The 54,380-nt window shown below is 62.8% G+C and carries 64 protein-coding genes and 1 tRNA gene (1 of these 65 running past the window's edge); 54 read left to right on the forward strand and 11 right to left on the reverse strand.

What is annotated here, in order from left to right; all coding sequences use genetic code 11:
• Positions 1–260 precede the first annotated feature (260 nt).
• The 12 genes from ACFSCT_RS10300 to ACFSCT_RS10355 all read left to right on the forward strand — a co-directional run bounded on the left by ACFSCT_RS10300 (position 261) and on the right by ACFSCT_RS10355 (position 8,296).
• Complete coding sequence (locus ACFSCT_RS10300; protein ID WP_379142474.1) at positions 261–1,211, forward strand: diacylglycerol/lipid kinase family protein; 951 nt, start codon at positions 261–263, stop codon at positions 1,209–1,211.
• Positions 1,208–2,017 carry a metallophosphoesterase family protein gene (locus ACFSCT_RS10305; protein WP_379142476.1) on the forward strand — a complete coding sequence of 270 codons (810 nt, stop codon included), beginning with the start codon at positions 1,208–1,210 and terminating at the stop codon, positions 2,015–2,017. The genes ACFSCT_RS10300 and ACFSCT_RS10305 overlap by 4 nt, the downstream gene beginning before the upstream one ends.
• A 239-nt stretch (positions 2,018–2,256) precedes the next feature.
• Positions 2,257–2,568 carry a 30S ribosomal protein S10 gene (rpsJ, locus tag ACFSCT_RS10310; protein WP_379142478.1) on the forward strand — a complete coding sequence of 104 codons (312 nt, stop codon included), beginning with the start codon at positions 2,257–2,259 and terminating at the stop codon, positions 2,566–2,568.
• Positions 2,569–2,580: 12 nt separating this feature from the next.
• Positions 2,581–3,492, forward strand: coding sequence for a 50S ribosomal protein L3 (rplC, locus tag ACFSCT_RS10315; RefSeq protein ID WP_379142479.1), 912 nt, complete (start codon positions 2,581–2,583; stop codon positions 3,490–3,492).
• Positions 3,489–4,109 carry a 50S ribosomal protein L4 gene (gene rplD, locus ACFSCT_RS10320; protein ID WP_379142481.1) on the forward strand — a complete coding sequence of 207 codons (621 nt, stop codon included), beginning with the start codon at positions 3,489–3,491 and terminating at the stop codon, positions 4,107–4,109. The genes rplC and rplD overlap by 4 nt, the downstream gene beginning before the upstream one ends.
• Positions 4,106–4,402 carry a 50S ribosomal protein L23 gene (locus tag ACFSCT_RS10325; RefSeq protein ID WP_379142483.1) on the forward strand — a complete coding sequence of 99 codons (297 nt, stop codon included), beginning with the start codon at positions 4,106–4,108 and terminating at the stop codon, positions 4,400–4,402. The genes rplD and ACFSCT_RS10325 overlap by 4 nt, the downstream gene beginning before the upstream one ends.
• Before the next feature lie 95 nt (positions 4,403–4,497).
• Positions 4,498–5,334, forward strand: a complete 837-nt coding sequence (rplB, locus tag ACFSCT_RS10330; RefSeq protein ID WP_379142484.1) for a 50S ribosomal protein L2 — start codon at positions 4,498–4,500, stop codon at positions 5,332–5,334.
• Between the two features lie 3 nt (positions 5,335–5,337).
• On the forward strand, positions 5,338–5,616 hold the full coding sequence (rpsS, locus tag ACFSCT_RS10335) for a 30S ribosomal protein S19 (RefSeq protein WP_379142486.1): 279 nt from the start codon (positions 5,338–5,340) through the stop codon (positions 5,614–5,616).
• Positions 5,617–5,621: 5 nt separating this feature from the next.
• Positions 5,622–6,002 (forward strand): 50S ribosomal protein L22, encoded by a 381-nt coding sequence (gene rplV, locus ACFSCT_RS10340; protein WP_379142488.1) that lies wholly within the window; start codon positions 5,622–5,624, stop codon positions 6,000–6,002.
• Positions 6,002–6,718, forward strand: coding sequence for a 30S ribosomal protein S3 (gene rpsC, locus ACFSCT_RS10345; protein WP_379142491.1), 717 nt, complete (start codon positions 6,002–6,004; stop codon positions 6,716–6,718). The genes rplV and rpsC overlap by 1 nt, the downstream gene beginning before the upstream one ends.
• A gap of 12 nt (positions 6,719–6,730) precedes the next feature.
• Positions 6,731–7,144, forward strand: coding sequence for a 50S ribosomal protein L16 (rplP, locus tag ACFSCT_RS10350; protein WP_379142494.1), 414 nt, complete (start codon positions 6,731–6,733; stop codon positions 7,142–7,144).
• 171 nt (positions 7,145–7,315) lie between these two features.
• Positions 7,316–8,296, forward strand: a complete 981-nt coding sequence (locus ACFSCT_RS10355) for a magnesium transporter CorA family protein (RefSeq protein WP_379142496.1) — start codon at positions 7,316–7,318, stop codon at positions 8,294–8,296.
• A gap of 249 nt (positions 8,297–8,545) precedes the next feature.
• Here the strand turns inward: ACFSCT_RS10355 and ACFSCT_RS10360 are convergent, their stop codons facing one another.
• Positions 8,546–10,159, reverse strand: coding sequence for a hypothetical protein (locus ACFSCT_RS10360; RefSeq protein ID WP_379142498.1), 1,614 nt, complete (start codon positions 10,157–10,159; stop codon positions 8,546–8,548).
• Between the two features lie 536 nt (positions 10,160–10,695).
• On the opposite strand from ACFSCT_RS10360, the gene ACFSCT_RS10365 reads away from it, so the two are divergent.
• The 31 genes from ACFSCT_RS10365 to ACFSCT_RS10515 all read left to right on the forward strand — a co-directional run bounded on the left by ACFSCT_RS10365 (position 10,696) and on the right by ACFSCT_RS10515 (position 33,880).
• Positions 10,696–11,823: a Hint domain-containing protein gene (locus ACFSCT_RS10365; RefSeq protein WP_379142500.1), complete on the forward strand. Its 1,128-nt coding sequence runs from the start codon at positions 10,696–10,698 to the stop codon at positions 11,821–11,823.
• A 165-nt stretch (positions 11,824–11,988) separates the two neighbouring features.
• Entirely contained in the window at positions 11,989–12,195 is a 207-nt protein-coding gene (gene rpmC, locus ACFSCT_RS10370; RefSeq protein WP_379142502.1) for a 50S ribosomal protein L29, read from the forward strand.
• A 12-nt stretch (positions 12,196–12,207) separates the two neighbouring features.
• Positions 12,208–12,456: a 30S ribosomal protein S17 gene (rpsQ, locus tag ACFSCT_RS10375; RefSeq protein WP_379142504.1), complete on the forward strand. Its 249-nt coding sequence runs from the start codon at positions 12,208–12,210 to the stop codon at positions 12,454–12,456.
• A gap of 79 nt (positions 12,457–12,535) precedes the next feature.
• The gene (gene rplN / locus ACFSCT_RS10380) at positions 12,536–12,904 is read left to right on the forward strand and encodes a 50S ribosomal protein L14 (protein WP_022708219.1); all 369 of its coding nucleotides are present in this window, start codon (positions 12,536–12,538) and stop codon (positions 12,902–12,904) included.
• Positions 12,904–13,209 (forward strand): 50S ribosomal protein L24, encoded by a 306-nt coding sequence (rplX, locus tag ACFSCT_RS10385; protein ID WP_379142506.1) that lies wholly within the window; start codon positions 12,904–12,906, stop codon positions 13,207–13,209. The genes rplN and rplX overlap by 1 nt, the downstream gene beginning before the upstream one ends.
• Complete coding sequence (gene rplE, locus ACFSCT_RS10390) at positions 13,209–13,769, forward strand: 50S ribosomal protein L5 (RefSeq protein ID WP_379142508.1); 561 nt, start codon at positions 13,209–13,211, stop codon at positions 13,767–13,769. The genes rplX and rplE overlap by 1 nt, the downstream gene beginning before the upstream one ends.
• An 18-nt stretch (positions 13,770–13,787) precedes the next feature.
• Positions 13,788–14,093 carry a 30S ribosomal protein S14 gene (gene rpsN, locus ACFSCT_RS10395; protein WP_379142510.1) on the forward strand — a complete coding sequence of 102 codons (306 nt, stop codon included), beginning with the start codon at positions 13,788–13,790 and terminating at the stop codon, positions 14,091–14,093.
• 9 nt (positions 14,094–14,102) lie between these two features.
• Entirely contained in the window at positions 14,103–14,501 is a 399-nt protein-coding gene (gene rpsH, locus ACFSCT_RS10400) for a 30S ribosomal protein S8 (RefSeq protein WP_379142512.1), read from the forward strand.
• A gap of 10 nt (positions 14,502–14,511) precedes the next feature.
• Positions 14,512–15,045: a 50S ribosomal protein L6 gene (gene rplF, locus ACFSCT_RS10405; protein WP_379142514.1), complete on the forward strand. Its 534-nt coding sequence runs from the start codon at positions 14,512–14,514 to the stop codon at positions 15,043–15,045.
• An 11-nt stretch (positions 15,046–15,056) separates the two neighbouring features.
• Positions 15,057–15,416 carry a 50S ribosomal protein L18 gene (gene rplR, locus ACFSCT_RS10410; RefSeq protein WP_379142516.1) on the forward strand — a complete coding sequence of 120 codons (360 nt, stop codon included), beginning with the start codon at positions 15,057–15,059 and terminating at the stop codon, positions 15,414–15,416.
• Positions 15,417–15,544: 128 nt separating this feature from the next.
• Positions 15,545–16,108 (forward strand): 30S ribosomal protein S5, encoded by a 564-nt coding sequence (gene rpsE, locus ACFSCT_RS10415; RefSeq protein ID WP_379142519.1) that lies wholly within the window; start codon positions 15,545–15,547, stop codon positions 16,106–16,108.
• An 11-nt stretch (positions 16,109–16,119) separates the two neighbouring features.
• On the forward strand, positions 16,120–16,308 hold the full coding sequence (gene rpmD, locus ACFSCT_RS10420; protein WP_379142522.1) for a 50S ribosomal protein L30: 189 nt from the start codon (positions 16,120–16,122) through the stop codon (positions 16,306–16,308).
• 183 nt (positions 16,309–16,491) lie between these two features.
• Positions 16,492–17,295, forward strand: coding sequence for a hypothetical protein (locus tag ACFSCT_RS10425; RefSeq protein WP_379142524.1), 804 nt, complete (start codon positions 16,492–16,494; stop codon positions 17,293–17,295).
• A 414-nt stretch (positions 17,296–17,709) separates the two neighbouring features.
• The gene (gene rplO, locus ACFSCT_RS10430) at positions 17,710–18,192 is read left to right on the forward strand and encodes a 50S ribosomal protein L15 (RefSeq protein ID WP_379142526.1); all 483 of its coding nucleotides are present in this window, start codon (positions 17,710–17,712) and stop codon (positions 18,190–18,192) included.
• A gap of 100 nt (positions 18,193–18,292) precedes the next feature.
• Complete coding sequence (gene secY / locus ACFSCT_RS10435) at positions 18,293–19,666, forward strand: preprotein translocase subunit SecY (RefSeq protein WP_379142529.1); 1,374 nt, start codon at positions 18,293–18,295, stop codon at positions 19,664–19,666.
• Between the two features lie 12 nt (positions 19,667–19,678).
• Complete coding sequence (locus tag ACFSCT_RS10440; RefSeq protein ID WP_379142531.1) at positions 19,679–20,341, forward strand: adenylate kinase; 663 nt, start codon at positions 19,679–19,681, stop codon at positions 20,339–20,341.
• A gap of 216 nt (positions 20,342–20,557) precedes the next feature.
• Positions 20,558–20,926, forward strand: a complete 369-nt coding sequence (gene rpsM, locus ACFSCT_RS10445; RefSeq protein ID WP_379142534.1) for a 30S ribosomal protein S13 — start codon at positions 20,558–20,560, stop codon at positions 20,924–20,926.
• A 12-nt stretch (positions 20,927–20,938) separates the two neighbouring features.
• On the forward strand, positions 20,939–21,328 hold the full coding sequence (gene rpsK, locus ACFSCT_RS10450) for a 30S ribosomal protein S11 (protein ID WP_379142537.1): 390 nt from the start codon (positions 20,939–20,941) through the stop codon (positions 21,326–21,328).
• 122 nt (positions 21,329–21,450) lie between these two features.
• Positions 21,451–22,467, forward strand: a complete 1,017-nt coding sequence (locus ACFSCT_RS10455) for a DNA-directed RNA polymerase subunit alpha (RefSeq protein WP_379142540.1) — start codon at positions 21,451–21,453, stop codon at positions 22,465–22,467.
• A gap of 116 nt (positions 22,468–22,583) precedes the next feature.
• The gene (gene rplQ, locus ACFSCT_RS10460) at positions 22,584–23,000 is read left to right on the forward strand and encodes a 50S ribosomal protein L17 (RefSeq protein ID WP_379142541.1); all 417 of its coding nucleotides are present in this window, start codon (positions 22,584–22,586) and stop codon (positions 22,998–23,000) included.
• A 521-nt stretch (positions 23,001–23,521) separates the two neighbouring features.
• Positions 23,522–24,133 carry a helix-turn-helix transcriptional regulator gene (locus ACFSCT_RS10465; RefSeq protein ID WP_379142543.1) on the forward strand — a complete coding sequence of 204 codons (612 nt, stop codon included), beginning with the start codon at positions 23,522–23,524 and terminating at the stop codon, positions 24,131–24,133.
• Between the two features lie 54 nt (positions 24,134–24,187).
• Positions 24,188–24,778, forward strand: a complete 591-nt coding sequence (locus ACFSCT_RS10470) for an acyl-homoserine-lactone synthase (protein WP_379142545.1) — start codon at positions 24,188–24,190, stop codon at positions 24,776–24,778.
• Positions 24,779–24,852: 74 nt separating this feature from the next.
• Positions 24,853–26,202, forward strand: coding sequence for a replication-associated recombination protein A (locus ACFSCT_RS10475; protein WP_379142547.1), 1,350 nt, complete (start codon positions 24,853–24,855; stop codon positions 26,200–26,202).
• Positions 26,199–26,570: a fluoride efflux transporter CrcB gene (gene crcB / locus ACFSCT_RS10480; RefSeq protein WP_379142549.1), complete on the forward strand. Its 372-nt coding sequence runs from the start codon at positions 26,199–26,201 to the stop codon at positions 26,568–26,570. The genes ACFSCT_RS10475 and crcB overlap by 4 nt, the downstream gene beginning before the upstream one ends.
• Positions 26,567–27,652 (forward strand): RluA family pseudouridine synthase, encoded by a 1,086-nt coding sequence (locus tag ACFSCT_RS10485; RefSeq protein WP_379142551.1) that lies wholly within the window; start codon positions 26,567–26,569, stop codon positions 27,650–27,652. The genes crcB and ACFSCT_RS10485 overlap by 4 nt, the downstream gene beginning before the upstream one ends.
• 56 nt (positions 27,653–27,708) lie before the next feature.
• Positions 27,709–28,377 carry an HAD-IA family hydrolase gene (locus tag ACFSCT_RS10490; protein WP_379142552.1) on the forward strand — a complete coding sequence of 223 codons (669 nt, stop codon included), beginning with the start codon at positions 27,709–27,711 and terminating at the stop codon, positions 28,375–28,377.
• Complete coding sequence (locus ACFSCT_RS10495; RefSeq protein WP_379142554.1) at positions 28,350–29,069, forward strand: ATP12 family chaperone protein; 720 nt, start codon at positions 28,350–28,352, stop codon at positions 29,067–29,069. Before ACFSCT_RS10490 ends, ACFSCT_RS10495 begins: the two co-directional genes overlap by 28 nt.
• A 147-nt stretch (positions 29,070–29,216) precedes the next feature.
• A complete protein-coding gene (locus ACFSCT_RS10500) occupies positions 29,217–30,233 on the forward strand; it encodes an amino acid ABC transporter substrate-binding protein (protein WP_379142556.1) in 1,017 nt (338 codons plus the stop codon).
• Positions 30,234–30,366: 133 nt separating this feature from the next.
• Positions 30,367–31,623: an amino acid ABC transporter permease gene (locus ACFSCT_RS10505; protein ID WP_379142557.1), complete on the forward strand. Its 1,257-nt coding sequence runs from the start codon at positions 30,367–30,369 to the stop codon at positions 31,621–31,623.
• Positions 31,624–31,669: 46 nt separating this feature from the next.
• Positions 31,670–33,079 (forward strand): amino acid ABC transporter permease, encoded by a 1,410-nt coding sequence (locus ACFSCT_RS10510; protein WP_379142598.1) that lies wholly within the window; start codon positions 31,670–31,672, stop codon positions 33,077–33,079.
• A gap of 51 nt (positions 33,080–33,130) precedes the next feature.
• Positions 33,131–33,880, forward strand: coding sequence for an amino acid ABC transporter ATP-binding protein (locus ACFSCT_RS10515; protein ID WP_379142599.1), 750 nt, complete (start codon positions 33,131–33,133; stop codon positions 33,878–33,880).
• Positions 33,881–33,965: 85 nt separating this feature from the next.
• Here the strand turns inward: ACFSCT_RS10515 and ACFSCT_RS10520 are convergent, their stop codons facing one another.
• The 9 genes from ACFSCT_RS10520 to rpmH form a co-directional block, all read right to left on the reverse strand.
• Complete coding sequence (locus ACFSCT_RS10520; RefSeq protein WP_379142559.1) at positions 33,966–34,481, reverse strand: SixA phosphatase family protein; 516 nt, start codon at positions 34,479–34,481, stop codon at positions 33,966–33,968.
• A 137-nt stretch (positions 34,482–34,618) separates the two neighbouring features.
• Positions 34,619–35,518, reverse strand: coding sequence for an acetylglutamate kinase (gene argB, locus ACFSCT_RS10525; RefSeq protein WP_379142602.1), 900 nt, complete (start codon positions 35,516–35,518; stop codon positions 34,619–34,621).
• A gap of 83 nt (positions 35,519–35,601) precedes the next feature.
• The gene (gene yihA, locus ACFSCT_RS10530; RefSeq protein WP_379142561.1) at positions 35,602–36,252 is read right to left on the reverse strand and encodes a ribosome biogenesis GTP-binding protein YihA/YsxC; all 651 of its coding nucleotides are present in this window, start codon (positions 36,250–36,252) and stop codon (positions 35,602–35,604) included.
• Positions 36,249–37,034 carry an MOSC domain-containing protein gene (locus ACFSCT_RS10535; RefSeq protein WP_379142563.1) on the reverse strand — a complete coding sequence of 262 codons (786 nt, stop codon included), beginning with the start codon at positions 37,032–37,034 and terminating at the stop codon, positions 36,249–36,251. The genes yihA and ACFSCT_RS10535 overlap by 4 nt, the downstream gene beginning before the upstream one ends.
• A complete protein-coding gene (gene yidC / locus ACFSCT_RS10540) occupies positions 37,031–38,926 on the reverse strand; it encodes a membrane protein insertase YidC (protein WP_379142565.1) in 1,896 nt (631 codons plus the stop codon). Before yidC ends, ACFSCT_RS10535 begins: the two co-directional genes overlap by 4 nt.
• A gap of 99 nt (positions 38,927–39,025) precedes the next feature.
• Positions 39,026–39,955: a tRNA 2-thiocytidine(32) synthetase TtcA gene (gene ttcA, locus ACFSCT_RS10545; RefSeq protein ID WP_379142567.1), complete on the reverse strand. Its 930-nt coding sequence runs from the start codon at positions 39,953–39,955 to the stop codon at positions 39,026–39,028.
• Between the two features lie 104 nt (positions 39,956–40,059).
• Positions 40,060–40,296 (reverse strand): membrane protein insertion efficiency factor YidD, encoded by a 237-nt coding sequence (yidD, locus tag ACFSCT_RS10550; RefSeq protein WP_379142569.1) that lies wholly within the window; start codon positions 40,294–40,296, stop codon positions 40,060–40,062.
• Entirely contained in the window at positions 40,293–40,802 is a 510-nt protein-coding gene (gene rnpA / locus ACFSCT_RS10555; protein ID WP_379142604.1) for a ribonuclease P protein component, read from the reverse strand. Before rnpA ends, yidD begins: the two co-directional genes overlap by 4 nt.
• Positions 40,803–40,863: 61 nt before the next feature.
• On the reverse strand, positions 40,864–40,998 hold the full coding sequence (gene rpmH / locus ACFSCT_RS10560) for a 50S ribosomal protein L34 (protein WP_066013101.1): 135 nt from the start codon (positions 40,996–40,998) through the stop codon (positions 40,864–40,866).
• A gap of 280 nt (positions 40,999–41,278) precedes the next feature.
• Here rpmH and ACFSCT_RS10565 point away from each other — a divergent pair, with 280 nt between their 5' ends.
• The 3 genes from ACFSCT_RS10565 (at position 41,279) to ACFSCT_RS10575 (ending at position 44,763) form a co-directional block, all read left to right on the forward strand.
• Positions 41,279–42,700 (forward strand): sensor histidine kinase, encoded by a 1,422-nt coding sequence (locus ACFSCT_RS10565; protein WP_379142571.1) that lies wholly within the window; start codon positions 41,279–41,281, stop codon positions 42,698–42,700.
• A 92-nt stretch (positions 42,701–42,792) separates the two neighbouring features.
• Positions 42,793–42,869 (forward strand) — tRNA-Arg (locus ACFSCT_RS10570).
• Between the two features lie 130 nt (positions 42,870–42,999).
• The gene (locus ACFSCT_RS10575) at positions 43,000–44,763 is read left to right on the forward strand and encodes a TniQ family protein (protein WP_379142573.1); all 1,764 of its coding nucleotides are present in this window, start codon (positions 43,000–43,002) and stop codon (positions 44,761–44,763) included.
• Here the strand turns inward: ACFSCT_RS10575 and ACFSCT_RS10580 are convergent.
• On the reverse strand, positions 44,711–45,298 hold the full coding sequence (locus ACFSCT_RS10580) for a helix-turn-helix domain-containing protein (RefSeq protein WP_379142575.1): 588 nt from the start codon (positions 45,296–45,298) through the stop codon (positions 44,711–44,713). The two genes, ACFSCT_RS10575 and ACFSCT_RS10580, sit on opposite strands and share 53 nt — an antisense overlap.
• Positions 45,299–45,537: 239 nt before the next feature.
• Between ACFSCT_RS10580 and ACFSCT_RS10585 the strand changes: the two genes are divergently transcribed.
• The 8 genes from ACFSCT_RS10585 to ACFSCT_RS10620 form a co-directional block, all read left to right on the forward strand.
• A complete protein-coding gene (locus ACFSCT_RS10585; RefSeq protein ID WP_379142577.1) occupies positions 45,538–45,774 on the forward strand; it encodes a helix-turn-helix domain-containing protein in 237 nt (78 codons plus the stop codon).
• 204 nt (positions 45,775–45,978) lie between these two features.
• Positions 45,979–46,674: a PDDEXK family nuclease gene (locus ACFSCT_RS10590; protein ID WP_379142579.1), complete on the forward strand. Its 696-nt coding sequence runs from the start codon at positions 45,979–45,981 to the stop codon at positions 46,672–46,674.
• Complete coding sequence (locus tag ACFSCT_RS10595) at positions 46,671–48,806, forward strand: hypothetical protein (RefSeq protein ID WP_379142581.1); 2,136 nt, start codon at positions 46,671–46,673, stop codon at positions 48,804–48,806. Before ACFSCT_RS10590 ends, ACFSCT_RS10595 begins: the two co-directional genes overlap by 4 nt.
• Positions 48,793–49,782: a TniB family NTP-binding protein gene (locus tag ACFSCT_RS10600; protein ID WP_379142583.1), complete on the forward strand. Its 990-nt coding sequence runs from the start codon at positions 48,793–48,795 to the stop codon at positions 49,780–49,782. The genes ACFSCT_RS10595 and ACFSCT_RS10600 overlap by 14 nt, the downstream gene beginning before the upstream one ends.
• A complete protein-coding gene (locus ACFSCT_RS10605) occupies positions 49,779–49,931 on the forward strand; it encodes a hypothetical protein (protein WP_379142585.1) in 153 nt (50 codons plus the stop codon). Before ACFSCT_RS10600 ends, ACFSCT_RS10605 begins: the two co-directional genes overlap by 4 nt.
• A gap of 18 nt (positions 49,932–49,949) precedes the next feature.
• Complete coding sequence (locus ACFSCT_RS10610; RefSeq protein WP_379142605.1) at positions 49,950–51,635, forward strand: TniQ family protein; 1,686 nt, start codon at positions 49,950–49,952, stop codon at positions 51,633–51,635.
• Entirely contained in the window at positions 51,632–51,826 is a 195-nt protein-coding gene (locus ACFSCT_RS10615; RefSeq protein WP_379142587.1) for a hypothetical protein, read from the forward strand. The genes ACFSCT_RS10610 and ACFSCT_RS10615 overlap by 4 nt, the downstream gene beginning before the upstream one ends.
• 533 nt (positions 51,827–52,359) lie before the next feature.
• A protein-coding gene (locus ACFSCT_RS10620; RefSeq protein WP_379142589.1) for a site-specific DNA-methyltransferase crosses the window boundary here: on the forward strand, positions 52,360–54,380 show its 5' portion. 109 nt of this gene lie beyond the right edge of the window; 2,021 of the gene's 2,130 nt are visible here — the first part of the coding sequence; the start codon lies at positions 52,360–52,362; the stop codon falls past the right edge of the window.

Consider the following 54,380-nt stretch of genomic DNA (forward strand, 5'->3'; position numbering starts at 1 on the left):
CTGCAAATCTGAAAGCCCGTCCCGAAAGGGGCGGGCTTTTTCGTATGCCGGGGGAAGGGGGAGGCCGTTCCGTCATGCAAAGACCGGAAGCCCGCTTCAAGGGGACGGCTTTCGGCTGGGGGTCCGCCCGCTTCCGCGCCGTTATGCAAAGATCAATCAATGCGGCGCATAAAACGGGGATTTACCCCCGATCCGCTTAATCGGTGAACCCTTGGGCGACCAACGGGGTTGTGTCCCGACACAAACGAGCAGGACATGCCATGCAGGACACCCCCTTCGATCTGTCGCAAGCGCGTCTTTGCGTCATCCTGAACCTTGGATCGGGCAAGAAGGATGACGGCAAGGTCGCCGCGCGTATCCGCGAATTGCTGGAGCCGCGTTGCGCCGGCTTTGAACTGCGCCACGTCCACAAGGGCCGCGATATCGTTCCCTTCACCGAAAAGGCCGTCGCCGATGGCTTCGACGTGGTGGTCGCCGCCGGCGGCGATGGCACGCAATCGGCCGTGGCGGGCGTGCTGGCCGGTACCGATGTGGTCATGGGGGTCCTGCCCGGCGGCACCTTCAACTATTTCGCCCGTGATCTGGGCGTCGGCGAAGAGCTGGACGACGCGCTTGAAACAATCACCGACGCCAAGGTGATCGAGGTCGATGTCGGCGATATCGACGGGCTGGTGTTTCTGAACAACGTAAGCCTTGGCGCCTATCCGCATATCCTCAAGACCCGCGAGAATATCTATCGGCGCTGGGGACGCTCGCGGATCGCGGCCTATTGGTCGGTGCTGGTGGCCATGCGGCGTCTGCGCCGTCCGATGGACCTGACCGCGCATGTCGACGGCGAAGAACGGCATTTCACCACCGCGCTGGTCTTTGTGGCGCGCAGCGCCTATCAACTCGATTCTTTCGGGCTCGAGGGGGCCGATGCGATCAACCGGGGTGAATTCGCAGTGCTGATCGCCAAGGCCCGCAAGCCGCTGCCGCTCTTGCGTTCGGCGATGCGTCTTGCCTTGGGGTTTTCCGCGCAGGACAGCGATTTCGACGTGCTCACCACGGATGAACTGACCATCGAAACGCCCAAAAAACGTCAACTCGTCGCCCATGACGGGGAAAAATCGGCGATGAGATCGCCCTTGCATCTCAAGGTCCGCCATGCCGACTTGAAGGTGCTGGTGCCAGCCGATGGCCGCAACAAGACCGCCGAGGCCGAGAAGTGACCCGTGTCCTGCATCTGTCGGACCTGCATTTCGGCTATCACCGCGCCGCTTTGGTCGAGGAATTGCTGGATCTGGTCAATGCCGCCCGGGCCGATCTGGTGGTGGTGACGGGCGATCTGACCCATCGCGCCCGGTCCGAACAATTCACCGAGGCGGCCGGGTTTCTGGGCCGGATCGCTCCGCCGCTGATGGCGGTGCCGGGCAACCACGACGTGCCGCTTTACAATTTTCCGGTCCGGTTTCTGAAACCCTATGACGAGTACGAAGAGGCCATCAGCCCGGATCTTGCGCCCACGGGGGCGGCGGGCTGGGCGCGGGTGCACGGGGTGAACAGCGTCGACCCCCTTAAGTGGCAGCGCGGCGTGGTCCACCGCGCCGATATCACGCGCGTGCTGGACAGTCTGGAGCCGAAGATGGTCGAGATCGTGGCGATGCATCACCCGTTGCAGCAATTGCCGAGCGTCGACAAGGAACTCGCCCGCCGCGCGCCCGAGGCGCTTGGCCGGTTTGAAACTGCCGGCGTCCGGATCCTGCTGACCGGCCATCTGCACCGCTGGGATGCGGGCACGTTGCTGTCCTATGGCCATCCGCACATCTTGCAGGTTCAGGCCGGCACCGCGCTTTGCGCCCGGCCCAGCGACGTGCAGAACGAATTCGCCGTGCTGGATATCGACGGCGATGCGCTGCGGATCGAACGCCATGTCGCGCCGATGGACGAGCCGGGTTTCAGACCGCCGGAGTTCATGGAATTCGTCCGCGACGCCAAGGGCTGGCGGGTGGTGGCGGGTGCCGCCTGGGAGAAGTGACGGGCTCTCGGGTGGGTGAAGGTGCGGCATGTATAGGGTGTTATCCCCTTGACCTCGCCCCATCCCTGACGCTATACGCGCGCATCGCGACCGAATCCGCATTCTGAACGGGATTCGCTTGCATTTGCCGGGGCCGCCCGATATGGGGGCGGCCTTGCAGTTTTTATACGGTTCGACGCTGGCGCCGCATGGGGTGTCGTCAGCCTCTCAACTGGAACCCCCATCTGAAGGGGTGATACATGGCTATCAGCCAGAATATCCGCATTCGGCTCAAGGCGTTCGATTACCGCGTGCTGGACGCCAGCACGCAGGAAATCGTCAACACCGCCAAGCGCACGGGTGCCACGGTTCGCGGCCCGATTCCGCTGCCGAACAAGATCGAGAAATTCACCGTCCTGCGTGGCCCGCACATCGACAAGAAGTCGCGCGACCAGTGGGAAATCCGCACCCACAAGCGCCTGCTGGACATCGTCGACCCGACGCCCCAGACCGTTGACGCGCTGATGAAGCTCGACCTCGCCGCCGGCGTGGATGTCGAGATCAAGGTGTAAGGAGACCGTCCCATGTTGAGAACTGGTGTTATCGCCAAGAAGCTGGGCATGACCCGGCTGTTTCTGGAGGACGGCCGGCAGGTTCCGGTGACCGTCCTGCATCTGGACAATCTTCAGGTCGTGGCACAGCGCACCGCCGAGAAAGACGGCTATGTGGCCGTCCAACTGGGCGCGGGCGAAGCCAAGGCCAAGCGGGTGTCGGGCCCGATGCGCGGCCATTTCGCCGCCGCCAAGGTGGCGCCGAAGCGCAAGATCGCCGAATTCCGCGTCGCCGAGGAAAACCTGATCCCGGTGGGCGAGGAGATCATCGCCGACCATTACTTCGCCGGGCAGTTCGTGGATATCGCGGGTACCTCGATCGGTAAGGGTTTTGCCGGTGCGATGAAGCGTCACAACTTTGGCGGTCTGCGGGCCAGCCACGGTGTGTCGATCAGCCACCGCTCGCACGGCTCGACCGGCCAGTGTCAGGATCCGGGCAAGGTGTTCAAGGGCAAGAAGATGGCTGGCCATCTTGGCGCCGTCCGCGTCACCACCCAGAACCTGCAGGTCATCAAGACCGACAGCGACCGTGGCCTGATCATGGTCAAAGGTTCGGTTCCGGGCTCGAAAGGTGGCTGGGTCACGATCAAGGATGCGGTCAAGAAGGCCCAGCCCGATAACGTGATCACCCCCGCCGCGACCCGTTCGAAGCAGAAAGAAGCCCACCGTCTGGCCGAAGAAGCCGCCGCCGCCGCGGCCGCCGAGGAAGAAGCCGCCCGCAAGGCGCAGGCCGAGGCCGAAGCCGCCGCGCAGGAAGCCGCGCTGGCCGAAGCCGAGGCGTCGATCGCGGCCGACAAGGAAGCCGCCGATCCGAACGCCGACAAGGCGGTTGAACTGGACGAAGCCCCCAAGGCAGATGATTCCGCCGAAGGAGAAGAGAAATGAAACTTGACGTGATCAAGCTCGACTCCGGCAAGGCCGGGTCCATCGACCTGGACGATGCGATCTTCGGGCTGGAGCCGCGCGCCGACCTGTTGCACCGCGTGGTGCGCTGGCAGCGTGCCAAGGCCCAGGCCGGGACGCATTCGACGCTGGGCAAGTCCGAGGTCAGCTATTCGACCAAGAAGATCTATCGCCAGAAGGGCACCGGCGGCGCACGCCACGGCTCGCGCAAGGCGCCGATCTTCCGCAAGGGCGGCATCTACAAGGGCCCGGTTCCGCGCAGCCATGCGTTCGACCTGCCCAAGAAGGTGCGCGCGCTCGGCCTGAAGCATGCGCTGTCGGCCAAGGCAAATGCCGGCGAACTGGTCGTGATCGAGGATCTGAACCTCGCCGATGCCAAGACCTCGGCCGTCGCCAAGGCGGTCAAGGAAAACGGCTGGAAGCGCGTTCTGGTCATCGACGGCTCGGAAGTGAACGAGAACTTCGCCATCGCCGCCCGTAACCTTGAAGGGGTGGACGTGCTGCCCTCGATGGGTGCCAACGTTTATGACATCCTGCGCCGTGACACGCTTGTCATCACCCGCGCCGGTGTCGAAGCTCTGGAGGCTCGCCTGAAATGAGCGCGAAACCCGAACATTACGACGTGATCGTCAAGCCGATGATCACCGAAAAGGCGACCATGGTTTCCGAAGTGAACGCGGTTGTCTTCGAGGTGGCGAAATCGGCCAACAAACCGCAGATCAAGGAAGCGGTCGAGGCCCTGTTCGGCGTCAAGGTGAAGGCGGTCAACACCACCATCACCAAAGGCAAGGTCAAGAAGTTCCGCGGCCGCACCGGCCAGCGCAGCGACGTGAAGAAAGCCTATGTGACGCTGGAAGAAGGCAACACCATCGACGTGAACACGGGGCTCTGATATAGCACCCGCGACTCGGCGGTCCCGGAAACGGGGCCGCAGTTCATTTTACGAAACGGACCAATCCTGGTCCAAAGCAACGGAAGACAGAAAGCATGGCACTCAAGTCGTATAAACCGACGACGCCTGGCCAGCGTGGGCTGGTTCTGATCGACCGTTCGGAGCTTTGGAAAGGGCGCCCGGTCAAATCCCTCACCGAGGGTTTGACCAAAAGCGGCGGCCGGAACAACACCGGACGGATCACGATGCGCCGCATGGGCGGCGGGGCGAAGCGTCTGTATCGCATCATTGATTTCAAACGCACCAAATTCGATGTGACCGCGACGGTCGAGCGGATCGAATACGATCCCAACCGCACCGCGTTCATCGCGCTGGTGAACTATGACGACGGCGAGCGCGCCTATATCCTGGCGCCGCAGCGTCTGGCCGTGGGCGACAAGGTGATCGCCGGCGCCAAGGTCGACGTGAAGCCCGGCAACGCGATGCCGTTCAGCGGCATGCCGATCGGGACCATCGTCCACAATGTCGAGCTGAAGCCCGGCAAGGGCGGCCAGATCGCCCGTTCGGCGGGCACCTACGCCCAGTTCGTCGGCCGTGACGGCGGCTATGCGCAGATCCGCCTGTCCTCGGGCGAGTTGCGGATGGTGCGTCAGGAATGCATGGCGACCATCGGTGCGGTGTCGAACGCCGACCACTCGAACCAGAACCTGGGCAAGGCCGGGCGCAGCCGCCACATGGGCATCCGCCCCTCGGTGCGCGGTGTCGCGATGAACCCGATCGACCACCCGCATGGCGGCGGCGAAGGCCGTACCTCGGGCGGCCGTCATCCGGTTACCCCCTGGGGCAAGGGCACCAAGGGTAACAAGACCCGCAAGAACAAGCAGACCGACAAGTATATCGTCCGGTCGCGCAACGCGAAGAAGGGACGTTAATCCATGGCACGTTCTGTTTGGAAGGGCCCCTTTGTCGACGCCTATGTGCTGCGCAAAGCCGAAAAGGCCCGCGAGTCCGGTCGTTCGGACGTGATCAAGATCTGGTCGCGCCGTTCCACCATCCTGCCGCAATTCGTCGGACTGACTTTCGGCGTCTACAACGGCAAGAAACATATCCCGGTCAACGTGTCCGAGGAGATGATCGGCCAGAAGTTCGGTGAATACTCGCCGACGCGGACCTATTACGGTCACGCCGCCGACAAGAAAGCGAAAAGGAAGTAATCGTCATGGGTAAGGAAAAGAATCCGCGCCGCGTGGCGGAGAACGAAGCGATGGCGAAGACCAAGATGCTTCGCACCTCGCCGCAGAAGCTGAATCTGGTCGCCGCCATGATCCGCGGCAAGAAGGTCGAAAAGGCGCTTGCCGATCTGACCTTCTCGAAACGCCGGATCGCGGGCGACGTGAAGAAATGCCTTCAGTCCGCCATCGCCAACGCCGAAAACAACCACAGCCTTGACGTCGACAGCCTGGTCGTCGCCGAAGCCTGGGTCGGCAAGAACCTGGTGATGAAGCGTGGCCGCCCGCGGGCGCGTGGCCGTTTTGGCAAGATCATGAAGCCGTTTTCGGAAATCACCATCAAGGTGCGTCAAGTTGAGGAGCGTGCGTAATGGGTCAGAAGGTTAACCCCATTGGGATGCGTCTTCAGGTCAACCGCACCTGGGACAGCCGCTGGTATGCCGACGACAAGGATTATGGCAACCTGCTGCTCGAGGATCTGAAGATCCGCGACTTCATCCACAAGGAAGCCAAGCAGGCCGGCGTCAGCCGCGTCGTCATCGAGCGTCCGCACAAGAAATGCCGCGTCACGATCTATGCCGCCCGTCCGGGTGTCATCATCGGCCGCAAGGGCGCCGATATCGAAACGCTGCGCAAGAAGCTGGCGAATTTCACCGATTCGGAACTGCACCTCAACATCGTCGAGGTCCGCAAGCCCGAGCTGGACGCCCAGCTGGTCGCGGAATCGATCGCCCAGCAGCTCGAGCGCCGGGTTTCGTTCCGCCGCGCCATGAAGCGGGCGGTGCAGAACGCCATGCGCATGGGTGCCCTCGGCATCCGCGTGAACGTCGCCGGCCGTCTGGGCGGCGCCGAGATCGCGCGGACCGAATGGTACCGTGAGGGCCGCGTGCCGCTGCACACCCTGCGCGCCGACATCGACTATGCGCTGTCCGAAGCCTCGACCCCTTACGGGATCATCGGGGTGAAGGTGTGGATCTTCAAAGGCGAGATCATGGAACATGATCCGCAGGCCCGCGACCGCAAGGCCACCGAAGCCCAGGACGGCCCCGCGCCGCGTGGGCCGCGCCGCGACCGCGACGCCCGCTAAGGAGTAGATGATATGCTGCAACCGAAACGGACGAAGTTCCGCAAGCAGTTCAAAGGCCGGATTCACGGCGAAGCCAAGGGCGGGTTCAACCTGAACTTCGGCAGTTACGCGCTGAAGGCCACTGAACCCGAGCGTGTCACCGCACGCCAGATCGAAGCGGCCCGCCGCGCGATCACCCGTCACATGAAGCGTCAGGGCCGGGTCTGGATCCGGGTGTTCCCGGACGTTCCGGTTTCTTCGAAGCCGACCGAAGTGCGTATGGGTAAGGGCAAGGGCTCGGTCGATTACTGGGCCGCCCGCGTCCATCCCGGCCGGATCATGTTCGAGATCGACGGGGTAAGCGACGAAATCGCCCGCGAGGCCCTGCGCCTTGGCGCGATGAAACTGCCGGTCCTGACCCGGATCGTGCATCGCGAAGACTGGTAAGACCGGTGCGTGCAGGCACGCATCCACGCAAGACATGACGAAACGCCCCGCCGATCACCGATGGGGCGTTTTGTTTTGGCGGTTCTGGGCCTGCCGAAAAACAGATGTTACAAAACCGGCTTTCTATGCGGTCAGGCTGGACAGCCGACAACTCGCGGAAAGGATCCATGAATGCTGTATAGCTACGCAAGCCGGGATGGCCGGATAACGACGCTCGAGAACCCGCAGGATCCGGCGACGTCGCGCCCCGTCTGGTTGGACCTTTACCAGCCCACCACCGACGAGGTGAAGTTCGTCGAGACGCTTCTGGGCATTGATATTCCGACCCGCGACGAAATGGCCGAAATCGAGCTTTCGGACCGGTTGTACCGCGAGGATAATGCCGATTTCATGACCATCACGGCGGTCGCCAATATCGCCGAGGACGCCTGCAAGGTTCCGGTCACCTTCATCATCAAGGGCCAGACGCTGGTCACCGTGCGTCACGCGAACCCCAGATCATTCGCGATCTATGCGGCACGGGCGCAGAAAGATCGGACCGACCTGTATACCTCGGGCGAAATGGTCATGTTCGGCCTGCTCGAGGCGATCATCGACCGGACCGCCGACGCGCTGGAGCGTATCGGTGACGAGATCGACGCGATCTCGCGCGAGGTCTTTCGCAACAAATCGACCAGCGCCACGAAAAAGACGCGGGATCTTCAATCGCTGATCGAGCAGATCGGCCGCAAGGGCGATTTGCTGACCAAGCTTCGGGAAAGCCTGGTCAGCGTCGCGCGAATGGTTGCCTATCACAGCGCGGGCGAGGCGGCCTCGCACAAGGCCGGCAAGGACGTCCGGCAGCGCAGCAAGCTGATACAGCGCGACGTGACGGCACTGGGCGATCACGCGGTATCGCTGTCGGGCAGCATCAATTTCCTGCTCGACGCGACGCTGGGACTGATCAACCTCGAGCAGAACCAGATCATCAAGATTTTCTCGGTCGCCGCGGTGGTGTTTCTGCCGCCGACGCTGGTGGCGTCGATCTATGGCATGAACTTCGACGTCATGCCGGAACTGAAATGGACGCTGGGCTATCCTTGGGCTCTGGGGCTGATGGTCATGTCGGCGGTGCTGCCGTTTCTATACTTCAAGCGGCGCGGCTGGCTGTAAGACGGGCAGGGCTGCGTCTGGGTTTTCGCGGCATCGACGACTGGTTCGCGGGAACGGCATCGGCGGTTTCGGGGCGATAGGACCCCGATGGGCCACGACGACCGGCGAGACCATTACCCGCCCGGATGCGATCGCCGCGCGCGCGATACCGGGCGCACGGCATACGGGTGGCGCGGCCCCTTTGAAATATGACAGGGCCCCGCCGTGACCGGCGGGGCCCATTGAACCGGCAAGCGCCGCGATCCGAGATCAGGCGTTGGCGGCCGCCGAAGGCGTTATGGTGAAGTCGGACGGCTTCAGGTCCGTAACCCCCTCAAGCCAGATGACACCATGACCGGGGCGGGTTGTCGTCACATCCTGGCCGTCGATATTGACGGTCTGTGTAACATCATATTTGAGAACCAGACTGCTGCCTTTGCCGTCGTCCGACGCGACGATTTCATAGCCCGTGTAAACGGCGTTATCATTTTCGGAAGTCGGGTCGATAAGCAGCGTGTCCAGGCCGGGAACGAAATCGGAAATGGATCCGACTTCATAGGCGACAACCTCACCCGCTTCGGTCTGGCTCTGGAACGCGTTCAGGATATCGACATTGAACGTGTCAGCACCCGCACCCCCGGCCAGAACTGGGCCAGAGAAATACTCATCACCGGTTCCGTTGAAATAGGCGCTGATGGTGTCGTCGCCCGCACCGGCATCGACGCTGCGCACCTCGGCACCGGTAACAGCGCCTTTGCCAAGGGTGATGTCATCGTCACCGGTGCCGCCGGTGATATAGGACCGGCTGATCTCGCCGACAAAGATCGTGTCGTTGCCCGCGCCGCCGTCGATGTCCACGCTATAGCCCTGGGCGTAGCTGACCAGATCGTCGCCATTGCCCGCGTCGATGTTACGCGTCCCCACCGTGGTTATCGTGTCATTTCCACCCAGACCGACGACATCGGGAACATAGGTCGCGGAATCATCAATCAGATCCGCGCCTTCGGTCGGCGCATCGGGAATGCCGTCATCCACCCTTATCATGCCGTTGGTCAGCATGGTTTCGGTGACGCTGACCCCTTCCAGCACGATGGTGCTGGTGACGTTTTCGTATCCTGCGGACCCGTCGGGCATCGTGACCGGAACCTGATAGTGAACCAGGACATTGGTGCGCAGGTCGCCATCCTCGACGGTTCCCAAACGTTCCAGCTCGAATCCTTTATAGGATGCGCCGGAAGCATTGGTGTTGGGATCGATGTGAAGCTTGTCGGTGGCCACATCGTAATCCTTGATGATCGCCGCCGGCGCCGCCGTCCCGTTCAGGTTGACGGTGCTGCTGTCCAGCGTGATCTCGAACGCATCGTCGCCCGCGCCGCCGGTCAGGCTGGGGGCCATGTCGCCCTCGGCCGGCGCGATCGAGGCGTTGACGCGCAGAACATCATCGCCGTCGCCGCCCAGCAGCGACGAGCCGATGCTGTCGGTTCGGGTCGCGGCGTTCAGGGACAGCGTGTCATTACCCGCGCCACCTTCGAGCGTGCTGCCGATCGCACCGTGTACCGTGATGCTGTCGTTGCCGTCGCCGCCGTCGATCCGGTTGCCGTCGGCCAGATCGTAAGTGATCACGTCATCGCCCGCGCCGCCGTTGGTGTCGGGCAGGCCGGGATCGGCCGCATCCGGGTCGTGGCTTAGCGTGATGGTGTCGTTTCCGCCCAGCCCGTCCAGAACGGTCATCCCGGCGGTGTCGTTGGAATCGGCTTCGATCAGATCGTCGCCCTCGGTCGGTTCGGGCGGATCGGGGTCATCCTCATTGCCGTCCCCGTTATTGGTAATCGCGGCAAGCAACCCGAGCAGCAACAACCCCGGCGCGAGAAGAGAGTATTCCATGACTGTTGAACCCCATAAATTTGTAATCACTTTCGAGTGTACGTCGGATTCCGCGGTTTCAAAGTGAATTTTTGCTATCTTTTTGGCAGGTTCGCGCGGTTTTGCGCGCCGCGTCATCCCGCGGGCTTTCGGGCGAGAAGGGTGGTGACCGTTTCGGTGAGGGGCGGCCGAAAATCTTTATGAAGTAATAAGAGGTTATGCTTCAGAGGGGTGCGAACGGGTGCAGGTACGGCACCAGTTCCGTGGACCTTGGCGATGCCTGCGGGGCAGATGCTGGGGCGCGATGAGGGACCCGCATAGTGTGGGTTTTTCGGTGAGGCGATTCTGCATCGTCCACCCTCGGATTCGCGCGGGAAAACGCCGTCCTGACGTAACGTTAGGGGATTTTTGTGATGTCGAACTGACGAAAAAGAAGGGATGCGCTGTCGGGCAATTATGTTAATAATTATGAAGCTGGCGTGACGTGGCCCTGACGCGGCCCTATCGTGCCCGACGTCGAAATCGTAACGAATGAATTTTTAGGAGTTATCGGCAAGATGGCGACCAAGACCGTCAACTGGATGTGGATCGGAAACGACGACCAGTACAATTCGACCCCCCAAACAAACATGACCGATGCAGAGCTTGCCAAGCTGATCGGTGTGTCCGCGACCGGAAGCAAGCAGATCAAGCCGGTCAAGGTAACTGGCGAGCTCAACCAGAGCAATTTTCAGGACACCTTCAACCCGAACGGCGGCGGGGGAACGAACATGTCCTACACCGATCCGGTGGGCAATGTTCCTGTGACGAACGTCAAGATTACCGCATTCCTCGATGTCGATTACAAGATTACTCTGGGCGACGGCAGCACGACGACGCAAAAAGGTGTGTTCATCCAGATGAGCAACGGCGACATGTTCTTTCGCCCGAACGCGTACTATGTAAATGAATGGGACAACATCACGGTTATACAGAAGGTCGAAATCGTCTCGGTGGCCAGATTTGCGGATAGCTCGGCGGTCAACCCGAACGTCTCCTTCAAGCCGACGATCTTCGATGTCGAAATCGTCTGCTTCGTCGCCGGCACGATGATCGCGACGCCCGAAGGTCCGCGCGCGGTCGAGACGCTGCGGGCTGGGGATCTTGTCCTGACCGCCGATCACGGTCCGCGCCCGCTGGCGTGGGTCGGAAGCCGCAGTCTTGATACGCGCCATCAGGAAAACCTGCGCCCGATCCGCATCCGCGCCGGCGCTTTGGGGCAGGGGCTGCCCGAGGCGGATCTTCGGGTCTCGCCGCAGCATCGCATACTGGTGCGCTCCAATATCGCCCGGACCATGTTCGGCACCGACGAGGTGTTGGTCGCCGCGAAACATCTGACCGGGCTGCCCGGCATCGAGATTGAGCCCGGCGACGCGTCGGTCGGCTATGTGCATCTGCTGTTCGACCGCCACGAGTTGGTGTTCGCCAACGGCGCGGTGTCGGAATCGCTGTTCACCGGTCCGCAGGCATTGAAAATGGTGTCGGCGCAGGCGCGTGACGAGATTCTGGCGCTGTTCCCCGAACTCGCGCAGACCGGCGCAGAGATCGAAAGGGCCGTCCCGGCGCGGCTGCTGGTGAAGGGCAGCGAAGGCCGCAAACTGGCCGAGCGTCATCAGCGAAACGGCAAGCCGGTCCTGCACGCCTAGGCCGGCACGCGGCGCGCCCCGGATTTTTCCGCAGGTTCCGGCGCGAAACGCTTGCCAATCGGGCCCGACCGCTGTATGGGACGGCCTTCATCATGAACTCCACCGGAATCAGGGTGGCCTGGAGAGAAGCCAGGGCCCTCCGGTGATGTTGAAAGGAACAGCGCCATGAACGCGCAGGAACTGAAATCGAAGACGCCCGAACAGCTGCGCGATCAGCTGGTCGCGCTGAAGAAGGAAGCGTTCAATCTGCGCTTCCAGCAGGCCACCGGCCAGCTTGAGAACACCGCACGCATGCGCGCCGTCCGTCGTGACGTCGCCCGCGTCAACACCATTCTGAATCAGAAAGCGGCCGACGCCGCGGCCTCGAAGTAAGGAGTTCGGCACATGCCCAAACGCATCCTGCAAGGCACGGTGACGAGCGACAAGAACGAACAGACCATCACGGTTCTGGTCGAGCGCCGCTTCAAGCATCCGCTGCTGCACAAGACCGTTCGTAAGTCCAAGAAATACCGGGCGCACGACGAAAATAACCAGTTCAAGACCGGCGACACCGTTCGTATCATCGAATGCGCGCCGATCTCGAAAACGAAACGCTGGACCGTTCTGACGGAAACTGCCGAAGCGCAGGCCTGATTTTCAGTCCAGTTTGATCGAAACCCTGGGGCCGCCAATCCTGTAAGCCGGTCGGTCCCCAAAGGTCGGGAGAAAACCTATGATCCAGATGCAGACCAATCTGGATGTCGCTGACAACTCCGGCGCGCGCCGGGTTCAGTGCATCAAGGTCCTGGGCGGCTCGCACCGGCGCTATGCGTCGGTGGGCGACATCATCGTCGTCTCCGTCAAGGAAGCCATTCCGCGCGGCCGCGTGAAGAAGGGCGACGTCCGCAAGGCCGTCGTCGTGCGCACCGCCAAGGAAGTCAACCGTGAAGACGGCACCTCGATCCGCTTCGACCGCAACGCCGCCGTCATCCTGAACAACCAGGGTGAGCCGGTGGGCACCCGTATTTTCGGGCCGGTCGTGCGCGAGCTGCGGGCCAAGAACTTCATGAAGATCATCTCGCTTGCGCCGGAGGTGCTGTGATGGCTGCCAAGCTGAAAAAAGGCGACAAGGTCATCGTGCTGGCCGGCAAGGACAAGGGCAAGCAGGGCGAAATCACCGCCGTCATGCCCGCCGATAACAAGGCCATCGTTGAAGGCGTGAACATCGCGATCCGCCACACCCGCCAGTCGCAGTCAAGCCAGGGCGGCCGCGTGGCCAAACCGATGCCGATCGACCTGTCCAATCTGGCTGTCATGGACAAGAACGGCAAACCCACCCGCGTCGGCTTCCGCGTTGAAGACGGCAAGAAGGTGCGTTTCGCCAAGACCACGGGGGATGTGCTCTGATGCTGGACGCGCAGAACTATACGCCGCGCCTGAAGACGCTGTACCGCGACAAGCTGCGGGCCAGCCTGAAGGAAGAATTCGGCTACAAGAACGACATGCAGATCCCGCGTCTGGACAAGATCGTCCTGAACATGGGCATCGGCGAGGCCGTCAAGGACACCAAAAAGGTCAAGCAGGGCGCGGAAGAGCTTTCGCTGATCGCCGGCCAGAAGGCCGTCATCACCCACGCCAAGAACTCGATCGCCGGGTTCCGCGTGCGCGAGGACATGCCGCTGGGCTGCAAGGTCACGCTGCGCGGCGACCGGATGTATGAATTCCTGGACCGCCTGATCAACATCGCGCTGCCCCGCGTCCGCGACTTCCGCGGCGTCAAGGGCACCTCTTTCGACGGCCGCGGCAACTATGCCATGGGCCTGAAGGAGCACATCGTTTTCCCGGAAATCAACTTCGACAAGGTCGACGAAGTTCTGGGGATGGACATCATCATCTGCACCACCGCGAAAACCGACGCGGAAGCGAAGGCACTGTTGAAGCTGTTCAACATGCCTTTCACCAGCTGATCGCGGGAGGATATTGATATGGCAAAAAAATCCATGATCGAACGGCAGAAAAAGCGGGAAAAGCTGGTGGCGCAATACGCCGCCAAGCGTGCCGCGCTTGCCGAAACCGTCAAAGACCAGTCCCTGCCCATGGAAGAGCGCTTCAAGGCCAGCCTGAAACTGGCTGAACTGCCGCGCAACTCCTCGGCGACGCGCCTGAACAACCGGTGCCAACTGACCGGCCGTCCGCGCGCGTATTATCGCAAACTGAAACTGTCGCGGATCATGCTGCGCGAGCTCGGCTCGTTCGGCCAGATCCCCGGCATGGTCAAATCGAGCTGGTAAGGGGGCATTATGTCTATGAACGATCCTCTCGGCGATATGCTGACCCGCATCCGCAACGCTCAGATGCGCGGCAAATCGACCGTCCGCACCCCGGCCAGCAAGCTGCGCGCCTGGGTTCTGGATGTGCTGAAAGACGAAGGCTACATCCGCGGTTATGAAGCGGCGACTTCCAAGGACGGGCATCCCGAACTGGAAATCAGCCTGAAATACTTCGAGGGCACTCCGGTCATCCGCGAAATCGCGCGCGTGTCCAAGCCCGGTCGCCGGGTCTATGCCGGCGCGCAGGAAATCCCCCATGTCCGCAACGGGCTGGGTGTCTCCATCGTGTCCACGCCCAAGGGCGTCATGTCGGATGCAGCGGCTCGCAACGCCAACGTCGGCGGCGAAGTCCTCTGCACCGTGTTCTAAGGAGGGCAGCATGTCTCGGATTGGTAAAAAGCCGGTCGAACTGCCCCAGGGCGTGACGGCGAATATCGACGGCCAGTCGATCGAGGTGAAGGGGCCGAAAGGCACCCGTTCCTTCACCGCGACCGACGACGTGACCATCGAACTGAAAGACGGCGCGGTCACCGTGACCCCGCGCGGCACGTCCAAACGGGCGCGCCAGCAGTGGGGCATGTCGCGCTCGATGGTGGAAAACCTGATCACCGGCGTCACCACCGGCTTCAAGAAAGAGCTGGAAATTCAGGGCGTCGGCTATCGTGCAACCATGCAGGGCAAGACCCTGAAACTGGCGCTTGGCTACAGCCACGACGTGGATTTCGAGGTTCCGGAAGGCGTGACCATCACCGCCCCGAAGCAGACCGAAATCGTCGTCGAGGGCATCGACCAGCAACTGGTCGGTCAGGTCGCCGCGAACATCCGCGAGTGGCGCCGCCCCGAGCCCTACAAGGGCAAGGGCATCCGCTACAAGGGTGAGAGCATCTTCCGCAAGGAAGGCAAGAAAAAGTAAAGGGGCGCAAAATGGCACTGAACAAAAGAGGACTGTTCCAGAAGCGCCGCCTGCGCGTACGGAACAAACTGCGCGGCCTGGCCAACGGCCGTCCGCGCCTGTCGGTTCACCGCTCGTCGAAGAACATCAGCGTGCAGCTGATCGACGATGTCCAGGGTGTGACGCTGGCTTCGGCCTCGTCGCTGGAAAAGGACCTGGGCGTGGTGGGCAAGAACAACGTCGAAGCCGCCGCCAAGATCGGCGCGGCGATCGCGGAACGGGCCAAGAAGGCCGGCGTGGAAGAGGTGATCTTCGATCGCGGCGGCTTCCTGTTCCACGGCAAGATCAAGGCACTGGCAGACGCGGCGCGCGAAGGCGGGCTGAAGTTCTGATCTCTTGCGGGCGGCGTGGCCGGTGACGGTCCCGCCGCCCCGATGATCCGGGGGCGCCGCCATGCGCGATGCCCACCAGGATTGGATCCAACGGCGTGGCAAAAGCGCCAGATAAGAAGGAATGCCTCATGGCAGAACGTGAAAACCGCCGGGACCGTCGCGAACGCGAGGAAACCCCGGAATTCGCCGATCGTCTGGTTGCGATCAACCGCGTGTCGAAAACCGTCAAGGGCGGTAAGCGCTTTGGCTTTGCCGCTTTGGTCGTTGTCGGCGATCAGCGCGGCCGCGTCGGTTTCGGCAAGGGCAAGGCCAAGGAAGTGCCCGAGGCGATCCGCAAGGCGACCGAGCAGGCCAAGCGTAGCCTGATCCGCGTGCCGCTGCGCGATGGCCGCACGCTGCACCACGACATCGAAGGCCGTCATGGCGCCGGCAAGGTTGTCATGCGCACCGCCGTTCCCGGTACCGGGATCATCGCCGGTGGTCCGATGCGCGCCGTGTTCGAGATGCTGGGCGTTCAGGACGTTGTTGCGAAGTCGCTGGGCTCGCAGAACCCCTATAACATGATCCGCGCCACCATCGACGGCCTCAAGGCCGAGGCCTCGCCCCGTTCGGTGGCCAGCCGTCGCGGCAAGAAGGTTGCGGACATCCTGAAAACCGAAGCCAAGGCCGAGCCGGCCCCGGCCGAAGCCTGAGGAACGCGAAAATGGCAAAAACCATCGTCGTCAAGCAGATCGGAAGCCCGATCCGCCGCCCGGCCATCCAGCGCGAGACGCTGAAGGGTCTGGGTCTGAACAAGATGAACCGCACGCGCGAGCTGGAAGACACCCCGGCGGTGCGCGGCATGGTCGCCAAGATCCCGCATCTGGCGGTGATCGTGGAAGAAAAGAACTGATGGGGCAGGGCCGGGGAAACCCGGCCTTTTCCTTTCCATGACGGAAGAAAGGGGCCCCGGACGCGGCCCCTTTTGCGTTTTGGGGCGATTGCGGATTTTGGTCCCGCAATGACCGGATTAAGGGTCCGTTAACCATCAGCGCATAGGTTGGGCGGACATCTTCCCCCTTCGGACAGGACGCCGATGTGTCGACCCTATACCGCCCGTCTGATCGCAGCCCTGATCCTGCTGACGCCGCCGCCTGCCCATGCCGGCCCTTGGCCCCGCGACGCCGGGACGACGTTCCTCGCGTTTTCGGTCGAGGGTGATCGCAACCGGAACGCCTATGCTGGGCTCTATGGCGAATACGGGCTGTCGGCGCGCAACACGCTGGGGTTTGAGCTGGGCTATACCGATGCCGAGGAAATCAGCGGCCTGATCTGGTTCCAGCGGACGCTGGACGGGGGCGAGGGGCCGGACCGCTGGGCGGTTTCGCTTGGCGTCGGGGCGGTGGGACGCGGCGGGTCCTTTGATCCGGTCGGGCAGGTGGGGATGTCTTGGGGCCGCGGCTTCGACGCCATTCCGGGGCTGCGGCGACTGCACGGCGGGGGCTGGTTCTCGGTCGACGCGCGGCTGAAATTCACCAAGGGATCGGGCGCGGCAGAGAAGGCAGGGGCAGGGCGCCGCGATGGCAACGGTTTCTCTGCGGTTTTCACCCCCGGACCGTTCAGCGGGGCGGGCGAGGATGGGGCTGATGCCAGCATCTACGCGATGCCGGCAAGGATTGCCAAGGCCGAGCTGACCATCGGCTGGAATGCCACCGACAGGCTGATGTGGATCAACCAGTTCCGGTTCGAGGACCGCTCGGACACCGGATATTCCGGCAAACTGGCGACGACGCTGGTCTATGGGCTGACCAAACGCAGCAAGATCGAGTTCGGCCTGATCGCACCCTTGTCGGAAAAGGGCGAGGTGGCGGTGAAGCTCGGTTGCTGGATGACGTTCTGAGGGCAAGACGGCGGCAACCCTGCCGCAACCGGCCAGGTCATATTGCGTCAATTCCTGCGCGGAATGCGGCACGGCGCTTTTGTAAGACCGCAAACAGCGCCGGATTGGGGGCACGGTTCCGAATCTTGCGGTGATGCCGGTTTTCCCGCCGCGACCTGCGTTGCCCCTCCGTGCCTGTGCCCAAACCGATGACGCCGCCCGCACACCGATGCCGCCGGGGCGCGCAAGGTGCGCTGCGCTGGCGCGGGGCCGATCTGACGGATCGGCGCCCCGACCCGCCGCATCATCGCTTGACCTGCCGCCGCGGCTTCGCTACTGACGCGCGGTGGCGGAAAGCCACGATTCATATAACCAAGAAATGCCGTGTCCGCCCCCTTACGCTTCATGGGGCGCTTCCGGCCAAGGAGAAGCGAAATGAAACTGCATGAGATTCGTGACAACGAAGGCGCGTCCCGCAAGAAAAAGCGCGTGGCGCGCGGCCCGGGTTCCGGCAAGGGCAAGACCGCAGGCCGTGGTATCAAGGGCCAGACCTCGCGTTCGGGCGTTGCGCTGAACGGGTTCGAAGGCGGCCAGATGCCGCTGTACCGCCGCCTGCCGAAGCGCGGCTTCACCAAGCCGAACGCCAAGTCCTTCGCGGTCGTCAATCTGGGCCAACTGCAGGCCTTCGTCGATTCGGGCAAGCTGGACGCCAAAGCCGACGTGACCGAGGATGCGCTGGTCGCGGCCGGGGTCGTGCGCCGCAAACTGGACGGTGTGCGCGTTCTGGCCAAGGGTGAACTGAAAGCCAAGCTGAACCTGACCGTGGCGGGCGCCTCGGCCGCGGCGGTGGCAGCCATCGAAAAAGCCGGCGGAAAGATCACCTTGACGGAACCGAAGGTTGAAACTGCGGCGGAATAACGGTTGTGGGGGGCGCGTCCCCCCATTAAATAACAGTCAGTTTTCCAGCGCCGCGGGATCGGGAAACCGTCCGGCGGCGCAGTCCTGAAAGAGATCGCTTATGGCTTCAGCCGCAGAACAGATGGCCGCGAACCTTAGCTGGGGCGCCTTGGGGCGCGCCACGGAACTTCGCCAGCGGATCTGGTTCACCATCGGATTGCTGATCGTTTGCCGCCTTGGCACCTATATCCCCGTGCCCGGCATCGACGGCGCTGCGTTGCGCAACTTCATGGCCGATGCGCAGAACGGGATCGGTGGCATCCTGACCATGTTCACCGGTGGCGCGCTTGGCCGGATGGGCGTCTTTGCCCTTGGCATCATGCCCTATATCTCGGCCTCGATCATCGTCCAGCTTCTGGCCAGCATGGTCCCCTCGCTGGAACAGCTGAAGAAAGAGGGTGAGGCCGGCCGCAAGAAGATCAACCAATACACCCGTTATGCCACGGTCGCGCTGGCGCTGTTCCAGGCCTGGGGTCTGGCGGTCAGCCTTGAGCATGGCGGGCTGGCGCAGGATCCGGGCATGTTCTTCCGGGCCAGCGTGGTGATCACGCTGGTGGGCGGCACCATGTTCCTGATGTGGCTGGGCGAGCAGATCACCGCCCGCGGCATCGGTAACGGTATTTCGCTGATCATCTTCGTCGGCATCGTTGCCCATATCCCCGAGGCGCTGGCGCAATTCCTTAGCCAGGGGCGTTCGGGCGCGATCTCGGCGCCGGTGGTGCTGGCGGTGATCGCCATGGTCATCGTGGTCATCGGCTTTGTCGTGTTCATGGAACGCGCGCTGCGCAAGATCCGCATCCAATACCCGCGCCGTCAGGTCGGGATGAAGATCTATGACGGCCAGTCCAGCCATCTGCCGCTGAAGGTGAACCCCGCCGGCGTGATCCCGGCGATCTTCGCCAGCTCGCTTTTGCTGCTGCCGACGACGATCGCGACCTTCTCGGGCAATCAGGCGGGGCCGATCATGTCGACGATCCTTGCCTATTTCGGGCCCGGGCAGCCGCTTTACATGCTGTTCTTCGCGGCGATGATCGTGTTCTTTGCGTATTTCTATACCCAGAACGTCGCCTTCAAGACCGAGGATGTGGCCGAGAACCTGAAGAATCAGGGCGGTTTCATTCCCGGCGTGCGGCCGGGCAAGCGGACCCAGGAATATCTGGATTACGTGGTCAACCGGATCCTCGTCATCGGTTCGCTTTATCTGGCCGCGGTCTGTCTGCTGCCCGAGGTTCTGCGCAACCAGTGGTCGGTGCCGTTCTATTTCGGCGGGACCTCGGTTCTGATCGTGGTTTCGGTGACGATGGACACGATCAATCAGGTGCAATCGCACTTGCTTGCCCATCAATACGAAGGTCTGATCGAGAAATCGCAATTGCGCGGCAAAAAGCGGACCGGCACGGCAGCCAAGCCTCGCAAGGCACCTGCCCGCCGCTGATACGGGGGATATATGACGGTCAACATCATCCTGCTGGGCCCGCCCGGCGCCGGTAAAGGTACGCAAGCGCGCCTGTTGGTTGAAGGCCGCGGTCTGGTGCAGCTTTCCACCGGCGACATGCTGCGCGAGGCGCGCAACTCGGGCACCGAGATGGGCAATCTCGTGGCTGCGGTCATGGACCGGGGCGAACTGGTCACGGATGAGATCGTTGTCGGGCTGATCCGCGAAAAGATCGCGGGTTCGGACGCGCCGGGCTTCATCTTTGACGGGTTCCCCCGCACGCTGGCCCAGGCCGATGCCCTTGCCGCGCTGATGGACGAGATCGGCCAGCGGATCGACGCGGTGATCGAGATGCAGGTGGATGATGCGGCGCTGGTCTCGCGCATTTCGGGGCGCTATACCTGCGGCAATTGCGGCGAGGTCTATCACGACGATACCAAGCCGACCAAGGTGCCCGGCGTCTGCGACGTTTGCGGATCGACCGATCTGCGGCGCCGCGCGGATGATAACGCCGAAAGCCTCCGGACCCGTTTGCTGGAATATTACAAGAAGACCTCGCCGCTGATCGGCTATTACTATGCCAACCGGCTGCTGAGGACGGTCGATGGCCTGGCCGAAATTGATCAGGTGGCGGCGCAGATCGACGGCATCCTGAACCGGATTGATCACACCTGAACGCAGGGTAAGCTCGGCCAATCCCGGCTGATCACGGGTTGACCGCTTGACGCGCCCTTGACCTTGCTATAGGTCGCCTTATCTCGTTTGAGAATCACATTTTCGCGGGCTTTGTCCTGCTGGTGTGGATTGCGGCCCGAAGGCGCAGCTTTCGGGCTTTCGGTTGTGAAAAAAGGTTCCGGGACCACGGAACCGCAACATGAGAAGGAAAAACGCGTGGCTCGTATTGCTGGCGTCAACATTCCGACGGGGAAACGTGTCCCCATCGCACTTACCTATATTCACGGCATCGGCCCGCAGATCGCCGAGCAGATCGTCGGCGCCGTGGGCATCGACCCGGCCCGCCGGGTGAACGACCTGTCGGATGCAGAGGTTCTGCAGATCCGCGAATATATCGACGCGAACCTGACCGTCGAGGGTGACCTGCGTCGTGAAACCCAGATGAACATCAAGCGCCTGATGGATCTGGGTTCGTACCGTGGTCTGCGTCACCGCCGCGGTCTGCCGGTTCGTGGGCAGCGTACCCATACCAACGCCCGCACCCGCAAGGGCCCGGCAAAGCCCATCGCCGGCAAGAAGAAATAAGGAGAGCGCAACATGGCACGCGACAAGACGCGCATGAAGCGCAAGGAACGCAAGAACATCGCCACCGGCGTGGCGCATGTGAACAGCTCGTTCAACAACACCAAGATTCTGATTTCCGACGTTCAGGGCAATGCGATCGCATGGTCCTCGGCCGGCACCATGGGCTTCAAGGGTTCGCGCAAATCTACCCCCTATGCCGCCCAGATGGCCGCCGAAGACGCCGGCAAGAAGGCGCAGGAACACGGCGTCCGCACGCTGGAAGTCGAAGTTCAGGGCCCGGGTTCGGGTCGTGAATCGGCGCTGCGCGCGCTGGCCGCGGTCGGTTTCAACATCACCGCCATCCGTGACGTGACCCCGATCGCGCATAACGGCTGCCGGCCGCCCAAGCGCCGCCGCGTCTGAGTTTCTTTGATACTGGCCCGACCGCGCGTGTTTTTCAGCGTCGCGGTCGGGCCGTTACGCATTTCACCTCGGGCGTTTCCGGCCACCGGACATGGGCCGGAAACTAGTATGGAGGCAATCGCATGATCCACAAGAACTGGGCCGAGCTTATCAAGCCGGCGCAACTGGATGTCAAAGCAGGTGCCGACGCTCAGCGCGTCGCCACGGTCGTGGCCGAACCGTTGGAGCGTGGCTTCGGCCTGACGCTCGGCAACGCGCTGCGCCGGGTTCTGCTGTCGTCGCTGCAAGGTGCCGCGATCACCAGCGTTCAGATCGACAACGTCCTGCACGAATTTTCGTCGGTCGCGGGCGTGCGTGAAGATGTGACGGATATCGTCCTGAACCTCAAGGGCGTGACGCTGCGCATGGACGTGGACGGCGTGAAACGGCTGGTCCTTTCGGCCAAGGGCCCGGGCGTCGTGACCGCCGGTGACATCACCGAAACCGCCGGCATCGAGATCCTGAACCGCGAGCATGTCATCTGCCACCTCGATGACGGCGCCGAGGTTCATATGGAACTGACCGTGACGAATGGCAAAGGCTACGTCGCCGCGGACAAGAACCGCCCCGAGGATGCCCAGATCGGCCTGATCCCGATCGACGCCATCTTCTCGCCGGTCAAGCGCGTCAGCTATGAAGTCACCCCGACCCGCGAAGGTCAGGTTCTGGACTATGACAAGCTGACCATGAAGGTCGAGACCGACGGCAGCCTGACCCCCGAAGATGCGGTGGCCTATGCGGCGCGTATCATTCAGGATCAACTGTCGGTCTTCGTGAACTTCGATGAGCCGGAATCGGCCAACCGCAGCGAGCTGGACGACGGTCTGGAGTTCGATCCGCGCCTGCTGAAGAAAGTCGACGAGCTGGAACTGTCGGTCCGCTCGGCCAACTGCCTGAAGAACGACAACATCGTCTATATCGGCGACCTGATCCAGAAGACCGAAGCCGAGATGCTGCGCACCCCGAACTTTGGCCGCAAGTCGCTGAACGAGATCAAGGAAGTCCTGTCCGGCATGGGGCTGCACCTTGGTATGGACGTGGTCGACTGGCCGCCGGAAAACATCGAAGACCTGGCCAAGCGCTTCGACGATCAGTTTTAAGACCGGGCAGGGTGGGGGTTTCCCCACCTTCCCGAACCCCGGGCATCCCGCCCCAAGGAGAGCGGCTTTCACGCAAGGGCCGCCGGACAAAGCAAAAGACGTAAAAGGAGAAAATCATGCGTCACGCCCGCGGCTATCGCCGCCTTAACCGTACCCACGAACACCGCAAGGCGCTGTTCGCCAACATGGCCGGCTCGCTGATCGAGCATGAGCAGATCAAGACCACTCTGCCGAAAGCCAAGGAACTGCGACCGATCGTCGAAAAGCTGGTCACGCTGGCCAAGCGCGGTGATCTGCACGCCCGCCGTCTGGCCGCCGCGCAGTTGAAGCAGGACATCCACGTCGCCCGCCTGTTCGAGGTGATCGGCCCGCGCTACAAGGACCGTCAGGGCGGCTATGTCCGCATCATGAAGGCCGGTTTCCGCTATGGCGACATGGCCCCGATGGCGATTATCGAGTTCGTGGAGCGTGATACCTCGGCCAAGGGTGCCGCTGACCGCGCCCGCGTCGAAGCGGAAGACGCCGCCGAATAAGACGGCCACGGGACACCTCCCGTCCGAGCCGGCCGCGCGCACCTCGTTGCGCGTGCGCTCCCGAATACTGGCCATTGTGCCTATCGAACCTGCCGGTCCGCACGCCGGCAGGTTTTTCAATTTCCGACCCAACGCAGGCTGGTGCCGTTGCCGCGCCGCGCGCTTTGCATCGGCGACCTGCCGGGCTTGGCCCGTGAAACCTTGGGCCGCGCGCGGATCGACCGCCGGGCGGGATAGGCGCGCTTCGCACCGAATCGTGCGGACTGACCATTTGGTCAATATCCGTTTCTCTATCGCTGGTTGAAACGGCTTTGCGGGATCGTTCGGGCCCGGGTTTGTGCCCTCGGGTTTTTCCTATCCCGCGCCGATCTTTAATACATTGATATATATCGTAAAAACGACCAGCGGCAAAATCCTCTGGCGGATCGTCCAAGAGCTATTCATTATTCAGGCTGAACGATTTACATACAATCTTAAGTATCAAATGTTGACCCCCCTCGAACGAACCTGTCTAAAAAGATATGTCTTCGCGCGCTGATATAAACGCCATCCTCAATAAGCTGTCGCGTCTCGCGCCGGCGGGGTACTTCGTGGGTCTGCACATCCGTTTCGCGGCGCCCCTGCTTCAGTTTCAGACCTATAGCCCACAATGGACGGATCACTATTCGGCCAATGGCTATGCGCTTCGGGATCCCACCATCGCGTGGGGCTTCTCGACGATCGGCGCCTGCCGCTGGAGCAAGTTCCCGTTGCCGGATCCGTTCGACATTCTGGGCGAGGCAAAGCGTTACGGCCTCCGTTTCGGCGTCACCGTCTCGCTGGGTCCGATCTCATCCCGCAGTATCGCAAGTTTTGCCCGGGCGGATAAAGATTTCACAGATTCCGAGATTGACACGATCTCGGACCACGTTCGGCGGCTTCACGATATGACAGAACCGCCGGAGAGCCTGACCAAGGCTCAATCTGAGGCCCTACGGTGTGTCGCAGAGGGAGATCGTCATGCGGCGGCGGCGGCCAAACTTGGGATCACGGAAAGCGCCTTCAAGGCCCGTCTGATTTCAGCCCGAGAGCGGCTGATGGCAAGGACGACCGCCGAGGCGATTCAGCGGGCCAAGGATTTTCGCCTCTTGTAAGACGTTCGACAGCGATGCTCCGCGGGCGATCCTTTAACCCCTGGAGTAGAGACGATGCAGACCACCACGCTTTCATTCGCAAATTTACATGTCCATGGCGAACTGTTCGCAAACCTTTTCCGCGCCAGACGCCAAAGCTTCATCATACAGAAGAACTGGGATCTGCCCGAGGAAATGGGCATGGAGTTCGACCAGTATGACACCCCGCAAAGCCGCTGGATCGCCATCCACGACATGGGGCAGGTGCTTGCGGGCATGCGGCTGACGCCGACCACGGCGCGCTGCGGGATCTATTCCTACATGATCCGCGACGCGCAGAACGGTATCCTCGGCGGCTCGATCCCGCAGGATCTGCTGTATGCCGAGGCCCCGGTCGAGGAATCGACGTGGGAATGTTCGCGTGTTTTCGTGAACCATTCCACGCCGCAGGCGATTCGGCGCAAGGTGCATTTCCGCATGGTCGAGGCGATGACCGGATCGGCGCGCGAACTTGGCGCCACCCGGCTGATCGCGCTGACCGGCGCGAACTGGCCGCGGTGGTATGGCCGTTGCGGGCTCGAGGCCGAGGCCATCGGTCGCAGCATGTGGATCGACGACGCCGATTTCCAGTGTGTGTCGATCAACCTTGCCAGCAAACTGCACTGACGGCGGGCAATATTCTTGGGGGTTAAATCAGGCGCGAAGGGCGTTTAATATCGCCCTTCAGCAAACGGACGGACATGCCAGATCTATTCGATAAAATCGAGGACGGCCGGGACGAGGGGGCGCCCGGCAAGGCCGCGGCGGATGCGCCCCGGCCGCTGGCGGATCGCATCCGTCCGCAACGGATTTCCGAGATCGTCGGACAGGGCAAGGTTCTGGGTCCCGAGGGGCCGCTGGGCGCCATGCTGGCGGCGGGCAGCCTGTCCTCGCTGATCCTGTGGGGACCGCCCGGGGTCGGCAAGACCACCATCGCGCGGCTTCTTGCGCGCGAAACGGACCTGTCCTTCGTTCAGATCAGCGCGATCTTTTCGGGCGTGCCGGAACTGCGCAAGGTGTTCGAGGCGGCCAGACTGCGCCGCCAGAACGGGCAGGGCACGCTGCTGTTCGTCGACGAGATCCACCGTTTCAATAAGGCGCAACAGGACAGTTTCCTGCCGCATATGGAGGACGGGACCATCCTTCTGGTGGGCGCGACCACCGAAAACCCCTCGTTCGAGCTGAATGCCGCGCTGCTTTCGCGGGCGCAGGTCATCGTGCTGGAACGTCTGTCGCTGGCCGATCTGGAACTGCTTGCACAGCGGGCCGAACGCGAACTCGGCCGGCCGCTGCCCCTGACCGGCGAGGCGCGCGACCGGCTGCTGGAAATGGCCGATGGCGATGGCCGCGCCGCGCTGAACCTGATCGAACAGATCATGGCGTGGAAACTGTCCGGCAAGCTCGATACCGACACCCTGTCCACACGGCTGATGCGCCGGGCCGCGAAATACGACAAGTCGGGGGACGAGCATTACAACCTGATCTCGGCGCTGCATAAATCGGTGCGCGGCTCGGATCCCGACGCGGCGCTGTATTGGTTGGCCCGGATGCTCGCGGGCGGAGAGGATCCGCGCTATCTCGCCCGCCGGATCACCCGCATGGCGATCGAGGATATCGGGCTTGCCGATCCGGCGGCGCAGCGCCATTGCCTTGACGCATGGTCGACCTATGAGCGGTTGGGCAGCCCCGAGGGCGAGCTGGCGTTGGCCGAGGCGGTGATCTATCTGGCGCTGGCCCCGAAATCGAACGCCGCCTATATGGCCTTCAGCGCGGCGAAGGAGGAGGCCCGCAAGACCGGCAGCCTGATGCCCCCGGCGCATATCCTGAACGCGCCGACCGCGTTGATGAAGGAACAGGGATATGGCGCCGGATATGCCTATGATCACAATGCCGAGGACGGCTTTTCGGGGCAGAACTATTTTCCCGAGGGGATGAAGCGTCCCATTCTGTACCATCCGGCCGAACGTGGGTTTGAGCGGGATTTGCGCAAACGGGTGGACTGGTTCGCGAAACTTCGCCAAAAGCGCAATCTCAAGGATGGTGAGACATGAATTTTCTACAGGTGGCGCTTGGCGGAGGTCTGGGCGCGATGGCGCGCTACGGCGTCAACATCATGGCCATGCGGGCGATTGGACCGGGATTCCCGTGGGCCACGCTGACCGTGAACGTGGCGGGCTCGCTGTTGATGGGGCTGCTGGTGGTGACACTGGCGGAACGCGGCGGCAATCATCTGGCGCCGTTTCTGCTGACCGGGGTTCTGGGCGGGTTCACCACGTTCTCGGCGTTTTCGCTGGACACGCTGTTTCTATGGGAAGGCGGCAAGGCCGTGTTGGCGATCGGCTATGTCGTCGCCTCGGTGGTGCTGTCGCTGGCCGCCGTTCTGGCCGGGTTGGCGATTGGCCGGGCGATCTGGGCATGAGCGCGGTTCAAACCATCCGCATCCCCTCGGACGAGGGCGACAGCCGTCTTGATCGCTGGCTGAAGAAACGCTTTCCCGGCCTGTCGCAGGGCGTGATCGAGAAATGGTGCCGCACCGGGCAGTTGCGCGTCGACGGCGGTCGGGTTAAGGCCGCGACCCGGGTCGCGCCGGGGCAAGAGGTGCGGGTGCCCCCGATCCCGGCCGAGCTGACCATGCCGCTGGTCGATGTCGACGGAAATCCGGTCGGCCGGCAACCGGCGCGACCGGCCGGGCCGTCGGATGCCGACGCGAAGATGATACAGGATGCGGTGCTGTTTCAGGACCAGCATCTGATCGTCCTGAACAAGCCCCCGGGCCTGCCCAGTCAGGGCGGCAGCGGTTTGGGCGACCGCCACGTCGATGCGCTGTCCGAGGCGCTGAAATTCGGCTACAAGGAGCGTCCGAAACTGGTGCACCGGCTGGACAAGGACACCTCGGGCGTTCTGGTGCTGGCGCGGACCGACCGGGTGGCGCGGGCGCTGTCGGAATCCTTTCGGCACCGCGATACCCGCAAGATCTATTGGGCGATGGTCGCGGGCGTGCCGCAACCGCGCAAGGGCACCATCAAGTTCGGGCTGGTCAAGGCCCCGGGCCATGGCCGCGGTGGCGAGGGCGAGCGCATGATCGCCGTCCATCCCGACCGGATCGCCGCGACCGAGGGCGCCAAGCGCGCGGCCACCGATTATGCGGTGCTGGAGGTGCTGGCGAACCGGGCCTCGTGGTGCGCGCTGTCGCCGATCACCGGCCGGACCCATCAACTGCGCGCGCATATGGCCGAGATCGGAAATCCGATCATCGGAGACGGGAAATATGGCGGCTCGGGTCAGGAAAATCCGGGCGACGGCTGGGGCGCGCAGCTTGGCGGCGACATAAGCCGCAAGCTGCACCTGCATGCCCGCAGCCTGACCTTCGAGCATCCGATCACCAAGAAGCTGGTGACGTTCACCGCGCCCTTGCCCGACCATATGCGAAAGACGTGGAAGACGTTCGGATGGCAGGAAAGCGACGCGCCCGAGGATCCGTTTGCCCGGGGACCCGTTTGACGGTGCGGGGCGCGAGCCGGCCGGTCAGGGCAGGTCAGGGGCGGAAGGGGAAAGGCATGAAGCTGATCGTCTTTGATGTGGACGGAACCCTGATCGACAGTCAGGACCATATTCACCGCGCGATGACCTATGCCTTCGGCGCGGTGAATCATCCCGCCCCCGACCGCGCCGCGATGCTTGCGACCGTTGGCCTGTCGCTGCCGCAGGCGATGGCGCATCTGGCCCCCGATCAGGATGACAGCCTGCACGAGGCGCTGGCCTCGGCCTATCGCGACAGTTTCCGGCAGGCGCGCCTGCGCGAGGATGCACCGCTTTTCCCCGGCGCGCTGGCCTGTCTGCGGGCGCTGGCGGCGCGCGACGATGTGCTTCTGGGCGTGGCCACCGGCAAGTCGCGGCGCGGGCTGGATGCCAGCATGACCCATCACGGGCTTTCCGGTTTCGTCACCATCCAGACCGCCGATCACCATCCGTCCAAGCCGCATCCGGCGATGTTGCTGGCCGCGATGGCCGAGACCGGGGTCGATCCCGGCCGGACATTGGTCGTGGGCGACACCAGTTTCGACGTCGAGATGGCGCGCGCCGCCGGGGCCGATGCGATCGGCGTCGGCTGGGGCTATCATCCCCGCGCGCGGCTTCAGGCGGCGGGCGCAAGCCGGATCGCGGCTGATTACTCTGATCTCACAAGGATGCTGGACGCATGGCTGAAACCCGCGAATGGAGCGTGAAACGGTTCTGGAAAAATGCCCGGGCGCGTGCCGAGGACGGCGGCGGCTGGGGCATTGCGCTGGATGACCGACCGCTGCGCACGCCCGGAAAACAACCGTTGATCGTGCCGGGCCGGGCGCTGGCCGAAGCGATCGCGCAGGAATGGGACGACCAGCGGGACGAGATCCGCCCCACCGAGATGCCTTTGACCCGCGCCGCGAACTCGGCCATCGAGAAGGTCACGCCGCAGCGTGACGGGGTGGCGGCGATGCTGGCGGAATATGGCGGTACGGATCTGCTGTCCTATCGCGGCGAGGGCGAGCTGGCCGAACTGCAAAAGGCCGAATGGGATCCTTTGCTCGACTGGGCCGAACAGGATCTGGGCGCCCGTCTGGCGGTCACCCAGGGCATCGTGCCGGTGGCGCAGGACGCCGGGGCGATGGGGCGGTTGCGTGCGGAACTGGACGATAAGGACCCGTGGCAACTGACCGGGCTGCATGATCTGGTGACCTTGCCCGGCTCGCTGATCCTGGGACTGGCGGTGGACAAGGGGCGGATTTCCGGGGCCGAGGCGCACCGGCTTTCGCGGCTGGACGAGGAATGGCAGGCCGCCCGCTGGGGTCGCGACGCCGAGGCCGATGCCGCGGCCGAAAACCGACTGCGCGATATTTTGGCGTCTGAACGCTTTCTGGCGCTGCTGCGCGAAGGCTAGGCCACGGTCTTGCAACAGTCCTTGACGCTTGGGCGTGTTCTGGCCCAATCTCAAAGGATCGGGGGTAGCCCCAGAACCAAGGGACCCGGAAGGGGCCTCAATAAAATCCCCTGCCGGATCGGCGGGGCAATTCAGGGAAGGTTTACAATGAGACATGCGCTATTTCTCGGGACCATCGCGGCTGGTGCTTTGGTGGCCGGGATCGCCAGTGCGGACACGCTGTCCGACGTCAAGGCGCGGGGCGAACTGAACTGCGGCGTCAACATCGGGCTTGTCGGCTTTGCCGCGCCGGACGCCAACGGAAACTGGTCGGGATTCGATATCGCGGTCTGCAAGGCGGTGGCCGCCGCGGTTCTGGGTGACGCCTCGAAGGTGAAATATGTGCCCACCTCGGGCCAGACCCGCTTTACCGCGCTGTCATCGGGCGAGGTCGATCTTCTGGCCCGTAACTCCACCTGGAGCTTTTCGCGCGATACCGACCTGAAGCTCGATTTCGTGGCGGTCAACTACTACGACGGTCAGGGCTTCATGGTCCGCAAGGATCTGGGCGTGACCAGCGCCAAGGAACTGGATGGCGCCACCGTCTGTATCCAGACCGGCACCACGACCGAACTGAACCTGGCCGATTATTTCAAGGCCAACAACATGACCTATCAGCCGGTCGCCATCGACACCAACGCCGAGGGTGAACAGCAGTATCTGGCCGGCGCCTGCGACGCCTATACCACCGATGCCTCGGGGCTGGCGGCGACCCGGGCGGCCTTCGCCGACCCGAGCAACCACATCATCCTGCCCGAGATCATCTCGAAAGAGCCGCTGGCGATCGCGGTGCGCCATGGCGACAACAACTGGGCCGACATCGTGCGCTGGACCTTCTACGCGCTGGTCGCCGCCGAGGAATACGGCGTGACCTCGGCCAATATCGAGGAACTGGCCAAATCGTCCCAGAACCCCGAGGTCCAGCGCCTGCTGGGCACCACCGATGATCTGGGCAAGATGATCGGCCTGGACAAGGACTGGTCCAAGCGCGCCATCTCGGCCAGCGGCAACTATGGCGAAATCTTCGCCGCGACCATCGGCGAGCAGACCCCCATCGGTCTGGCCCGCGGCCTGAACGCACAATGGACCCAAGGCGGTCTGATGTACGCCCCGCCGTTCCGCTGATCGGCAGAATTCACAGGACGCGCGGGGTAATTCCCGCGCGTCTTGGCTTCGGTACCGCGACCATTCAACAGGGAATCCGGGACGGGATACATCGACGCCAAAGTCGGGAACCGGAACGGAAAAAGGAATTCAGATGGCAACCACAACGGAGATGACGGAGCAGCCGTCGTTCCGGCTGAGCATGCTGATCTATGATCGGCGCTACCGCTCCATGACCATTCAGGTCGCAGTCTTCATCCTGGTGATGGCGGGTGCCTGGTGGCTGATCGACAACACCATCCAGAACCTCGCCAATCTGGGCAAGGATTTCAATTTCGACTTCCTGTGGAAGCGGGCCGGCTATGACATCGGCTTCCAACTTATCCCCTATAACAGCGACGACACCCATTTCCGGGCGATGATCGTCGGGCTTCTGAACACGCTGCTGGTCGCTATCCTGGGCTGCATTGCGGCGACGGCGATCGGGGTCGCGGCAGGCGTTTTGCGCCTGTCGAACAACTGGCTGATCGCCCGGCTGATGACCGTCTATGTCGAGATGTTTCGCAACATCCCGCTGTTGCTGTGGATCCTTGTGATCTACGCCGTCTTTACCGAGGCGACGCCGGCGCCCAACGCCTTTCGCGGTGAAAACCCCACCGCCCATATGTGGTTTTTCGACAGCGTTGCCTTTACCAACCGCTATACGGCGATCCCGACGCTGGCGATGACCAATGATCCGGGCAACCTGGTTCTGGGCAAGGAATCGATCAGCTATGCGACCATCGCCTTTATCGTGGCGCTGGTCGCGGCGTTTTATATCCGCAGGGCCATTTCCGGTTGGGCGACCACGGTTCAGGACGCCACCGGAGACCGCCCGACGACGTGGTGGATGCAGATCCTTGTCTTTGTCGTGCCGATCGTGGCGCTGATCTGGTATTTCGGCCTGCATCTGCAATATCCGGTGCTCAAGGGCTTCAACTTCGCCGGCGGTCTGAACGTGCCGAACAGCTTCTTCGCGCTGTGGCTGGCATTGTCGCTGTACACCGGGGCCTTCATCGCCGAGATCGTGCGCGCCGGTATTCTTGCGGTCAGCCGCGGCCAGACCGAGGCCGCCTTTGCGCTGGGGCTGCGTCCCGGGCGCACGATGAGCCTTGTCATCCTGCCGCAGGCGCTGCGGGTGATCATTCCGCCGCTGATCTCGCAATATCTCAACCTGACCAAGAACAGCTCGCTGGCCATTGCAGTCGGTTATCTGGACCTGCGCGGGACGCTGGGCGGGGTCACGCTGAACCAGACCGGGCGCGAGCTGGAATGCGTCACGCTGATGATGCTGATCTATCTGCTGCTGTCGCTGATCATCTCGGCGGGGATGAATCTCTACAACAACCGCGTCAAGCTGAAGGAGCGCTGAGATGAGCGAGCTTCATGCGAATTCCACCGGCTTCGTGCGCGAAACCATGATTCCGCCTTCGCCACCGCCGATGCGGCAGGCCGGGGCGATCAAATGGCTGCGCGAGAACCTGTTTTCGGGGCCGCTGAACACGGCACTGTCGATCATCGGCATCATCATCGTCTGGTTGCTGGTGCAGGGCATTCTGCCGTGGCTTTCGCATTCGGTCTGGGATGCGCAGAATCTGCGCGAATGCCGCAACATCATCGCCGAGCGCTTCGGCGCCGGTGCCGAAGGCGCCTGCTGGGCCATGGTCCGCGACCGGTGGAGCCAGTTCCTGTTCGGCTTCTATCCCAACGCGCTTTACTGGCGCGCCACTTTGGCCTTCGCGCTTCTGTTCGTGGCGCTGGCGCCGATCCTGTTCTCGGAAAGCCTGAAAATCCGCCGGATCATCCTGATCGCCGCCGCCGCCATCGGCGTTCTGGGGATCATCTTCGGTCACGCCCCGGTCTGGGTGGTCGTCGCGACGTGGTTCGGCGCCGCCGTCTGGCTTTGGGCCGGCGAGTTCGCGCCCACGAAGCTGCTCTGGTTCACCGCGCTTTATCCGGCGCTTGCCTATTGGCTCTTGTGGGGCGGCTCGGCCTGGGATCCGATCATGGCGCTGGCCGGGTTCCTGATCGGCTATATCGCATGGCGGCTGCTGGCGGCGCGTTCGACGCTTGTCGCCGCCATCGTCGCCGTCGTGCTGGCCATGTTGTGGTGGCTCTATTATTCGGGCGATGCGGCGCGCGATGCCGAAGACCTGATTTCGCTGTCGATCCCGCAGGTTTCGTCGCGGTATTTCGGCGGCTTCCTTCTGTCGACCACGATCGGCGTCGCGGCCATCGCCATGTCTTTGCCGATGGGCATCATTCTGGCGCTGGCGCGGCGGTCGGACATGTTCCTTGTCCGTGCGCTGGCCGTCACATTCATCGAGTTCATCCGCGGCGTGCCGCTGATCACGCTGCTATTCGTGGCCTCGCTGCTGCTGAATTATTTCCTGCCGCCGGGGACGAATTTCGACATCATCCTGCGGGTCGTGATCATGGTGACGATCTTCGCCGCCGCCTATATGGCCGAGGTGATCCGGGGCGGTCTGGCCGCCTTGCCCAAGGGACAATACGAGGCCGCCGACAGCCTTGGTCTGGATTACTGGAAGGCGCAGCGGCTGATCATCCTGCCGCAGGCGCTGAAAATCTCGATTCCGGGGATCGTGTCGACCTTCATCGGGGTGTTCAAGGACACCACGCTGGTCGTGTTCGTCGGCCTGCTCGATCCGCTGAAAGGCATCACCGACGCCGTGCGCGCCTCGACCGACTGGAAGGGCATCTATTGGGAGCCCTATATTTTCGTCGCCTTGATCTTCTTTACCTTCTGCTTCGCCATGTCGCGCTATTCCATGTATCTGGAGCGCCGGCTGAAGCGTGACAACCACTAAGGAGTCCCGCCCATGAGCGAAATGATAGCGGTTGAAACCATCGCCCCCGACATGCAGGTCAGCGACGAGGTCGCGATCCAGATCTCCAACATGAACAAGTGGTACGGGACGTTCCACGTGTTGCGCGACATCAACCTGACCGTGAACCGGGGCGAGCGGATCGTCATTGCCGGGCCGTCCGGCTCGGGCAAATCGACGCTGATCCGCTGCATCAACCGGCTGGAGGATCACCAGTCGGGCCAGATCATCGTGGACGGGATCGAACTGACCAGCGACATCAAGAACATCGACAAGGTCCGCTCGGAAGTCGGCATGGTGTTCCAGCATTTCAACCTGTTCCCGCATCTGACGGTGCTGGAAAACTGCACGCTGGCGCCGATCTGGGTGCGCAAGGTGCCCAAGCGCGAGGCCGAGGAACGGGCGATGCATTACCTGTCCAAGGTCAAGATCCCCGAGCAGGCCAACAAATATCCGGGCCAGCTTTCCGGCGGCCAGCAACAGCGCGTCGCCATCGCGCGGTCGCTGTGCATGGAGCCGCGCATCATGCTGTTCGACGAGCCGACCAGCGCCCTTGACCCCGAGATGATCAAGGAAGTGCTCGACACCATGATCGAGCTTGCGAAGGAAGGCATGACCATGCTGTGCGTGACCCACGAGATGGGCTTTGCGCAGGCGGTGGCGAACCGGGTGATCTTCATGGATCAGGGCCAGATCGTCGAGCAGAACAACCCCTATGATTTCTTCAACAACCCGAAATCCGAACGGACCAAGCTGTTCCTGTCGCAGATATTGGGGCATTGACCGGGCAGGGGGCGCGGCCCGGGATGACCGAAACAGGCGGCCGAGCTTTGGCCGCCTTTTTCCGTTCCGGGTGGTTGGTTTGCGGCTAGCGCCCGTCGGGGCGCACGAAGTCCAGAAGGCTGCCTTCGCCCGGTTTCACCTCGGACCATTCCGGCGCCGCAAAGTCGATCACCACCGTGGCGCAGGTCGGAAAGCGCCGGAAATCGGGTTCGAGCGGCGGCCGCGCCGGCAGCATCGCGGCGAATTCGGCGATGCCCGGATTATGGCCGATCATCATCACGGTCTGGCCTTTGGCGCCGTGCAGCGCCCTCAGCAGCATCTCGGGCGTGGCGTGGTAAAGCCCGGGCAGGTATTCGATCTCGGGCCGCACCTCAAGCACCATCCGCGCCACCTCGTCCCAGGTTTCGCGGGTGCGCAGCGAGGTCGAGCACAGGACCTCCTCGGGTTCATAGCCGCGACTGGCCAGCCAGTCGCCAAGCTCTTGCGCCGAACGTCGCCCGCGACCGTTCAACGGTCGGTCGTGATCCTCAAGCGACGGGTCGTCCCAATCCGATTTAGCGTGACGGGTCACGATCAGACGCCGGTATCCGGGAGAGGTCATGTTGATATTGCCCTGTTGCCAAGCCGGTTATCGAGGCAGCCTGCCATATTCGTAACCAAACCGGCAAGCGCGTCGAGGGGTGAACTGATCAACAAACGTGTTTATTCCATATGGAATAGAAAGTTACACATAGCCGCCTAGACATCCTCGGGCGGTTGCCGCAGCCCATGCGGCTTGACGCGCGGTTCGGTCGAGCGGATCAGGCTGCCGGCACCGTGTTCGGTGAACAGCTCGAGAAGCGAGGCATTCGGCACCCGCCCGTCCAGAATGACCACCGCGCGCACCCCGTCCTCCAACGCTTTCAGCGCGGTTTCGGTCTTGGGGATCATGCCGCCGGCGATGACGCCGCTTGCGATCATCGCCCGCACCTCGTCGGGGTGCATCTGGGTCACGATCTCGCCGTTTTCGTTCTTGACCCCCGCCACGTCGGTCAGCAGCAGCAGCCGGTCGGCTTTCAGCGCCCCGGCGATGGCCCCGGCGGCGGTGTCGCCGTTCACGTTGAAGGTTTCGTTATCGGCCATTCCGGTGGCGACGGGCGCGATGACCGGGATCAGCCCGGCCGAGTAAAGGTCGCGGATGATCTGGATGTTCATCTCGACCGGCTTGCCGACAAAGCCCAGTTCGGGGTCGTCGGCCTCGCAAACCATCATGTCGTCATCCTTGCCCGAGATGCCGACCGCGCGGCCGCCCTGATCGTTGATCGCCTGAACGATGCGCTTGTTGACCAGCCCCGACAGCACCATCTCGACCACTTCGACGGTTTCCTTGGTGGTGACGCGCTTGCCGCGAACAAAGCGGGATTCGATGCCCAGCTTGCCCAGCAACTCATTGATCATCGGGCCGCCGCCGTGCACCACGACGGGGTTCATGCCGACCTGTTTCATCAGGACGATATCGCGGGCAAACTCGGCCATCGCCTCTTCGTCGCCCATGGCGTTGCCGCCGAATTTCACCACCACCACTGCGCCGGTATAACGCTGCAGATAGGGCAGCGCCTCGGACAGGGTGCGGGCGGTTGCGATCCAGTCACGGTCCATGTTCTGTTGTCTCATCCAAGCATCCCCGGTGTTCGACCACAGCCTAGGCCGAAGTCGCAGGCGGGAAAACCCGTTTCTCGCCCTTATTCCAACCCGGCGATGATCGCCCGCAGCGCGGCCACGCCCCGCCCGGTGTCGGATGAGGTCAGCACGAGTTCGGGATAGGCGGCGGGGTGTTTCTGCAATTCGTCGGTGACCTGCGCTACCGTCGCCTCCATCGCGCGGGGGCCGATCTTGTCGGCCTTGGTCAGCACCACCTGAAACGGCACCGCCGAGCGGTCCAGAAGCCGCATGATCTCGTGATCGACATCCTTGATGCCGTGGCGCGAATCGATCAGCGCAAAGGCGCGGCGCAAGGTCGGACGCCCGGCCAGATAGTTCTTGAGCAAGGCCTGCCATTTAGCGACGACCGCGACCGGCGCCTTGGCGAAGCCATAGCCCGGAAGGTCGACCAGATAGCCATGCTGACCAAGCGCGAAATAGTTGATCTCCTGCGTGCGGCCGGGCGTGTTCGAGGCGCGGGCCAGCGATTTTCGCCCGGTCAGCGCATTGATCAGGCTGGACTTGCCGACGTTGGAACGCCCGGCAAAGCAGACCTCGGGGCGGTCGGCGGGCGGCAACCCGTCCATGGCGACCACGCCCTTGACGAAATCGACCGGGCCCGCGAACAGAAGCCGCGCCGCTTCGGCGGCGGCGGGATCTGGCTCGGCCGCGACGGGGAAGGCGACCTTCATACCCCGACCACCTGATCGCCGACCGAAACCACGCCCGGCCGGATCACCTCGGCATAGACGCCGAAATTCTGATGCCCGAAGCATTGCTGCAAAAAGCCCGGCATATTGCCGTCGACATGGCCGGTGTCGGTGTCGACCGAGGTCGCATCGCAGCGCCCGATCGGCTCGACCACGCGCAGCCGTGCCGGCCCGATTTCAAGAACCGCGCCGGTCATGGTTTCCTCGGCGCGGGCAGGCCAGCCGTCGACCCAGAAATTCGCCCGCCAGCGGTGAATGCCCAAGGGCCGGCCCGCGGCCTGTTCAAGCGCCGCCAAGCTGCCCAGCGACAGGACCGAGACATAGGCCGCCTTGGAATCGGTCAGTTGCGCGCCCTCGACCGCGCGGACAAGTCGGGTCGGCGCCGGTTTCCCGGCCGGCCACAGCGGCGAAAGCCACGCCGCCAAAGCCGTGGGCGTGTCGGCGGCATCGGGATCGAAGCGCGCCGCACCCAGATCGGGATGGGACAGGTCAAGCCAGCCTTCGGCATCGACGCCCCCCGTGACCGCCTGAAGCGAGGGGCCGGCGACGCCGCGCAGAAAGGCCGCTTTCGGCAGCCAGCGGTCAAGCCGGGCATCGGCATCGGCGCGCTGGTCCGAGGCCGCATGCAGGACGCCAAAGATGCGATCGCCGGGCAGCGCCCGGCCAACGCTCAGTTCCACCCGCCCCAGCGATTCGCCGCCCGCCGATTTGATGGCATGGCGGCGAATATGGGCAAGGGTCGCGTCCGGCAGCCGTCCGGTCATTTCTTCGGGCTGCTCGGCGGCGGCGGCGCTTTGCGTTTGGGCCGCACGCTGTCGCGGATATTGCCGAACAGATCCGGCCGGTGACCATGCATCGACATGATCGTGTATTGCTGGGCGATGGTGATGGTGTTGTTCGCGATCCAGTACAGCACCAGACCCGAGGCGAACCCGCCCAGCATGAACATGAAGATCCACGGCATCCACGCGAAGATCATCTTCTGCGCCGGATCGGCGGGGGCGGGGTTCAGCTTTTGCTGGACCCACATCGTGATGCCCAGAAGGATCGGCAGCACGCCCAGCGACAGGATATGCAGGAAGGAATCGGCCGGCGGCGGGGCAAAGGGCAACAGCCCGAACAGGTTCAGGATCGAGGTCGGATCGGGCGCCGAAAGGTCGCGGATCCAGCCGATCCAGGGCGCGTGACGCAATTCGATGGTGACGAAAACCACCTTGTAAAGCGAGAAGAAGATCGGGATCTGCAACAGCACCGGCAGACAGCCCGCCGCCGGATTGACCTTCTCGCGCTTGTACAGCGCCATGGTTTCCTGCTGGAATTTCATCCGATCGTCGCCGGTCCTGGCCTTCAGTTCCTCCATCTGCGGCTGAAGTTCCTTCATCTTCGCCATCGAGACATAGGATTTGCGGGCCAGCGGGAAGACCAGCAGTTTCAGGATGAAGGTCAGCGCGATGATCGACCAGCCCATGTTGCCGATGGTGGCGTTCAGCCAGTGCAGCAGGCGGAAGATCGGCTTGGTCAGAAAGAAGAACCAGCCCCAGTCGATGGAATCTACAAAGCCCTGAATGCCGGGATTGTCCTGATAGCCGCGGATGATTTCCCAGACCTTGGCGCCCGAGAACAGATAGCTGGTCGATTCGAGCTTGGCCCCGGGCGCGACGCTGGTCATCGGCATACGCGTCTCGGTCTGATAGATATCGGCGCCGGGGGTATATTTCACCACCGCCTGAAAGGCTTGACCCGGGGCGGGGATCAGCGTCGTCATCCAGTATTTGTCGGTAAATCCTATCCAGCCGTTGCTGGCGACATCGGTGATCAGCGCCTGACCCTCGACCGCGACGGGGTCGAATTTGGTGATGTCCTTGTATTTTTCTTCCTGCAACTCGCCGTCGGTCATGGCGACAGCGCCCTCGTGCAGGACGAAGAAGTTCTGGGTGTCGGGCTTGCCGTGGCGGGCGACGATCCCGTAGGGCGCGGCCTGAATCGGCGCGGTGCCGGTGTTCTCGACCGATTGCGTGACGGTGAAAAGATATTTGTCGTCGATTTCGAACACGCGGCGGAAGATCGCGCCCGCGCCGTTGTCCCAGCGCAGCGTGACCGGCTGGCCGGGGGCCAGCGTATCGCCGCTTTCGACCTGCCAGACGGTGGCCGGCCCGGGCACCTGCGCGGGATCAAGACCGGGGCCGGGGGTCCAGCCATAGACGGCGTAATAGGGCTTGGCGCCGACCGCGCCGACCTGCTGATCCGCCTGCGCCGAGGTTGGCGCCAGCAGCCGGACAAGCGGCGAATTCGGGTCCAGCGTCTCGCGGTATTTCTTCAGCGCCAGATCGTCGACCCGGCCACCGGCGAGCGAGATGCTGCCCACGACCGAGGGCGTGTCGATCTTGACCCGCGCGGCGGTGCCGCTGGCATCCTCGGCCGCGACATTGGCCGGGGTCGCGGTCGCATTGGTCGGTGCGCCCGCGACCGGGCCGGTGACTGCGGCGCCGGGCGCCTGACCCGTGGCCTGCGCATTCGCATCGGCGTTCGACTGGGCGACGGCCGGGTCCTGGGCGGGCGGCGCGGGCGGGGTCTGGGCGAAGAAAAGCGACCAGACGATCACCACGGCGGCGGAAAGCACCATTGCCAGGATCAGATTGCGATTGTTGTCTTCCATACCGTCACGGGCCTTTCAGTCGCGGGCCTGCCGATGGGCGGCCATGCAGAATCTGCGTCGTTTCGCTGGCGCTGCTTGAACAGAACGCACCCCGAAACGTCAAGCGGAAAGGGGCGGGGTGCCGTCCCCGGGCCGGGAATCGCGCAGCTTTGGCACCGGATCGTCGGGCATCTGCGCCCTGATCGCGGGATCGGGGAAAATCGCCGCGAAATCGAACAGTTTCGGATCCGGCATCTGCGAGGGGCGCACGTTCATCAGCGCCCGGAACATCACCTGCCGCCGCCCGGGCGAACGGCTTTCCCATTCATCCAGCAGCCGCTTGACCTGCACGCGCTGCAACCCCTCCTGACTGCCGCAGAGATCGCAGGGGATGATCGGATAGTTCATCGCGCGGGCGAATTTCTCGCAATCCGCTTCGGATACGAAGGCCAGCGGGCGCAGGACATTGAGGTCGCCATCCTCGTTCAGCAGCTTCGGCGGCATCGCCGCCAGCCGCCCGCCGTGGAACAGGTTCATGAAGAAGGTTTCCAGAATATCGTCGCGATGATGCCCCAGCACCACGGCCGAACACCCCTCTTCCCGCGCGATCCGGTACAGGTTCCCCCGCCGCAGCCGCGAACACAGGCTGCACATGGTGCCGCCGGGCGCGATCTTGTCGGTGACGATGGAATAGGTGTCCTGATATTCGATGCGGTGCGCGACGCCGCGGTCGGTCAGAAACGCGGGCAGGACCGTCGCCGGAAAGCCCGGCTGACCCTGATCCAGATTGCAGGCCAACAGATCGACCGGCAAAAGCCCGCGCCATTTCAACTCGTGCAATACGGCCAGCAGCGTATAGCTGTCCTTGCCGCCCGAGAGGCAGACCAGCCAGCGGTCGCCGGGGCGGATCATGTCATAGGTTTCGATCGCCGCCCGGGTTTCGCGGACCAGCCGCTTGCGCAGCTTGCGATACTCGGTTGAGCTGGGGGCGCCGCGAAACAGCGGGTGGATTTCCGTATCCGGCGGCAGGTCGTCGCTTTCATCCAGCATCAGATTATCACCAGAACTGTTGGAAAACATATGATAAAACCGCAATCAGCCCGCAGGCGGCAACAAGTGTCAGCGCAAGGCCGGCGAAGAGGCCGTGGGGGCGGTTACGCATCGCGCCGGGCCGGGGGCACCGGGTCATAGCCCTCACCCCCCCACGGGTGGCAGCGGCAGATCCGCCGCGTCGTCAGCCAGCTTCCATGCAGGGCGCCATGCGTCTGCAACGCTTCCAGCGCATAGGCCGAGCAGGTCGGCTGAAAGCGGCAGCCGTGGCCCACCCAAGGGCTGCCGATCAGGCGATAGGCGTGGATGGGCACGGACAGGATGCGGGCAAGCGGCGTCACGCGCGGCCCTTTCCGGTTCCCGGGCGTACGGACCTGTCCTTGTGGGTGCCGTTCCTGTGGATGGCGGACAGCGCGTTCCGCAGGTCGTCCAGAAGCTGGGCAAAGGGCCGGTCGATCGTCGCGCCGGGACGCCCGACCAGCACGTAATCCCAGCCGGGCCGCGCCGCGGCCGGCAGGATTTGCGCGGCGATGGCGCGCAGGCGGCGCTTGGCGCGGTTACGCACGACCGCATTGCCGATTTTCTTTGAACAGGTAAAGCCGACGCGAACCTGCCCCGGCGCCACGGGTTCGCCGGTATCGCGCTGTCGCGCCTGCAACAGAAACCCCGGCACGCCCTGACGGCGCGCGCTCGCGGCGCGCAGGAAATCGGCGCGCTGGCGCAGAACCGTGATGTCGGGCGCGGCGGGGGCATCGGTCGCTTTGTCATCGGAAACGACGAAAACCGCCGCCGCATCTTCCGGTTGCGCGGCCAGAGGCTCGGGCAGGGAAGACAGCGGCGGCGGCATGTTCATCGACCCCCATTCTGCGGCGCCCGGGTGATCCGAAGCCGCGGAAGTCATCGCGATCTTATGCCGACAGCGACTTGCGGCCCTTGGCACGACGGGCGTTCAGAACCCGGCGGCCGCCTTTGGTGGCCATGCGGGCGCGAAAGCCGTGGCGGCGGGCGCGTACCAGGTTGGACGGCTGAAACGTGCGTTTCATGGTGTATTTCCTTCGGGCTCAGGCGCGCAAGGTTTGGGGGCGGACATGATTCACGACACCCCACGCGAACGCGTCGGTTATTCGAAGCCCGCTCAATAGGTCAGCCGGTCGGTCCTGTCAACGGCGCTGTGCCCCGTCCGCCGCATTTTGTGGCCGGATTGAATTGCCTGCCCCATAGATGGAACCACCGCCTGTTCACAAATGTTTGACACAAGGCACTCATACGGCGATCGGGCCGAACCAACTTTCGCTGACCGGCCCGTCGCACTATTGGTTTAGAATGGTACTGAATACCCTATCCGGCCGCTTCGCGCTGCTGACCTTCTTTCTGGTCCTGATGGCCGAGGTTCTTATCCTTGTGCCAGCGGTCACGAATTACCGGCTTGATTACCTTGAATCCCGGTTGGAGCGGGCGCAGATCGCCAGCCTCGCCTTGCTGGCGACCGACGAATCGATCGCGGCCGATCTGGAATCCGAGCTGTTGCAGAACGCCCAGGTCTTCAACGTCGTCCTGCGCCGCAACGATGTCCGGCAGCTTGTGCTGTCATCGCCCATCCCCGGGCCGGTGACGGCGACCTATGACCTGCGCGAATCAGGCTTCGTCAAGGCGGCGGGCGATGCGCTGGCGCAGTTGATCGACAGCAAGGACCGGGTCATCCGGGTGATCGGAGAGCCGGTCAAGCAGGCCGGGCAACTGATCGAGATCACCATGAACACCGCGCCGCTGCGCACCGGCATGATTGATTATGCGGTCAATCTGCTGTTCCTGTCGGCGCTTCTGGCCGTGGTGACGGCGCTGGTCCTGAACCTTGCGGCACAGCGCCTGATTCTGGTGCCGATCCGCCGGGTCATCCAGCATATGACCGCCTATGCGGCGGCCCCGAACGATCCGCGCAACGTCATCACCCCCGATGCCCGGCTGACCGAGGTGCGGGACGCCGAAACCGCGCTGGCGCAGATGCAGACCAACCTGACCTCGGCCCTGAAACAGCGCGAGCGGCTGGCGCAACTGGGCCAGGCCGTCGCCAAGATCAGCCACGACCTGCGCAATATCCTGACCACCAGCCAGATCTTCGCCGACCGGCTTGAGGACAGCGAGGATCCGGCGGTCCGGCGCGCCGCCCCCAAGCTGGTGAACTCGATCAGCCGCGCGGTGACCTTGTGCGAAACCACGCTGGCCTTCGGCAAGGCCGAGGAACCCACGCCGATGCTGTCGCGCTTCAACCTTGCCCAGCTTGCCGCCGAGATCGAAGAGGCGGAGTCGCTGGCCGCCAGCGATGCCCAGATCGAGTTCGTCATCGACGTTCCGCCCAGCCTGATGATTCGCGCCGACCGCGACCAGCTTTATCGGGTCCTGTCGAACCTGACCCGCAACGCCCGACAGGCGATCGAGGCCACCCGTCAGCCCGGCACCATCGAGATCGGCGCCGGCGAGGATGAAAACAACTGGTGGATCCGCGTCGGCGACACCGGCCCCGGTCTGCCGGAAAAGGCGCGCGAATTCCTGTTCCAGCCTTTCACCGGCGGCACCCGCAAGGGCGGCACCGGGCTTGGCCTTGCCATCGCCGCCGATCTGGTGCGCGGCCATGGCGGCTCGCTGGAGCTGCTGCGCACCGATGAGGACGGGACCGAGTTCATGCTGCGCCTCCCGCGCGATCTGGGCGCAGTCGCCGCCGGCCGCGCCTCTGCCGCAGCGCGGTGAACCTGCCGCCGGGTGATTTGGCCCGATGATCGGAATCGTGTTTTTTGCCCTTGCAAACCCCTGCGGCGGGGCCTAGACACCCGCCCTACGACGGACCCGTAGCTCAGCTGGATAGAGCACTAGACTACGAATCTAGGGGTCGGGCGTTCGAATCGCTCCGGGTCCGCCATTTTCTCCTTTTGTGATCTGTCAGATATTTCTGGCTTTCGGTCAGATTTCTGACCCAAACGGCCTTGATTGCGCTGATCAGCCCGCACTTCTAAGCTCAGGCGTGTTTTCTGGATCGCGAGGGTGATCGGGTGCGACTGCACAGTTCGTCGGGCGCTGCATCGAGGGCTTATGCCCCTGAGCCTCTGCCGCTCACGGCTCGGCATCACCCGCTGGAACCCGCCTCGTCGCTCATGTCCCGCCTCGGCACGCGACACGGTGCGGATTCGATTACGAATTTCTGCCGCGACATCGGGTTTCCCTATAAGGCATTGCTGCGCGGTGACCGTGACGCCATCGAGCACCTGGCGCGCCTCGCCGGATGCGATGCGGATGCGTTGGGGCAGGTCTCGATCCGCAATCTCGGGCGAAATGCCCTGCGTCTGCGCGACGAGGTGGCGACGACGCACACGCTGCATCGCTCGCGGATCCGCATATGCCCGGACTGCATCCGGCAGGATGCAGGGTCTGCGGCGGAAGCCTGGCGCGCGCCTCGGCGGGTCACATGGCAGTTTGTTTCGATCCGGTCCTGTCCGGAGCATAACTGCGCCTTGATGCCATTGCCGGCGGAAACATTCACCCTGCATGGCTATGATTTCGCGTCGCAAATTCAGAAACACTGGCAGCTGATTGAGCGGGCGGAACCTGTGCCGCAAGACCACACCGAATTTGAGGAATATCTCTGGCGCCGGGTCGCTGGCGCACGTGGTGAAGCGTGGATTGACCAACTGGACCTGAATGTCGCCAGCCGCGCCTGCGAGGTTTTCGGCTTGTTGCGTGAACGAGACCCTGACAGCAAGCTGAGTGGGCACAGCGAGACGGAATGGGCGCAGTTCGGCCAGTCGGGTTTCGAGGTGTTACGACAGGGCGCGGATGCCCTGGCCGAGGAAATGGCGCGAATGCTGTACCGCCCGGGAGTTGATCGCCGGTTCTTCTCGCGGGTTTATGGCCCGTTCACCACATGGCTGAACAGTAGGGGCCTTGGCGAAGAATTTGAGCCGCTGCGCGATCTCGTGCGTTGCCGGATATTTGCCAGTTTTGTCGTTCGCAGGGGGATTCTGGTGCTGGGCAAACCCTCATCGGGCGGGGACCGGCGCGAGGACGCTGATGGGATGGCGCTGAACGATATGCCAGCAAACCTGCCGCATCTGATGCAACGGCGGGGCCTTGCGCATCATGCGGGCGATAGTAAATGGTGCCCCAAGGGCTTCGTGACGCCGGCAATGGTGGATGCGTTGCAGCGTGAGTTGAGCGAGCTTGTCGATATTGAGGCGGCGGCTACGCTGCTCGGGCTGTCGCAAGCAGAGGTGCTCGCTCAGATCGAGACTGGCACCATAACCCCAAGGTTGATCACGCTCGCTGGTGAGCCTCTGTTCGACGGCGGAATGTTGCGATCATGGGGCCGGTTGGCGGCAAACAATGAAACCGGTCGCCCCCAGCATTTTGGCGATAGGGACAACGCCGCGCTCGCTGTGGCAGCCGTCGTACAACGCCTGAAGATCACGCCAAAGACGGTTTTCTATCTGATCGAGAACGGTTTTTTGTGTGCGGGTAGGATATCCGATGCAGGCCGCACAGGCATGGCTGTGGTGCACTCCTCCTCTCTGGCAGCCTTCGAAGATGTCTTCCTTTCCATCGGCCAGCTTTCGGCGCTGGTGCGCACACCACAGGGCGCATTGGCGATCCGGCTGAGAAACGCCGGTGTCTCAATGGTTGCCATGCCGCCCGGCCTCAGCCGGATCTATTGGCGCTGCGACATGCGCGCATCCGGCTTGCAGTTTCCCGATCCTGGTGATGTCGGTGTCATGAACGCCCTAGAAGATGCCGCGCGACCTTTGTTGCCGGAAAGCCGCTGATCACGGGGATGAGCAGCATCATGATGACGACAAATGAGGCGAGCAGCACCCAATCGACCCCGTTTACCTCGACGCCAAAGGGGATATCGACCATGACCGCAAGGTTCTTGAGTGAAAAATAGGCCGTTGCGGCGACGTAGACATGGTCGCGCAGGAACAGCATGACGCGCGCGGGCTTAGAGTAGGTTTGCTCGCGAAACGCGCGACATTCGGTGCGAAGAGTCGCCCAGAAGGACGCGCCTTCCCGGCTCTTCACTCGCTTTGTTCCGGGCGTGGGCATGGGCTCGCCACGCAGAGCCGCATACAGTGCCTCGGCCGGAAGCGGATCTGCGTCGATTTTGTCGATAATCGCCAACCGTGTTGATTGCGGCAGTTCCCGCTGCTGGCGCTCGTAATTGCCGTAGGTTTTTACGCCCAAGCCGAGGCGTTCGGCAAATTCAGCCTGGCTCTGCCCGGCCTTTGCACGAATCGCGCGGAGCCGCGTGGCTCCGACCGTGCGGACGATTCTCTCGTAGTCGGCGCGCTGCCTGCTCATGATACCCGGCCACCAGAAGATTTCTGCATCGCAAGAGCTTAAGTTCCTTTGCTTTCAAACGCGCTGATTCTTTGGAGGAATTATCGGGTCAGCACGAACGTACCGGACCGATCAGCACGTTCGTGCCGGTTATTTTCTTTATTAAACAAGGCGTTGATATTGACCTACCGCGCTTTGCTTCCTTAGCTGTCTGATGTCGGGAGAGCGGCCCGACGAAGGAGATATGGAGGCACCGGCTGATGCGGACGCCGTCGAAACAAGATCTGGATGCGCATGAGCGCCTGAAGGCCGAGCTGCGTATTCGGGGCACTTCGCTGGCCCGTATCGCCCGTGAACTCGGCGTGTCGGATGCGGCGCTGACGCTGGTGGGAAAAGGCTGCAATCGCTCCCGCAGAATCGAAAATGCACTTGCCGGCGCCATCGGCACCACGCCGGAGGCGCTGTTCCCGGATCGTTATCAGGGAGGCGAACCATGACCTAGAAAAGGAAAAGGCCAAGAGGGCGGCAACCCTCAAGGCCTTCTTCGGTGTATCAAGTGAAGCCCGATACACCTCTTTCATGACCCATATTCCGGGACCGGTCAAGCGTGCAGGTGATCTGGCGCGCCGGTCCCGCACACCCAAATCCATGAAGGAGGGCCGTTGGCGGCCGGCGAGCGCTGGCCACCTGGCCGATGACACATGTCCGACGACGATGACAAAACGCCCTGGCAGCCTCCACAGCGCAGCACTGGAACGCGCAGCTTTCCGGCACGGTCCAAATCCAGCTCGCGCGGCTTTCTGTTGGCTCATCTTCCGGCGGAGGCCCGACCCCGCCAGATCATCTATGAGAGCAATCTGGAACGTCAGACGGCGCTGCTATTGCTGGCGCGCAATGATCTGTGGAACCTGTGGGACCAGCCGCCGAAAATCGCCTTCACGGACAAATGGGGTCGGACAGCCCATCACGTCTTCGACTATCTGGCCGAGTTCAACGATGGCCGTCGTGTCGCAATTGCTGTCAAGCCACAGGCGCGCACCGAGCGAATTGGCTTTCGCGATACGCTTGCCCGTATCCGCACGAACCTGCCGCCCCGCTTCGCCGATGAAGTCGTTCTGGTCACGGAAAAGACCCTTCCCGCTGCTGTGGTGCATAATGCCGAATTGCTGCAGATGTTCCGCGCGTGCCCCGATCCGGAAGCGGACAGGATTGTCGGGGATATGCTGGCGGCGCAGAAGCAGCCCTTCCGCATCGCGGATGTCGTCGCCGACAGCCGCTTGGGCGGTCGGGCATTCCGCGCATTGGTCCGGGCCATCCATGCTGGGTTGACCCGAGCCGATCTCGATAGCCGCATCACATCTGCGACTGTCCTGCTGCCGCCGGAGGACTGGCCATGACGATGCTGCGCCTGTCCCGCGCCGATGCGGTCATCGCGCAGGGCACCCTCTGCGTCGTCGCGCGCATCGATCCGCATGTCGTCGAACTGCGCCCGCTCGGCGGGGAGGCTCCGCCGATGAGCCTGAGCCACCTCGAACTGATAGGGCAGTTCAACTCGGGCAATTTCGAAGTGGAATACGGTTATTTCGGCAGTCGTCAGGCCGCACGTCGCGCCATGGCAGGACGCAGCTTGCTGTCCCTGCTGTCGCGTGCGGAACAGCAACTGGTGTTCTGGAAGATCGACTGGTGTGAAACATTTCTCGCGGCCGAAGCCAGCGGCGAGGTCTCACGGTCGGATCGATCCTGCTCGGCTTTTATCTCCGAACTCGAAAAGCGAGTCATTGAGAAGATGCGCCAGACCACGAATGGCAAACCCCTGCCGGACGTGATCTTCAGGCCCGCCCCGTGCCGCACAAGCCTGATGGGATGGGTTCGGGTCTGGGAGAAGACCCGCGATCCGATGGCCTTGGTGAAGAAGTCACGGTTCAACGGCGTCAATGCCCGCAAGATTGGTCGCGACCAGGAGACGATCCTGCAACGCAAGCTTGCGGATTACCTGCACCCCAACCGGATTTTTGCTCCCGAACTGCATCGGGCAATCAATGCTGAAATCCGCGGGTGTAATGCGGATGCTGGATCTGCCGGATTGCCCCCCATGCCGGAGGTATCCGAAAGCACTGTCCGGCGCAGACTGGTGGAAATCGACAAGTTCGAACTTTGCGCCGCGCGCCATGGCGTTGCCGAGGCCAAGAACCGCCTCGGTGGTTACGGTGCGGGTCTTCCGGTCGATGTGCCGCTTCAACGCATCGAGATGGATGAATGGGAAATCGACCTGATGGCGATCCTCGCCGCAGGAGGCCACGATATCAGCGACACCAGGCTGCGTGATCTCGCGCTCGGACGATACTGGGTCTGTGTCGCTTTCGATGCCGCCACGCGCAGCATTCTGGCGTTGAAACTGTCGAAAGCGCCCTGTGTCGAGGATGCGCTGGCAACGATCTGGATGGCGATGCGCGACAAGACCGCCATCGCGCGCCGGCTGGGGTGCGAAACCGGCTGGGTTCAACACGGGCATCTGTTTCATGTCGTCGTGGATAACGGCGCTGCCCTCGTCGATACCGAATTCAAGGCAGCTCTCGCCGATCTGGGTATCGGCTATTCGGTCGCGGTCGCAGGGGTGCCCAAGCTGCGGGCCAGAATCGAGCGCGTCTTCAGAACGCTCGCCACCATGTTGATGCCGCTGCTGACCGGGCGGACGTTCTCGAACCCGACCGAGCGTGGTGACTATCCCTCCGAGAAATATACGGTGCATACGGCTGAGAGCATTGTCGAGGCTCTCGTGCGCTTTGTCGTGGACGTCTATCACAACAAACCGCATCGCGGCCTGGAAATGGCCTGTCCGAACGATGCCTGGACGCGACTCTGCACCCAGCACGGTTGGTCGCCGCCGCTCGGGCAGCATCGCCTGCGACATGTCCTCGGTATCAAGCTCGACCGCAAGCCGGGGCGACATGGTGTGGTGGTCTGCGGCGTCAACTACCAATCCGAGGGCTTGATCCGGCATTTCCAACGTTCCGGCGGGCACAGCCTCGATATTCGGCTCGACCCCGAAAATCTCGGGCATGTTTCGGTGTGGTATGGCGATGCCTGGCACTCGGTTCCGGCCGTTATCGACGGGATGGAGGGCGTCTCTGTCGCCGCATGGGAACAGGCGGTCTTTGAAATCCGCCAGAGCAACCGCGACGCCAGCAGGCTCAGGCAGGACGTTGTTGATCGCGCGTTTGCCCGCATCAAAGAACTTGATGCCGACCAGCGCGCATGGCGCCGTCTCGGCCCGATCAATATCAGCGCGGCCGAGATACGCCGCGCCGAAGCCGAGACGTTTTACGGCCTCGACCTGAAGGCCGAGGCGGAAGGCCGGCCCATCATGGACAATCACCGGCCACAGATTGATGGCTTCCTGTCGGACAGCATTCCGCCTTTACAGCGGCCCCCAGCCCGAACCGCCTCATCGAGTTCCCCAACTGACCATACCGAACATGACGACGACGAGCCGCAGGAAACATGGAGGTTCAGCGATGAAGACGAATGACCGCACCGATGTGCGCCGCATCATTCAGGATCTGCGCGCAGCCTATGTGCCGAACGACGCCTATCGCAAGCTCGACGAGTATTTTCGAATGCTGCTGGAGCAGCGGCGGGCCGACATGGCCGATGGCAGCGCCTCGAAACTGCGCGGTATCGTTCTGATCGGGCGTTCGGGCAGCGGCAAGACCACCGCGATCCAGCACCTGATCCGGAGCAATCGGGAGCTGCTCCGCACCGATACATCGCAGGAAATCTGCGAGCTGATCAGCTTGCAGGTTCCGTCGCCCGCGACGATGAAATTCGTTGGCACCGCCGTCCTGCAGGCGGCGGGCTATCCGCTGTCCCGAGACAAATCAGCCTCGACGATCTGGGATATGGTCCGCCAGCAATTGATGTTCCGGCAGACACTGTTCCTGCATCTCGACGAGGCGCAGGATTTGACGCGGTTCCAAACCGAGAACGAGCGACGATCCGTGGTGAACACGTTGAAGTCGCTGATGGAGAACAGCCGCTGGCCGGTGGGGCTGATCCTGTCGGGCATGCCCGAGTTCAAGACCCTCATCAATCAGGATCCGCAGCTGGCCCGCCGCCTCTATCCGGTCGAAATCGACCGGTTGAACGAATTTCGTAATGTTGGTGCCGTCATCAATCTGGTGCAACGTTACACCGGTCGCGCAGGCATCGGCATCAACGAGGATCTGTCCGGCGAAAATTTCGCTCAGCGCCTGATCCACGCCGCCGATTATGAGTTCGGGTTGATGGCCGAGCTGGTGGTGCAGGCCATCACTATGGCGCTGTCGCGCGATGGGCTGGACGCACGACTGTCCCTGTCACATTTCGCCGATGTCTTTCACATGCGTTCGGCGGCGGTCGATGGGTTGAATCCCTTCATCGCCGAGGACTTCCGCCGCATCGACCCCCGGCAGGTTCTGGATCATGATTCCATGCACAGTGCCGATGATCCGAGGGGACCACGATGACCGGAGCACCTCTGATCCGATCGCTCGTCCTGCTGCTGGGCGAAATGCCAGCCAGCTACGTCTCGCGGCTGGCAGCGCATCACGGGACGCCCCCTCGAGAATTCTGTTCGGATTTCGGGATGCGATGGCCGTTCCTGTGCTCGGGTTAGGACGACCAGCTTCAGACGCTGGCGCGTTTGGCCGGCGTGGATTTGCATGGATTGCGGTTCTGGGCGCCGCGCAAGCTCGACAACGGGCGCTATCGCATCGGGGCCACTACCTCTTCAGTCGGCGCGTTCCGGCGCACCACCATCCGCCTTTGTCCGATCTGTGCCGCAGAGGCACTGCAGGGACAGGGACCTTCTGGCGTTTTTCAGCTCCTGGAATGGTGCGTCACCTGCGTGCATCGCTGCGCGGTGCATGGCGCGAGGCTCTGCGAGATGCCTGCGGCGGCACATGCCCACGAGACCTATAATGTTGCGTCGCTCGCTATCCGCCACCAGCAAGTTCTGATCTCGGCGGCCAGCGATCCGGAAATTCTGGATGAAAGCCTGTTCGAAACCTATATTCGTGAGCGCATCCATAGAGGTCCGAGGGATGACTGGCTTCGGCCGCTCGAATTGACGCATCTGCACCGTGCCTGCCTGATGCTTGGTCTGACGATGGCAGGACAGACGACGCTAAACCTGTCAGCGGTGGATCACCAGTGCGGACGCCGCGCCTGCGATGACGGGTTTGAGGTTCTTCGAAATGGTCCGGACGCTCTTGCCGCTGCTTTTGATTGCCTGCGCGGGCGGACGCGAACTGGCCGGCCATATTATTCGACCGATCTCGGGCCATTTTTTGCCTGGCTCAGGACCGTACAGGATACCCCCGCACTGACAGAGATGTTGTCGGCGGTTCGACTATACGTTTTTCGGCATTATCCGGTGAAGCCAGATCAGGAGGTTCTCGGCGAACGGCCAGCGGGGATCACCCATATTACGTTCGATGAGGCCCGGGCACGCGCGAAACTGGGAACTGCCTTCCTCAAGCGGTTGTTTGCGCATATCACCGGGATTCCGCTCAATGAGGCCGGTTCCCTTACGGAAATTACGGTAGACGATCTCGACTATGTGTTGGGCTTTTGGGCGGGCCTGTGCAATCTGCAAGATGCGGCACGGATGCTTGGGATTCAACCTTCGCAGGTCAAGTCGCTTATAGAGCTTGGCGTTTTTTCGGCGCTTCGCTTCGGATCGTCCCTCCGTTACCTTCACCGGGCGGAAGTCTCTGATCTGCTGCGCGCGGTGGAGGCGCTTTCCGCTGCAGATGGTGGCTCGGGGTTTGTGCCCCTGAAAACCTTCAGCACCTCCCGCAAGATCGGTATCGCAAGAATCGTCGCGGCCTGGCACAGCGGCGAGTTGCAGGGCCAGATTGCCAGAGGCGAGGGCAAGGGTTTGCAGGCTTTGTTCCTGCAGCCTGATGCGTTTTGCCAGAAAGTCCCCACTCCCCGTCACGGTGATCCAAATCTCGCCGAAGCAGCCAGATATCTGCGCATCAGCCTCAGCGCGGTCAGAACGCTGCGAGATGTCGGCATTTTGCAGCAGGTCAGGAAGCGCAATGCCGACACCAACTTTCGGCAGGGCTACATCAGCAGTGAAAGCCTCCGCAGCTTCGAGCGCAATCATGTTACGCTTGGACAGCTGGCGGAACGAAACGCTGTGGCCCCGATGCATCTGGCCCGTCGGTTGGATCGTGACGGCATCCCGGCTCTGGACACCCCTCGCGGCATGGTCCGCGTCTATCATCAGGAAATGCTGCCGACAGACCTGTTATTCGGCGTGAACATTCCGCTGCGTGACAGCGGTGCATTCCAGCAGGGAGGATTACCATGACGACACCACACCATCCTGACAGCCACGAATTGCGAGACTGGGCGCTCTATGGCCCGAAGAACCCCGAAATCGCCTGGCTCGTGGATCGCCTTGCATTGGACCACGGATTGCGCGTGCGCGAAATCGAGGAACTTATTCTGCAGGCGCTGAAAGATCGAGTCGCCTTGGAAGAGCGGAAGCGAGGGTTGTGATCGCGACGCATTCTTTACATTGACGATGTTCTTCAACGGCCACTAACGGGAGGGAACCGACCAGACGACGCTCGACTGGATGAGCAAGACGTTCAACGAAACATACCCGCGGAAAGGCATGCTGTTCTGTGTAGGCAACATGGCCAGTCGTCGCCAGACATGGCAGTTGCTCGGCGTCTTGCGGGTGGACGACACGGGACAGTCGACGCTCTTCTGAAAGCCGGCGGGACGGAGCCATCGTTTCTGGCGCGGGAAGTGCCCGAGGATTGGAATGCGTTCGCCATTCGGCTTGCGCCATCCTCGCCCCCCGGTTTAGTCTGCGCGGGTAAACGGCGGTTCTGTCAGCTCATTTTCGCAGGGCGTTCGGCAAGTTCGTCGCCGCCTGACAGGACGAAGCATAGAATGACAGCCGCGAACGCGATCCCCACCACCTTGCTCCACGACCGGCCACCCGCGGCCCGGCGCGCTGATGTCTTGTGCGGAACGTCGCGCGCGGGGCATCACGGTAGCACTGAAGGGAACGAGGGCCGGGCATGTCTCGTCTGACGGATCTGATCGCACGGGCCAAGGCCAGGGACGGCGCGCTGGGGGAAGAGCTTGAGAGGGAGTTCAAGGCGCTGGCGTCGCGGCGGGCCTTCGGGCTGAACTTCGAGCGGCACCGGCCCGAGAGCGTCGAACTGCCCGGGCGGCCCGTGCGGCGGGGCGACAAGGTGCGCATCCTGCCGCCGCGGGGCACCACTCAACGCGGGGACCAGCGGCTGTGGCGCGTGGCGCGGCTTGCCGGCAGGGGGAACGCGAAACGCGCTCAACTGGCGCTGATCGACGCGGAGTCCCCCGAGACGGCCGAGGTTGCGGTCGCCGATCTGGTCGTGGTGGCCGAGTTCCGCGATTACATCTATCCCGGCCTTGTCAGCACCGGAAAGGTGGAGCGCGGCGGCGACAAGCCGTTCCACACGGTGATCAACGGCGAGAACTTCCATGCGCTGGAGGCCCTGACCTACACGCACCGGGGCAGGATCGACGCGATCTATATCGACCCGCCCTACAATACTGGGGCGCGGGACTGGAAATACAACAACGATTACGTCGGAGAAGAAGACCTTTATCGTCACTCAAAATGGCTGGCCTTCATCGAGCGCAGGCTCCTTGTAGCGAGGCAACTCTTGAACCCGGAAAATAGCGTCCTGATAGTGACCATTGACGAGAAGGAATACCTGCGTCTAGGGCTATTAATCGAGCAGACTTTTCCAGATGCTAGATTTCAAATGGTGTCCAGCGCAATCAACCCAAAGGGTGCGACACGGCAATCGTCATTTGGCAGAACGGACGAGTATTTATTCTTTGTTATGCTTGGTGACGCGGCCCCCAATGCGGTGCCCTTGTCGAATGAATGGAAAATTGTAGAAGATCGGCGGGCATCGCGACTTCGATGGGCTGAGCTTCTACGTTCAGGCTCTAATACGCGACGTGAGGACAGCCCCAATCAATTCTACCCAGTATTCGTTCGTCTTGGTGATGAAGGGCCAGAGTTCCACTCGGTCGGTGATGCCTATTTTGGTGACGATTGGGATAATATTGTGCCGCCTGAGGATAGCTTTTCTGTTTGGCCTATCCGATCAGACGGATCAGAAGGCAACTGGCAGAATAGCGCAGAGAGTCTGAGGGCGCTGATAAAAATGGGTTATGCTAAATTGGGCGGCTGGCGTGAAGGTAGGACCGCGATTACCTACCTCAAGAGGGGCGAGCAGAGCAAAGTAGACAACGGCGTATTTCCCATAGTTGGCCGTCGCCAAGATAACTCGGTTATCGTGGATGATGGGGCCTACCAGCCAACATTTGTCCCCGGCACTCAATGGAGAATTGGGTCGCATAACGCTGAGCAAGGCGGGACAAATCTCCAGAAGCTCCTCATTCCCGGTAGGAAATTTCCCTTCCCGAAATCCCTCTATGCCGTCGAGGACGCCCTGCGCTTCTTCGTCGCGGACAAACCCGACGCCACCATCCTCGACTTCTTCTCGGGCTCCGGCACCACGGCCCATGCCGTCATGCGGCTGAACCGGCAGGATGGCGGGCGGCGGCGGTGCATCTCGGTCACCAACAACGAGGTGGCAGCCGACGAACAGGCCGCATTGCGCAAGGCGGGCTTGCGCCCGGGCGATCCGGATTGGGAGAAGTGGGGCATCTGCGACCATATCACCAAGCCGCGCGTCAGTGCCGCCATCACCGGCCGCACCCCGGACGGGGAGGAGATCAGGGGCGACTACAAGTTCACCGACGAGTTCCCGATGGCGGAGGGGTTCGAGGAAAACGCCGAGTTCTTCACCCTGACCTATGAGACCCCGGTCGCCGTCAGCCACAACCTCGCCTTCCAGCGCGTCGCGCCGCTCTTGTGGATGCGGGCCGGATCGGAAGGCCGACGCATCGACGACCTGCCCGCCGCCGGATGGGAGGTTGCCAACAGCTACGGCCTGCTGGTCGATCTGGACCACGCAAGCACCTTCTGCGACGCGGTCGCCGCCCAGCCCAGCCTGCGCATCGCCTATATCGTCACCGA

Source organism: Paracoccus pacificus (assembly GCF_042680785.1).
Taxonomy (GTDB): domain Bacteria; phylum Pseudomonadota; class Alphaproteobacteria; order Rhodobacterales; family Rhodobacteraceae; genus Paracoccus; species Paracoccus pacificus.

Excerpts from the sequence above, each read along its gene's own strand:
- ACFSCT_RS10300 (WP_379142474.1), top strand. The coding sequence starts at position 261 with ATGCAGGACACCCCCTTCGATCTGTCGCAAGCGCGTCTTTGCGTCATC.
- rpsJ (WP_379142478.1), top strand. The coding sequence starts at position 2,257 with ATGGCTATCAGCCAGAATATCCGCATTCGGCTCAAGGCGTTCGATTAC.
- rplC (WP_379142479.1), top strand. The coding sequence starts at position 2,581 with ATGTTGAGAACTGGTGTTATCGCCAAGAAGCTGGGCATGACCCGGCTG.
- rplD (WP_379142481.1), top strand. The coding sequence starts at position 3,489 with ATGAAACTTGACGTGATCAAGCTCGACTCCGGCAAGGCCGGGTCCATC.
- ACFSCT_RS10325 (WP_379142483.1), top strand. The coding sequence starts at position 4,106 with ATGAGCGCGAAACCCGAACATTACGACGTGATCGTCAAGCCGATGATC.
- rplB (WP_379142484.1), top strand. The coding sequence starts at position 4,498 with ATGGCACTCAAGTCGTATAAACCGACGACGCCTGGCCAGCGTGGGCTG.
- rpsS (WP_379142486.1), top strand. The coding sequence starts at position 5,338 with ATGGCACGTTCTGTTTGGAAGGGCCCCTTTGTCGACGCCTATGTGCTG.
- rplV (WP_379142488.1), top strand. The coding sequence starts at position 5,622 with ATGGGTAAGGAAAAGAATCCGCGCCGCGTGGCGGAGAACGAAGCGATG.
- rpsC (WP_379142491.1), top strand. The coding sequence starts at position 6,002 with ATGGGTCAGAAGGTTAACCCCATTGGGATGCGTCTTCAGGTCAACCGC.
- rplP (WP_379142494.1), top strand. The coding sequence starts at position 6,731 with ATGCTGCAACCGAAACGGACGAAGTTCCGCAAGCAGTTCAAAGGCCGG.
- ACFSCT_RS10355 (WP_379142496.1), top strand. The coding sequence starts at position 7,316 with ATGCTGTATAGCTACGCAAGCCGGGATGGCCGGATAACGACGCTCGAG.
- ACFSCT_RS10360 (WP_379142498.1), bottom strand. The coding sequence starts at position 10,159 with ATGGAATACTCTCTTCTCGCGCCGGGGTTGTTGCTGCTCGGGTTGCTT.
- ACFSCT_RS10365 (WP_379142500.1), top strand. The coding sequence starts at position 10,696 with ATGGCGACCAAGACCGTCAACTGGATGTGGATCGGAAACGACGACCAG.
- rpmC (WP_379142502.1), top strand. The coding sequence starts at position 11,989 with ATGAACGCGCAGGAACTGAAATCGAAGACGCCCGAACAGCTGCGCGAT.
- rpsQ (WP_379142504.1), top strand. The coding sequence starts at position 12,208 with ATGCCCAAACGCATCCTGCAAGGCACGGTGACGAGCGACAAGAACGAA.
- rplN (WP_022708219.1), top strand. The coding sequence starts at position 12,536 with ATGATCCAGATGCAGACCAATCTGGATGTCGCTGACAACTCCGGCGCG.
- rplX (WP_379142506.1), top strand. The coding sequence starts at position 12,904 with ATGGCTGCCAAGCTGAAAAAAGGCGACAAGGTCATCGTGCTGGCCGGC.
- rplE (WP_379142508.1), top strand. The coding sequence starts at position 13,209 with ATGCTGGACGCGCAGAACTATACGCCGCGCCTGAAGACGCTGTACCGC.
- rpsN (WP_379142510.1), top strand. The coding sequence starts at position 13,788 with ATGGCAAAAAAATCCATGATCGAACGGCAGAAAAAGCGGGAAAAGCTG.
- rpsH (WP_379142512.1), top strand. The coding sequence starts at position 14,103 with ATGTCTATGAACGATCCTCTCGGCGATATGCTGACCCGCATCCGCAAC.
- rplF (WP_379142514.1), top strand. The coding sequence starts at position 14,512 with ATGTCTCGGATTGGTAAAAAGCCGGTCGAACTGCCCCAGGGCGTGACG.
- rplR (WP_379142516.1), top strand. The coding sequence starts at position 15,057 with ATGGCACTGAACAAAAGAGGACTGTTCCAGAAGCGCCGCCTGCGCGTA.
- rpsE (WP_379142519.1), top strand. The coding sequence starts at position 15,545 with ATGGCAGAACGTGAAAACCGCCGGGACCGTCGCGAACGCGAGGAAACC.
- rpmD (WP_379142522.1), top strand. The coding sequence starts at position 16,120 with ATGGCAAAAACCATCGTCGTCAAGCAGATCGGAAGCCCGATCCGCCGC.
- ACFSCT_RS10425 (WP_379142524.1), top strand. The coding sequence starts at position 16,492 with ATGTGTCGACCCTATACCGCCCGTCTGATCGCAGCCCTGATCCTGCTG.
- rplO (WP_379142526.1), top strand. The coding sequence starts at position 17,710 with ATGAAACTGCATGAGATTCGTGACAACGAAGGCGCGTCCCGCAAGAAA.
- secY (WP_379142529.1), top strand. The coding sequence starts at position 18,293 with ATGGCTTCAGCCGCAGAACAGATGGCCGCGAACCTTAGCTGGGGCGCC.
- ACFSCT_RS10440 (WP_379142531.1), top strand. The coding sequence starts at position 19,679 with ATGACGGTCAACATCATCCTGCTGGGCCCGCCCGGCGCCGGTAAAGGT.
- rpsK (WP_379142537.1), top strand. The coding sequence starts at position 20,939 with ATGGCACGCGACAAGACGCGCATGAAGCGCAAGGAACGCAAGAACATC.
- ACFSCT_RS10455 (WP_379142540.1), top strand. The coding sequence starts at position 21,451 with ATGATCCACAAGAACTGGGCCGAGCTTATCAAGCCGGCGCAACTGGAT.
- rplQ (WP_379142541.1), top strand. The coding sequence starts at position 22,584 with ATGCGTCACGCCCGCGGCTATCGCCGCCTTAACCGTACCCACGAACAC.
- ACFSCT_RS10465 (WP_379142543.1), top strand. The coding sequence starts at position 23,522 with ATGTCTTCGCGCGCTGATATAAACGCCATCCTCAATAAGCTGTCGCGT.
- ACFSCT_RS10470 (WP_379142545.1), top strand. The coding sequence starts at position 24,188 with ATGCAGACCACCACGCTTTCATTCGCAAATTTACATGTCCATGGCGAA.
- ACFSCT_RS10475 (WP_379142547.1), top strand. The coding sequence starts at position 24,853 with ATGCCAGATCTATTCGATAAAATCGAGGACGGCCGGGACGAGGGGGCG.
- crcB (WP_379142549.1), top strand. The coding sequence starts at position 26,199 with ATGAATTTTCTACAGGTGGCGCTTGGCGGAGGTCTGGGCGCGATGGCG.
- ACFSCT_RS10485 (WP_379142551.1), top strand. The coding sequence starts at position 26,567 with ATGAGCGCGGTTCAAACCATCCGCATCCCCTCGGACGAGGGCGACAGC.
- ACFSCT_RS10490 (WP_379142552.1), top strand. The coding sequence starts at position 27,709 with ATGAAGCTGATCGTCTTTGATGTGGACGGAACCCTGATCGACAGTCAG.
- ACFSCT_RS10495 (WP_379142554.1), top strand. The coding sequence starts at position 28,350 with ATGGCTGAAACCCGCGAATGGAGCGTGAAACGGTTCTGGAAAAATGCC.
- ACFSCT_RS10500 (WP_379142556.1), top strand. The coding sequence starts at position 29,217 with ATGAGACATGCGCTATTTCTCGGGACCATCGCGGCTGGTGCTTTGGTG.
- ACFSCT_RS10505 (WP_379142557.1), top strand. The coding sequence starts at position 30,367 with ATGGCAACCACAACGGAGATGACGGAGCAGCCGTCGTTCCGGCTGAGC.
- ACFSCT_RS10510 (WP_379142598.1), top strand. The coding sequence starts at position 31,670 with ATGATTCCGCCTTCGCCACCGCCGATGCGGCAGGCCGGGGCGATCAAA.
- ACFSCT_RS10515 (WP_379142599.1), top strand. The coding sequence starts at position 33,131 with ATGCAGGTCAGCGACGAGGTCGCGATCCAGATCTCCAACATGAACAAG.
- ACFSCT_RS10520 (WP_379142559.1), bottom strand. The coding sequence starts at position 34,481 with ATGACCTCTCCCGGATACCGGCGTCTGATCGTGACCCGTCACGCTAAA.
- argB (WP_379142602.1), bottom strand. The coding sequence starts at position 35,518 with ATGGACCGTGACTGGATCGCAACCGCCCGCACCCTGTCCGAGGCGCTG.
- yihA (WP_379142561.1), bottom strand. The coding sequence starts at position 36,252 with ATGAAGGTCGCCTTCCCCGTCGCGGCCGAGCCAGATCCCGCCGCCGCC.
- ACFSCT_RS10535 (WP_379142563.1), bottom strand. The coding sequence starts at position 37,034 with ATGACCGGACGGCTGCCGGACGCGACCCTTGCCCATATTCGCCGCCAT.
- yidC (WP_379142565.1), bottom strand. The coding sequence starts at position 38,926 with ATGGAAGACAACAATCGCAATCTGATCCTGGCAATGGTGCTTTCCGCC.
- ttcA (WP_379142567.1), bottom strand. The coding sequence starts at position 39,955 with ATGCTGGATGAAAGCGACGACCTGCCGCCGGATACGGAAATCCACCCG.
- rnpA (WP_379142604.1), bottom strand. The coding sequence starts at position 40,802 with ATGCCGCCGCCGCTGTCTTCCCTGCCCGAGCCTCTGGCCGCGCAACCG.
- rpmH (WP_066013101.1), bottom strand. The coding sequence starts at position 40,998 with ATGAAACGCACGTTTCAGCCGTCCAACCTGGTACGCGCCCGCCGCCAC.
- ACFSCT_RS10565 (WP_379142571.1), top strand. The coding sequence starts at position 41,279 with ATGGTACTGAATACCCTATCCGGCCGCTTCGCGCTGCTGACCTTCTTT.
- ACFSCT_RS10580 (WP_379142575.1), bottom strand. The coding sequence starts at position 45,298 with ATGAGCAGGCAGCGCGCCGACTACGAGAGAATCGTCCGCACGGTCGGA.
- ACFSCT_RS10585 (WP_379142577.1), top strand. The coding sequence starts at position 45,538 with ATGCGGACGCCGTCGAAACAAGATCTGGATGCGCATGAGCGCCTGAAG.
- ACFSCT_RS10590 (WP_379142579.1), top strand. The coding sequence starts at position 45,979 with ATGTCCGACGACGATGACAAAACGCCCTGGCAGCCTCCACAGCGCAGC.
- ACFSCT_RS10595 (WP_379142581.1), top strand. The coding sequence starts at position 46,671 with ATGACGATGCTGCGCCTGTCCCGCGCCGATGCGGTCATCGCGCAGGGC.
- ACFSCT_RS10600 (WP_379142583.1), top strand. The coding sequence starts at position 48,793 with ATGAAGACGAATGACCGCACCGATGTGCGCCGCATCATTCAGGATCTG.
- ACFSCT_RS10605 (WP_379142585.1), top strand. The coding sequence starts at position 49,779 with ATGACCGGAGCACCTCTGATCCGATCGCTCGTCCTGCTGCTGGGCGAA.
- ACFSCT_RS10615 (WP_379142587.1), top strand. The coding sequence starts at position 51,632 with ATGACGACACCACACCATCCTGACAGCCACGAATTGCGAGACTGGGCG.